The sequence below is a fragment of the Leeia sp. genome, from assembly GCF_041909055.1.
In the GTDB taxonomy this organism is placed as follows: domain Bacteria; phylum Pseudomonadota; class Gammaproteobacteria; order Burkholderiales; family Leeiaceae; genus Leeia; species Leeia aquatica.
Map to the genome: position 1 here is coordinate 114,156 of NZ_JAYREC010000006.1, position 55,434 is coordinate 169,589.

Annotated in this window: 58 protein-coding genes and 1 tRNA gene (2 of these 59 running past the window's edge); 18 read left to right on the top strand and 41 right to left on the bottom strand. The window is 60.6% G+C overall.

Features of this window, described 5'->3' with window-relative positions:
- The 10 genes from atpD to ACE3O2_RS15160 all read right to left on the bottom strand — a co-directional run.
- A protein-coding gene (gene atpD, locus ACE3O2_RS15115) for a F0F1 ATP synthase subunit beta (RefSeq protein WP_168878322.1) crosses the window boundary here: on the bottom strand, positions 1-724 show its 5' portion. The gene continues 677 nt to the left of window position 1, outside the view; only the first 724 of its 1,401 coding nucleotides appear in the window; it begins with the start codon at positions 722-724; its stop codon lies beyond the left edge, outside the window.
- A gap of 51 nt (positions 725-775) precedes the next feature.
- Positions 776-1,642, bottom strand: a complete 867-nt coding sequence (atpG, locus tag ACE3O2_RS15120; protein ID WP_168878321.1) for a F0F1 ATP synthase subunit gamma — start codon at positions 1,640-1,642, stop codon at positions 776-778.
- A 24-nt stretch (positions 1,643-1,666) separates the two neighbouring features.
- The gene (gene atpA, locus ACE3O2_RS15125; protein ID WP_168878320.1) at positions 1,667-3,208 is read right to left on the bottom strand and encodes a F0F1 ATP synthase subunit alpha; all 1,542 of its coding nucleotides are present in this window, start codon (positions 3,206-3,208) and stop codon (positions 1,667-1,669) included.
- 8 nt (positions 3,209-3,216) lie between these two features.
- Positions 3,217-3,753, bottom strand: a complete 537-nt coding sequence (locus ACE3O2_RS15130; protein ID WP_168878319.1) for a F0F1 ATP synthase subunit delta — start codon at positions 3,751-3,753, stop codon at positions 3,217-3,219.
- A gap of 5 nt (positions 3,754-3,758) precedes the next feature.
- Positions 3,759-4,229, bottom strand: a complete 471-nt coding sequence (locus ACE3O2_RS15135) for a F0F1 ATP synthase subunit B (protein ID WP_168878318.1) — start codon at positions 4,227-4,229, stop codon at positions 3,759-3,761.
- A 37-nt stretch (positions 4,230-4,266) separates the two neighbouring features.
- The gene (gene atpE / locus ACE3O2_RS15140; RefSeq protein ID WP_168878317.1) at positions 4,267-4,545 is read right to left on the bottom strand and encodes a F0F1 ATP synthase subunit C; all 279 of its coding nucleotides are present in this window, start codon (positions 4,543-4,545) and stop codon (positions 4,267-4,269) included.
- A 61-nt stretch (positions 4,546-4,606) separates the two neighbouring features.
- Positions 4,607-5,410: a F0F1 ATP synthase subunit A gene (atpB, locus tag ACE3O2_RS15145; RefSeq protein ID WP_374338886.1), complete on the bottom strand. Its 804-nt coding sequence runs from the start codon at positions 5,408-5,410 to the stop codon at positions 4,607-4,609.
- A gap of 15 nt (positions 5,411-5,425) precedes the next feature.
- Positions 5,426-5,785, bottom strand: coding sequence for an ATP synthase subunit I (locus tag ACE3O2_RS15150; RefSeq protein WP_374338888.1), 360 nt, complete (start codon positions 5,783-5,785; stop codon positions 5,426-5,428).
- Between the two features lie 109 nt (positions 5,786-5,894).
- Positions 5,895-6,902 carry an NAD-dependent epimerase gene (locus tag ACE3O2_RS15155; protein ID WP_374338890.1) on the bottom strand — a complete coding sequence of 336 codons (1,008 nt, stop codon included), beginning with the start codon at positions 6,900-6,902 and terminating at the stop codon, positions 5,895-5,897.
- A complete protein-coding gene (locus ACE3O2_RS15160; protein WP_374338892.1) occupies positions 6,899-7,663 on the bottom strand; it encodes a glycosyltransferase family 2 protein in 765 nt (254 codons plus the stop codon). The genes ACE3O2_RS15155 and ACE3O2_RS15160 overlap by 4 nt, the downstream gene beginning before the upstream one ends.
- 17 nt (positions 7,664-7,680) lie before the next feature.
- On the opposite strand from ACE3O2_RS15160, the gene waaC reads away from it, so the two are divergent.
- From waaC to ACE3O2_RS15180, 4 genes are read left to right on the top strand one after another with little or no spacing between them, the layout of a single operon-like run.
- Entirely contained in the window at positions 7,681-8,727 is a 1,047-nt protein-coding gene (gene waaC / locus ACE3O2_RS15165) for a lipopolysaccharide heptosyltransferase I (protein ID WP_374338894.1), read from the top strand.
- Positions 8,724-9,992 carry a lipid IV(A) 3-deoxy-D-manno-octulosonic acid transferase gene (waaA, locus tag ACE3O2_RS15170; protein ID WP_374338896.1) on the top strand — a complete coding sequence of 423 codons (1,269 nt, stop codon included), beginning with the start codon at positions 8,724-8,726 and terminating at the stop codon, positions 9,990-9,992. The genes waaC and waaA overlap by 4 nt, the downstream gene beginning before the upstream one ends.
- Positions 9,989-12,124 (top strand): DNA helicase RecQ, encoded by a 2,136-nt coding sequence (recQ, locus tag ACE3O2_RS15175; RefSeq protein WP_374338898.1) that lies wholly within the window; start codon positions 9,989-9,991, stop codon positions 12,122-12,124. Before waaA ends, recQ begins: the two co-directional genes overlap by 4 nt.
- Entirely contained in the window at positions 12,124-13,023 is a 900-nt protein-coding gene (locus ACE3O2_RS15180) for a LysR substrate-binding domain-containing protein (RefSeq protein WP_374338900.1), read from the top strand. The genes recQ and ACE3O2_RS15180 overlap by 1 nt, the downstream gene beginning before the upstream one ends.
- Before the next feature lie 7 nt (positions 13,024-13,030).
- On the opposite strand, the gene ACE3O2_RS15185 is transcribed toward ACE3O2_RS15180, so the two are convergent.
- From ACE3O2_RS15185 to ACE3O2_RS15195, 3 genes are read right to left on the bottom strand one after another with little or no spacing between them, the layout of a single operon-like run.
- Positions 13,031-13,768: a hypothetical protein gene (locus ACE3O2_RS15185; RefSeq protein ID WP_374338902.1), complete on the bottom strand. Its 738-nt coding sequence runs from the start codon at positions 13,766-13,768 to the stop codon at positions 13,031-13,033.
- Between the two features lie 54 nt (positions 13,769-13,822).
- The gene (locus tag ACE3O2_RS15190) at positions 13,823-14,119 is read right to left on the bottom strand and encodes a YkgJ family cysteine cluster protein (RefSeq protein ID WP_374338904.1); all 297 of its coding nucleotides are present in this window, start codon (positions 14,117-14,119) and stop codon (positions 13,823-13,825) included.
- Positions 14,088-15,143, bottom strand: a complete 1,056-nt coding sequence (locus tag ACE3O2_RS15195) for a GGDEF domain-containing protein (protein ID WP_374338906.1) — start codon at positions 15,141-15,143, stop codon at positions 14,088-14,090. The genes ACE3O2_RS15190 and ACE3O2_RS15195 overlap by 32 nt, the downstream gene beginning before the upstream one ends.
- Positions 15,144-15,268: 125 nt before the next feature.
- Between ACE3O2_RS15195 and ACE3O2_RS15200 the strand changes: the two genes are divergently transcribed.
- From ACE3O2_RS15200 to ACE3O2_RS15210, 3 genes are all read left to right on the top strand, one after another.
- Positions 15,269-15,922, top strand: a complete 654-nt coding sequence (locus tag ACE3O2_RS15200; RefSeq protein WP_374338908.1) for a protein-L-isoaspartate O-methyltransferase — start codon at positions 15,269-15,271, stop codon at positions 15,920-15,922.
- 63 nt (positions 15,923-15,985) lie between these two features.
- A complete protein-coding gene (locus ACE3O2_RS15205) occupies positions 15,986-16,306 on the top strand; it encodes a rhodanese-like domain-containing protein (protein ID WP_168878304.1) in 321 nt (106 codons plus the stop codon).
- Positions 16,307-16,309: 3 nt separating this feature from the next.
- Positions 16,310-17,053 carry an NRDE family protein gene (locus tag ACE3O2_RS15210; RefSeq protein WP_374338910.1) on the top strand — a complete coding sequence of 248 codons (744 nt, stop codon included), beginning with the start codon at positions 16,310-16,312 and terminating at the stop codon, positions 17,051-17,053.
- On the opposite strand, the gene ACE3O2_RS15215 is transcribed toward ACE3O2_RS15210, so the two are convergent.
- Positions 17,028-18,554, bottom strand: coding sequence for a PLP-dependent aminotransferase family protein (locus ACE3O2_RS15215; RefSeq protein ID WP_374338912.1), 1,527 nt, complete (start codon positions 18,552-18,554; stop codon positions 17,028-17,030). The genes ACE3O2_RS15210 and ACE3O2_RS15215 overlap by 26 nt on opposite strands.
- A gap of 174 nt (positions 18,555-18,728) precedes the next feature.
- On the opposite strand from ACE3O2_RS15215, the gene ACE3O2_RS15220 reads away from it, so the two are divergent.
- Both ACE3O2_RS15220 and ACE3O2_RS15225 read left to right on the top strand, forming a co-directional pair.
- Positions 18,729-18,902 carry a hypothetical protein gene (locus ACE3O2_RS15220; protein ID WP_374338915.1) on the top strand — a complete coding sequence of 58 codons (174 nt, stop codon included), beginning with the start codon at positions 18,729-18,731 and terminating at the stop codon, positions 18,900-18,902.
- Positions 18,903-18,989: 87 nt separating this feature from the next.
- The gene (locus ACE3O2_RS15225) at positions 18,990-19,448 is read left to right on the top strand and encodes a copper chaperone PCu(A)C (protein WP_374338917.1); all 459 of its coding nucleotides are present in this window, start codon (positions 18,990-18,992) and stop codon (positions 19,446-19,448) included.
- A gap of 143 nt (positions 19,449-19,591) precedes the next feature.
- Here the strand turns inward: ACE3O2_RS15225 and ACE3O2_RS15230 are convergent.
- From ACE3O2_RS15230 to ACE3O2_RS15260, 7 genes are all read right to left on the bottom strand, one after another.
- Positions 19,592-19,668: transfer RNA gene (locus ACE3O2_RS15230), tRNA-Met, on the bottom strand.
- Between the two features lie 45 nt (positions 19,669-19,713).
- Entirely contained in the window at positions 19,714-20,190 is a 477-nt protein-coding gene (locus ACE3O2_RS15235; protein ID WP_374338919.1) for a GNAT family N-acetyltransferase, read from the bottom strand.
- On the bottom strand, positions 20,190-21,374 hold the full coding sequence (metC, locus tag ACE3O2_RS15240; protein ID WP_374338920.1) for a cystathionine beta-lyase: 1,185 nt from the start codon (positions 21,372-21,374) through the stop codon (positions 20,190-20,192). Before metC ends, ACE3O2_RS15235 begins: the two co-directional genes overlap by 1 nt.
- A gap of 107 nt (positions 21,375-21,481) precedes the next feature.
- Positions 21,482-22,306, bottom strand: coding sequence for an undecaprenyl-diphosphate phosphatase (locus ACE3O2_RS15245; RefSeq protein WP_374338922.1), 825 nt, complete (start codon positions 22,304-22,306; stop codon positions 21,482-21,484).
- Between the two features lie 96 nt (positions 22,307-22,402).
- Positions 22,403-23,413, bottom strand: coding sequence for an aspartate carbamoyltransferase (pyrB, locus tag ACE3O2_RS15250; protein ID WP_168878297.1), 1,011 nt, complete (start codon positions 23,411-23,413; stop codon positions 22,403-22,405).
- Positions 23,397-23,903 carry a Holliday junction resolvase RuvX gene (ruvX, locus tag ACE3O2_RS15255; RefSeq protein WP_374338924.1) on the bottom strand — a complete coding sequence of 169 codons (507 nt, stop codon included), beginning with the start codon at positions 23,901-23,903 and terminating at the stop codon, positions 23,397-23,399. The genes pyrB and ruvX overlap by 17 nt, the downstream gene beginning before the upstream one ends.
- A 10-nt stretch (positions 23,904-23,913) precedes the next feature.
- The gene (locus tag ACE3O2_RS15260) at positions 23,914-24,474 is read right to left on the bottom strand and encodes a YqgE/AlgH family protein (protein ID WP_168878295.1); all 561 of its coding nucleotides are present in this window, start codon (positions 24,472-24,474) and stop codon (positions 23,914-23,916) included.
- Between the two features lie 63 nt (positions 24,475-24,537).
- On the opposite strand from ACE3O2_RS15260, the gene ACE3O2_RS15265 reads away from it, so the two are divergent.
- Positions 24,538-25,944 (top strand): deoxyribodipyrimidine photo-lyase, encoded by a 1,407-nt coding sequence (locus ACE3O2_RS15265; protein WP_374338927.1) that lies wholly within the window; start codon positions 24,538-24,540, stop codon positions 25,942-25,944.
- 3 nt (positions 25,945-25,947) lie between these two features.
- On the opposite strand, the gene ACE3O2_RS15270 is transcribed toward ACE3O2_RS15265, so the two are convergent.
- The 7 genes from ACE3O2_RS15270 to ACE3O2_RS15300 all read right to left on the bottom strand — a co-directional run bounded on the left by ACE3O2_RS15270 (position 25,948) and on the right by ACE3O2_RS15300 (position 33,155).
- Positions 25,948-26,901, bottom strand: coding sequence for an energy transducer TonB (locus tag ACE3O2_RS15270; RefSeq protein WP_374338929.1), 954 nt, complete (start codon positions 26,899-26,901; stop codon positions 25,948-25,950).
- A 47-nt stretch (positions 26,902-26,948) separates the two neighbouring features.
- Entirely contained in the window at positions 26,949-28,823 is a 1,875-nt protein-coding gene (locus tag ACE3O2_RS15275) for a ribonuclease catalytic domain-containing protein (protein WP_374338931.1), read from the bottom strand.
- 75 nt (positions 28,824-28,898) lie between these two features.
- On the bottom strand, positions 28,899-29,804 hold the full coding sequence (locus ACE3O2_RS15280) for an AraC family transcriptional regulator N-terminal domain-containing protein (RefSeq protein ID WP_374338933.1): 906 nt from the start codon (positions 29,802-29,804) through the stop codon (positions 28,899-28,901).
- A gap of 168 nt (positions 29,805-29,972) precedes the next feature.
- Positions 29,973-30,857 carry an AraC family transcriptional regulator gene (locus tag ACE3O2_RS15285; protein WP_168878290.1) on the bottom strand — a complete coding sequence of 295 codons (885 nt, stop codon included), beginning with the start codon at positions 30,855-30,857 and terminating at the stop codon, positions 29,973-29,975.
- Positions 30,858-31,422: 565 nt separating this feature from the next.
- Positions 31,423-31,617, bottom strand: coding sequence for a hypothetical protein (locus ACE3O2_RS15290; RefSeq protein ID WP_168878288.1), 195 nt, complete (start codon positions 31,615-31,617; stop codon positions 31,423-31,425).
- Between the two features lie 212 nt (positions 31,618-31,829).
- Positions 31,830-32,054: a hypothetical protein gene (locus ACE3O2_RS15295; RefSeq protein WP_374338936.1), complete on the bottom strand. Its 225-nt coding sequence runs from the start codon at positions 32,052-32,054 to the stop codon at positions 31,830-31,832.
- Between the two features lie 519 nt (positions 32,055-32,573).
- On the bottom strand, positions 32,574-33,155 hold the full coding sequence (locus tag ACE3O2_RS15300) for a YqiA/YcfP family alpha/beta fold hydrolase (protein WP_374338937.1): 582 nt from the start codon (positions 33,153-33,155) through the stop codon (positions 32,574-32,576).
- A 112-nt stretch (positions 33,156-33,267) separates the two neighbouring features.
- Between ACE3O2_RS15300 and ACE3O2_RS15305 the strand changes: the two genes are divergently transcribed.
- The 3 genes from ACE3O2_RS15305 to ACE3O2_RS15315 all read left to right on the top strand — a co-directional run bounded on the left by ACE3O2_RS15305 (position 33,268) and on the right by ACE3O2_RS15315 (position 36,997).
- The gene (locus tag ACE3O2_RS15305) at positions 33,268-34,362 is read left to right on the top strand and encodes an HD domain-containing phosphohydrolase (RefSeq protein WP_374338939.1); all 1,095 of its coding nucleotides are present in this window, start codon (positions 33,268-33,270) and stop codon (positions 34,360-34,362) included.
- A gap of 171 nt (positions 34,363-34,533) precedes the next feature.
- Positions 34,534-35,748 carry an HD-GYP domain-containing protein gene (locus tag ACE3O2_RS15310; RefSeq protein WP_374338941.1) on the top strand — a complete coding sequence of 405 codons (1,215 nt, stop codon included), beginning with the start codon at positions 34,534-34,536 and terminating at the stop codon, positions 35,746-35,748.
- Positions 35,749-35,965: 217 nt separating this feature from the next.
- On the top strand, positions 35,966-36,997 hold the full coding sequence (locus tag ACE3O2_RS15315) for a Glu/Leu/Phe/Val dehydrogenase dimerization domain-containing protein (protein WP_374338943.1): 1,032 nt from the start codon (positions 35,966-35,968) through the stop codon (positions 36,995-36,997).
- A gap of 8 nt (positions 36,998-37,005) precedes the next feature.
- Here the strand turns inward: ACE3O2_RS15315 and ACE3O2_RS15320 are convergent, their stop codons facing one another.
- Both ACE3O2_RS15320 and ACE3O2_RS15325 read right to left on the bottom strand, forming a co-directional pair.
- Complete coding sequence (locus ACE3O2_RS15320) at positions 37,006-37,668, bottom strand: sensor histidine kinase (RefSeq protein WP_374338945.1); 663 nt, start codon at positions 37,666-37,668, stop codon at positions 37,006-37,008.
- Positions 37,656-39,311, bottom strand: coding sequence for a response regulator (locus ACE3O2_RS15325; protein WP_374338947.1), 1,656 nt, complete (start codon positions 39,309-39,311; stop codon positions 37,656-37,658). Before ACE3O2_RS15325 ends, ACE3O2_RS15320 begins: the two co-directional genes overlap by 13 nt.
- 120 nt (positions 39,312-39,431) lie before the next feature.
- On the opposite strand from ACE3O2_RS15325, the gene ACE3O2_RS15330 reads away from it, so the two are divergent.
- Complete coding sequence (locus ACE3O2_RS15330) at positions 39,432-40,205, top strand: sulfite exporter TauE/SafE family protein (protein WP_374338949.1); 774 nt, start codon at positions 39,432-39,434, stop codon at positions 40,203-40,205.
- 89 nt (positions 40,206-40,294) lie between these two features.
- Positions 40,295-40,747 carry a DUF962 domain-containing protein gene (locus tag ACE3O2_RS15335; RefSeq protein ID WP_374338951.1) on the top strand — a complete coding sequence of 151 codons (453 nt, stop codon included), beginning with the start codon at positions 40,295-40,297 and terminating at the stop codon, positions 40,745-40,747.
- A gap of 12 nt (positions 40,748-40,759) precedes the next feature.
- Here the strand turns inward: ACE3O2_RS15335 and ACE3O2_RS15340 are convergent, their stop codons facing one another.
- Entirely contained in the window at positions 40,760-41,119 is a 360-nt protein-coding gene (locus ACE3O2_RS15340) for a darcynin family protein (RefSeq protein ID WP_374338953.1), read from the bottom strand.
- Positions 41,120-41,144: 25 nt separating this feature from the next.
- Complete coding sequence (locus ACE3O2_RS15345) at positions 41,145-41,429, bottom strand: hypothetical protein (RefSeq protein ID WP_374338955.1); 285 nt, start codon at positions 41,427-41,429, stop codon at positions 41,145-41,147.
- A 220-nt stretch (positions 41,430-41,649) separates the two neighbouring features.
- Here ACE3O2_RS15345 and ACE3O2_RS15350 point away from each other — a divergent pair, with 220 nt between their 5' ends.
- The 3 genes from ACE3O2_RS15350 to ACE3O2_RS15360 are packed head-to-tail and all read left to right on the top strand — an operon-like array spanning position 41,650 to position 45,634.
- Positions 41,650-42,363, top strand: coding sequence for a response regulator transcription factor (locus tag ACE3O2_RS15350; RefSeq protein ID WP_374338957.1), 714 nt, complete (start codon positions 41,650-41,652; stop codon positions 42,361-42,363).
- A complete protein-coding gene (locus ACE3O2_RS15355; RefSeq protein ID WP_374338959.1) occupies positions 42,360-44,435 on the top strand; it encodes a sensor histidine kinase in 2,076 nt (691 codons plus the stop codon). Before ACE3O2_RS15350 ends, ACE3O2_RS15355 begins: the two co-directional genes overlap by 4 nt.
- A gap of 59 nt (positions 44,436-44,494) precedes the next feature.
- The gene (locus ACE3O2_RS15360) at positions 44,495-45,634 is read left to right on the top strand and encodes a methionine aminotransferase (protein ID WP_374338960.1); all 1,140 of its coding nucleotides are present in this window, start codon (positions 44,495-44,497) and stop codon (positions 45,632-45,634) included.
- 55 nt (positions 45,635-45,689) lie between these two features.
- On the opposite strand, the gene ACE3O2_RS15365 is transcribed toward ACE3O2_RS15360, so the two are convergent.
- The 9 genes from ACE3O2_RS15365 to ACE3O2_RS15405 all read right to left on the bottom strand — a co-directional run.
- On the bottom strand, positions 45,690-46,196 hold the full coding sequence (locus ACE3O2_RS15365) for a peroxiredoxin family protein (protein WP_374338962.1): 507 nt from the start codon (positions 46,194-46,196) through the stop codon (positions 45,690-45,692).
- A 97-nt stretch (positions 46,197-46,293) separates the two neighbouring features.
- Positions 46,294-46,704, bottom strand: coding sequence for a phosphodiester glycosidase family protein (locus ACE3O2_RS15370; RefSeq protein ID WP_374338963.1), 411 nt, complete (start codon positions 46,702-46,704; stop codon positions 46,294-46,296).
- Positions 46,705-46,716: 12 nt separating this feature from the next.
- Positions 46,717-47,019, bottom strand: a complete 303-nt coding sequence (locus tag ACE3O2_RS15375; RefSeq protein WP_374338964.1) for a hypothetical protein — start codon at positions 47,017-47,019, stop codon at positions 46,717-46,719.
- A gap of 226 nt (positions 47,020-47,245) precedes the next feature.
- A complete protein-coding gene (locus ACE3O2_RS15380; RefSeq protein WP_374338966.1) occupies positions 47,246-47,848 on the bottom strand; it encodes a hypothetical protein in 603 nt (200 codons plus the stop codon).
- Between the two features lie 257 nt (positions 47,849-48,105).
- Positions 48,106-48,828, bottom strand: coding sequence for a hypothetical protein (locus ACE3O2_RS15385; RefSeq protein ID WP_374338968.1), 723 nt, complete (start codon positions 48,826-48,828; stop codon positions 48,106-48,108).
- Positions 48,825-51,383, bottom strand: a complete 2,559-nt coding sequence (locus ACE3O2_RS15390) for a DUF3987 domain-containing protein (protein ID WP_374338970.1) — start codon at positions 51,381-51,383, stop codon at positions 48,825-48,827. Before ACE3O2_RS15390 ends, ACE3O2_RS15385 begins: the two co-directional genes overlap by 4 nt.
- A gap of 173 nt (positions 51,384-51,556) precedes the next feature.
- Positions 51,557-51,805, bottom strand: a complete 249-nt coding sequence (locus tag ACE3O2_RS15395; protein WP_374338971.1) for a helix-turn-helix transcriptional regulator — start codon at positions 51,803-51,805, stop codon at positions 51,557-51,559.
- 210 nt (positions 51,806-52,015) lie between these two features.
- Complete coding sequence (locus ACE3O2_RS15400) at positions 52,016-52,624, bottom strand: hypothetical protein (RefSeq protein WP_374338973.1); 609 nt, start codon at positions 52,622-52,624, stop codon at positions 52,016-52,018.
- A 115-nt stretch (positions 52,625-52,739) separates the two neighbouring features.
- A protein-coding gene (locus ACE3O2_RS15405) for a DEAD/DEAH box helicase (RefSeq protein WP_374338974.1) crosses the window boundary here: on the bottom strand, positions 52,740-55,434 show its 3' portion. It continues 2,279 nt past the right edge of the window; the window shows 2,695 of its 4,974 coding nt (coding positions 2,280-4,974); its start codon lies off the right edge, out of view; the stop codon is at positions 52,740-52,742.

A 55,434-nucleotide genomic window follows, 5' to 3' on the forward strand; every position in this document is an offset into this window, starting at 1 on the left:
CACGGCCCTTGCCACCGTCTTCACGCACTTCGTCACGGAAGTACTCAGCCATGGTCAGACCGGTCAGCGCCACGCGCAGACGGTTTCCCGGCGGCTCGTTCATCTGGCCGTACACCATGGCCACTTTGTCGAGCACGTTGGAGTCCTTCATTTCATGATAGAAGTCGTTCCCTTCACGGGTACGCTCACCCACACCGGCAAACACGGACAGACCGCTGTGCGCCTTGGCGATGTTGTTGATGAGTTCCATCATGTTCACGGTCTTGCCCACACCGGCGCCACCGAACAGACCCACTTTACCGCCCTTGGCGAACGGACACAGCAAGTCAATCACCTTGATGCCGGTTTCCAGCAGTTCGGTGGAGGAGGACAGCTCGTCAAACTTCGGGGCCTTGCGGTGAATCGCCCACTTGTCGGTGGAGACGATGTCACCGGCTTCATCCACCGGGTTGCCCAGCACGTCCATGATGCGGCCCAGCGTGGCCTTGCCGACCGGCACGGAAATGCCGGCTGCGGTGTTGGTCACTTCCATCCCACGACGCAGACCATCGGTAGAACCCATGGCAATCGAACGCACCACGCCGTCACCCAGCTGTTGCTGAACTTCCAGCGTCAGCTCCGGGTCGGTCATCTTCAGTGCGTCGTATACCTTGGGCATGCCGTCGCGCGGGAATTCCACGTCGACCACGGCACCAATGATCTGAACAATTTTGCCTTTGCTCATTTTGGTTCCCAAATCCAGTTAAAACCTTTGCGAAGCGGTCCGCCTTCAGGCTCAGACCGCTGCTGCCCCCGCGACAATTTCCGACAGTTCCTTGGTAATCGCAGCCTGGCGGGTCTTGTTGTAGACCAGCTTCAGCTCGTCGATCACATTGCCTGCGTTGTCGGATGCGGCTTTCATCGCCACCATCCGCGCACTTTGCTCGGAGGCCATGTTCTCGGCCACCGCCTGGTACACCAATGCTTCGATGTAACGGGTCAGCAATTCACTGATCACGGTCTGTGCATCCGGCTCATACAGGTATTCCCAAGCGTGGGAAGACCCTTCCTGCAACTGCTCGGCCTTGACCGGCAGCAGCTGCTCCACCACCGGCTCTTGCCGCATGGTGTTGATGAAGCGGGTGTAGACAATGTGCAGTTCGTCGATCTTGCCGTCAGTGAATGCATCCAGCATCACCTTCACCGGACCGATCATTTGGTCCAGGTGTGGCGTGTCACCCAGGTGTGTCACATGCGAGACGACCGAAGCACCCATACGCTGCATGAAACCGAAGCCCTTGCCGCCAATGGCGCACACATCGACCTCGACGCCGGCAGCCTGCCAGCCTTTCATGCGCTGCAACAGCTGACGCAGCACGTTGGTGTTCAAACCGCCACACAGGCCCTTGTCGGAGGTCACCACGATCACACCGACGCGCTTGACGGCAGCGCGTGCGATGAGGAAGGGGTGGGTCCAGTCCTTGGTGGCCTGTGACAGGTTACCGGCGACAACACGGATCTTTTCACCGTACGGGCGGGCAGCCCGCATCCGGTCTTGCGCACGGCGCATTTTGGATGCGGCAACCATTTCCATCGCACGCGTGATCTTTTGCGTGTTTTGCACGCTCTTGATCTTGTTGCGAATCTCTTTTCCGCCAGCCATGACAGCTCCTGTTCGTGCGACCGCTTAGTAGGTCGAGTTCTTCTTGAACTCAGCCAGCGCCGAGGCCAATACCTTCTCGTTGTCGCCCGACAGTTCGCTGCTGCTGTCAATGTCGGCCAGCAACTGCGCGTGGTTGGCCTTCACGTAGGACAGGAACGCAGCTTCAAATGCCAGACACTTCTCCACCGGCACGTCGTCGTAGTAGCCCTTGTTGACGCCGAACAGGGTCAGGGTCATTTCCGACACCTTCATCGGGGCGTACTGACCTTGCTTCATCAGCTCGGTCACACGGCGACCACGCTCCAGCTGCTTGCGGGTAGCATCGTCCAGATCGGAAGCGAACTGCGCGAACGCAGCCAGTTCACGATACTGCGCCAGGTCGGTACGGATACCGCCGGACAGTTTCTTGATGGCCTTGGTCTGAGCAGCACCACCCACGCGGGACACCGAGATACCGGCGTTGATGGCCGGACGGATACCCGAGTTGAACAGGTCGGTTTCCAGGAAGATCTGACCGTCCGTAATCGAGATCACGTTGGTCGGCACGAAGGCAGACACGTCACCCGCCTGGGTTTCAATGATCGGCAGCGCGGTCAGCGAACCGGTCTTGCCCTTCACTTCACCATTGGTCAGCTTTTCCACGTAGTCCGCGTTCACGCGGGATGCGCGTTCCAGCAGACGGGAGTGGATGTAGAACACGTCACCCGGATAGGCTTCACGGCCCGGCGGACGGCGCAGCAGCAGGGAGATCTGGCGGTAAGCCACAGCCTGCTTGGACAGATCGTCATACACGATCAGCGCGTCTTCGCCACGGTCACGGAAGTATTCGCCCATCGAGCAACCGGCATACGGTGCGATGAACTGCATGGCCGGGGATTCGGACGAGGTCGCCGCCACGACGATGGTGTGGCCCAGCGCACCGTGCTCTTCGAGCTTGCGCACCACGTTGGCGATCGACGAAGCCTTCTGACCGATGGCCACGTAGATGCAGATAACGCCGGTGCCCTTCTGGTTGATGATGGCGTCGACAGCCACAGCGGTCTTGCCGGTCTGACGGTCACCAATGATCAGCTCACGCTGGCCACGACCCACCGGCACCATGGCGTCAATCGCCTTGATACCGCTTTGCATCGGCTGCGACACCGATTGACGGGCAATCACGCCCGGGGCGATCTTTTCGATCGGGCTGGAAGCGCGGGCATTGATCGGGCCTTTGCCGTCGATCGGCTGACCCAGCGCGTTCACCACGCGACCGACCAGCTCCGGACCGACCGGTACTTCCAGAATGCGACCGGTGCACTTCACTTCGTCGCCTTCGGTGATGTGCTCGTATTCGCCCATCACCACGGCACCCACGGAGTCACGCTCCAGGTTCAGTGCCAGGCCGAAGGTGTTGTTCGGGAATTCCAGCATTTCGCCCTGCATCACGTCCGACAGGCCGTGAATGCGAACGATACCGTCGGTCACCGACACTACCGTGCCTTGCGTACGCGACTCCGAGCCCGAAGACAGGTTCTGGATCTTGTTCTTGATCAGCTCGCTGATTTCAGATGGATTCAACTGCATGTTCACTCCTAACTTTTGAGCCCATAGGCCATCGCCTGCAGCTTGCCGCGTACGGAAGCGTCGATCACCTGATCGCCGACGGTGATTTTCACACCACCCAGCAATTCGGGATCCACCGTCACCTGTGCGCGAATCTGGCGACCAAATCGTTTCACCAGTTGGGCGCTGAGCTCATTCAGCTGGGCATCGGACAAGGGAAAGGCCGAAACCACGGCTGCATCGACGCCATTTTCGGCGTCCAGCTTCAGTTGCGCATATTGGCGCGCCACTTCCGGCAGCAGGTTCAGGCGCTTGTTGCTGACCAGGATGCTGATGAAGTTTTTCACTTCCACCGACACCTGCTCGCCAACGATGCCCTGCAGCAGAGATTCGATTTGCGGTGCTGACACGTTGGGGTTGTCAATGACGCGGGCAACCTCTTCGTGCTCAACCACCGTTACCAACAAACGCAGTGCGTCTGACCATGCATCCAGCTGGTTCAGCTCTTTGGCGAGCTTGAACGCTGCTTCTGCATAGGGCCGCGCAACGGTAACGATTTCTGCCATGAGTTTTACAATTCCGCTTTGATGGTATCGAGCAGGTCAGCATGAGCCTTGGCGTCGATTTCGCGACGCAGGATCTTTTCTGCACCTGCCACCGCCAGATCGGACACCTGCTGACGCAGTTCTTCCTTGGCGCGGGCCATCAGTTGCTCGACTTCCGCCTGTGCCGCAGCGAGTTGACGCTCGCCCTCAGCCTTGGCGGCATTCTTGGCTTCATCAACGATCTGCGCGGCGCGCTTTTCCGCCAGCGCAATGATCTCGGCGGCCTGCCCCTTCGATTCGCGCAGCTTTTCTGCTGCACGCTTCTCGGCATTTTCGTAGTCGTGCTTGCCCTTTTCAGCGGCAGCCAGACCTTCGGAAATGCGGCGGGCGCGCTCGTCCATCATCTGGGTCAGCGGAGGCCAAACAAACTTCATGGTAAAGAGCACCAGAATTGCAAAGGTGATCATTTGCCCGATTAACGAGGCATTGATGTCCATGTTGTTTTCCTCTCAGGTTGACTGGATGGACCCGAGATTATTGGGCAGCGGCCTTGATGGCGGCGATGAACGGGTTGTTGAAGGTGTACAGCATGGCAACACCCACACCAATCATCGAAATCGCATCCAGCAGACCAGCAATAATGAACAGCTTGGTTTGCAGAACCGGGATCATTTCCGGCTGACGAGCCGAAGCTTCCAGGAACTTACCACCCAGCAGGGCGAAGCCGATAGCGGTACCGATAGCGGCCAGACCGATGATGAAAGCGGCTGCCAGGACGGTGTAACCCTGCAGTTGAGCGACCAGTGCTTGCATTGACGTACTCCTGAGTTAAAAAACGAGTTTGACTACCAAGTTGAAAACGGTTCGGTGCTGATCAGTGGTCTTCCACAGCAAGGCTGAGGTAAACGATGGTCAACATCATGAACACAAATGCCTGCAGGGTCACCACCAGAATGTGGAAGATCGCCCACGGACCACCCAACAGCCACTGCGCGCCCCAAGGCAGCAGGGCAATCAGAATGAAGATCAGCTCGCCGGCATACATGTTGCCGAACAAACGCAGGGCCAGCGAAATCGGCTTGGCCAGCAGCTCCAGCAGCTGGAAGGCGAAGTTCACCGGCGCCAGAATAAGGGTACCGATCGGGCCACTGGCATGGAACGGTGCGGTAAACAGCTCCTTGGTGTAGCCGCCCAGGCCCTTGGCACCGATGGAGAAGCCCATGATCAGGAACATCACCGACAGCGACATGGCGAAGGTCTGGTTCACGTCTGCCGTCGGCACCACGCGCAGGTAGTGAATGCCAAACACGTGGGAAGCAATCCACGGCAGCAGATCCACCGGCAAGAAGTCCATGGCGTTCATCAGGAACACCCAGCAGAAGATGGTGAGCGACAAGGGCGCAATCACCTTGCTCTTGCCGTGGAAGGCGTCCTTGATCTGGGTGTCGACCATCTCGATGATGATTTCAACCAGACATTGCAGACGACCCGGCTTGTCCACGCTGGCGCGACGTGCCACCAAGGCAAAGATGCCGACAAACAGCAGGCCCAGCACCAGGGCAATCCAGAAGGTATCCAGGTGGAAGCCTTGCAGCGGCGCATCTTCCTTGGCCAAAAAGGTCAAGTGGTGCTTGATGTACTCGGTTGCGTTGGCGGGAGCGCTATGTGCTTCAGACATGTTTGAACTTACCCGTTATTTTTTGATCAATACCAGCGCCACCCAGTAGGCAGCGGAAGCAGCAACGAAGGCGGCCAGTAGCCACACGGCGTTGATACCCTTCAATCCCATGAACACCCCGGCAAACAGCACCACCGTGGTGAGAAACTTGACCGCCTGTGCACGAAAATGCGCGCGCATCAGTACGGGGGGTGCAGCAAACTCGACCGCATAGGCAATACGCGCATACAACACACTGCCTGTCACCGCGATGCCGGTGCCGATCAGGGCGGAAACCGCCTGTACCAGCCCACCCGCGATCGCGGCAATCACGCAAACCAGCATACCCAGACCGAGTTGCAACAAGATGACCTTACCGGCCCTGGCAGCCAACATGCGAAAACCCTGCACCCTAAAAGCCGCTGGATTATACCGGCAGGTTTGTTACAGCGTCAAACCCGCCGGGCAAGTCTGTTGTTGTTTTTCAAGGATTTACTGCGAGGCCTTACAGCTGGTGGTAATCGCGGTACCAGTCAGCGAAGCATTGCAAGCCTGTCGCCAGTGGTGTCGCGGGTGCAAATCCGGTCAAGGCGCGCAGGCGATCGGTGTCGGCATAGGTGGCTTCCACATCGCCCGCCTGCATTGGCAGCATTTCCTTGTTGGCGGTCACACCCAGTACCTGTTCCAGTGTTTCAATAAAGGTCAGCAGCGGCACCGGCTGGTGGTTACCGATATTGAACACCCGGTACGGCGCAAAGCTGGTGTCCGGATTGGGGGCCATGCGGTCAAAGGCCGGGTCTGGCGCAGCCGGGTGGTCCAGCAGGCGCACCACCCCCTCGACAATATCGTCGATATAGGTGAAGTCTCGTCGTAGCTGGCCATGGTTGAACACCTGGATGGTTTCACCGCGCAGCATGCGGTCGGTAAACAGCCAAGCCGCCATGTCCGGGCGTCCCCACGGGCCGTAGACGGTGAAAAAGCGCAGGCCGGTGGTCGGGATGCCAAACAGGTGGCTGTAGCTGTGCGCCATCAGTTCATTGGATTTCTTGCTGGCCGCGTACAGGCTCACCGGATGATCAATGGCGTCTGACTCACTGAACGGTAGCTTGCTGTTGGCACCATAGACACTGCTGGAGCTGGCATAGACCAGATGTTTCACCGGGTAATGACGGCAACCTTCCAGGATATTGACGAAGCCTGCCAGGTTGCTGGACACATAGGCGCCGGGGTTGGTCAACGAATAGCGCACCCCGGCTTGCGCCGCCAGGTTCACCACCGCATCAAAACGTTCCTGCGCAAACAGCAGCAGCAGGCGCGCGCCATCGGCCAGGTCCATTTGCTGGAAACGGAAACCGGGCAAAGCCTGCAAGCGGGCCAGACGGGCGTGCTTGAGGCGGACATCGTAGTAATCATTGAGGTTGTCGATACCGACTACCTCGTCACCGCGTGCCAGCAGCTGCTGGCTGAGGTGCATGCCGATAAACCCGGCAGCGCCGGTCACCAATACCTTCATGGTCGTTTTTCCTGTTGTCGCCGCAGCAGCTCGCGCGCCTTGGCGTACTTGATGAAGCTGTTGAAGCAGCCAATGCTGATGTGGACCAGACCCGGCACCCCATCCAGCATGCCCAGCCGCAGCACATACATCTTGAAGAATCGCAGCAGCGGGCTCAGCCACAGCTTGAGGCCACTCACCCGCTTGCCTCGCGCCGCCAGCCGCTCGGCCTGCAGGCTGGTATAGCGATTCTGCTTGGCCAGATAACTGTGGAGGTCATCGGCCGACTCGTGCAGCAGATCGCCCTTGAGCAAGCCCATGCTGCCCTCGGTCACCACATGTTCGTGTACCGGATCCTGGCTCCAGCGCGCTTGCTGGCGGTGGAACAGCCGCGGAATGCGGTCCGGATAGCCTTCACCATGCCGCAGCCAGCGCCCCATGAAGCGGTTGCAGCGTGGCATCTGGTAGGCGGCATGCTGCGGCTGCTGCAGTACCAGCTCAATGCTGGCGCGCAAGGTATCGCTCACCCGCTCGTCGGCATCAATGCTGAGCACCCAGTCATGGCTGGCCTGCTCAGTCGCAAACTGCTTCTGCGCGGCAAAGCCCAGCCAGGGCTGGTGGATCACCCGTGCGCCTGCGGCTTCGGCCAGCGCCACGGTATCGTCGCTACTGCCGGAGTCCACCACCACAATTTCGTCGCAAAACTGCAGCGCCGCCAGCGTGGCCGGGAGCTGAGAGGCTTCATTGAGGGTGATGAGGACGGCAGACAGGGGTTGGCGCATGGCCGGAAACCGGAACAATGATCGCCGCAGTATATCAGGTCTGCCAAGGGACGATCGGCACGCCGCCCGGCGGCCTTTCCGGTACAATGCCGCGCATGCCGAACATCCTGCTGGTCCGCATGTCGTCGATGGGCGACCTGATCCATACCCTGCCCGTGGTCAGCGACCTGCGCGCCCATTTTCCCGACGCCCGTATCGACTGGGTGGCCGAGGAGCAATACGTCGAACTGCCCGCGCTGCACCCCGGCGTCAGCCATATCCTGCCCATCGCCATTCGGCGCTGGCGCAAGCGGCTGTGGTCACGCGTCGTCTGGCAGGAGATCCGCACCTTCCTCGACCAGCTGCAGCAAGTCCGCTACGACGCCATCATTGATCCGCAAGGCCTGCTGAAAAGCGCCTGGGTGTGTGGCCGGGCCCGCGGCCCCTCCTGCGCGTTTGACCGCAGCAATATTCGTGACCGCTTTGCACTACCGTTTTACGACCGTACCTTTGCCATTCCGACTGGCGATCATGTGATCACCAAGAACCGCAAGCTGGCCGGCCTGGCGCTGGGTTACACCCCGGAGGCCGCCATCCATTACGGCATTCGCAATGTAGACCATGCCTTGCCCTGGTTGCCACAAGGCCGCTTTGCCGCCTTGCTGACCAATACCGCCCGCGCCGCCAAGGAGTGGCCGGAGGCGCACTGGATCACACTCGGCCAGCAGCTACACACAGCAGGGATTCGCAGCCTGTTTACCTGGGGCAGCGAACCGGAACGGGTACGCTCAGAACGGCTGGCCGCCGCCATACCGGACGCGCAGGTGGCCCCCCGTCTGACGCTGCTGGACGCCACCGCCATGTTGTCGCATGCCACGCTGGCGGTCGGCGTGGATACCGGCTTCACCCATATTGCCAACGCGGTGGAAACGCCGACCATCGCCCTGTTCTGTGACAGCGACCCCAATCACGCCGGCGTGATGGGCGACCAGTACGTCGCCAACCTGGGCGGGGTGCAGGTGCAACCGACTGTGGCACAGGTGTGGCAACACGCCAGCGCCGCACTGGCCCGCATCACGTCATGATGGCCCGCGCGCTGTACAGCCTGTGCTGGTGGCTGCTGTTGCCCCTGCTGCCGCTGCGCCTGTGGTGGCGGGGACGCAAAGAACCAGGCTATCGCCTGCACTGGGCACAGCGCCTGGGCTACTACCGTCTTCCGGTAGATCGCCAGCGCCCGCTGATCTGGCTACACGCCGTGTCGCTGGGGGAAACCCGCGCGGCACAGTCGCTGGTGGCCGGATTGCGCCTGCGCTACCCACAGCACCAGCTGCTGATCACCCATCTGACTGCTACCGGACGCGAAGCAGCACAAGCGCTCTATGGCGAATACGCCTTGATTGCCACCCTGCCCTACGATGGCCCGCTGGGCATACGCCGCTTCCTGCGCCACTTCCGGCCCGCATTTGGCCTGATTCTGGAAACCGAGGTGTGGCCGAACCTGTGCGCTGCCAGTCAGGCTGCGGGGGTACCGCTTTACCTGCTCAATGCCCGGCTGTCCGCCCGCTCCGCACGCGGCTATCAGCGTTTTGCAGCACTCAGCAGGCCCGCCTTTGCCCGCTTCCGCGCCATCGCCGCACAAAGCGAAGCGGATGCCGAACGGCTGCGACAACTGGGCGGGCAAGCGGTTACGGTCTGCGGCAACCTCAAGTACGACCTGCAACCGCCCCCTGAGGCCGCCACGCTGGCCCAAGGCTTCCGTCACGCCATCGGAGAGCGACCGGTGTTGCTGCTGGCCAGCAGTCGTGACGGTGAAGAAGCGCTGTTGCTTGGCGCCTTGCAGCAACAGCCCTTGCCTGCCCACGCCCTGCTGGTGGTGGTGCCACGCCACCCGCAACGCTTTGACGAAGTCGCCCGCTTGCTGGCACCTGCCGGTCACCTGCAGCGGCGCAGCCAGTGGGATGGCGCAGCCCCCCTGCCCGCCGAGGTACAGATTCTGCTGGGGGACAGCCTGGGTGAACTCTATGCCTGGTATGGCTGTGCTGACCTCGCCATCATGGGAGGCAGCCTGCTGCCCTATGGCGGGCATAACCTGATCGAAGCCGCTGCAGTCGGTTGCCCATTGCTGCTGGGGCCGCACATGTTCAACTTTGCCGAAGCCAGCCAGTTGGCGGTCGATGCCGGTGCCGCGCACCGTGTGACCGATGTGGCGGACGCCCTGCAGCAAGCCATGGCGCTGCTGGCAGCCCCCGTGCAGCGACACGCCATGCGTGAGGCGGCGCTGGCCTTTGTCGCCCGCCATCAGGGCGCAACACAGCGCATGCTGGCCATGCTGCCGGATGGGGTGGCATGAACGACGCCTTGCATGTGCTGCAGCATACCTTTGGCTACCCGGCTTTCCGTGGGCCGCAGGCCGACATCATTGCCAGCCTGCTGGCGGGTGACGATGCCCTGGTGCTGATGCCGACCGGTGGCGGCAAATCGCTGTGCTACCAGATCCCGGCCCTGCTGCGCCCCGGTTGTGGCATTGTGGTGTCACCGCTGATTGCACTGATGCAGGATCAAGTGGATACCCTGCGCCAGCTGGGCGTGCGCGCCGCCTGCCTCAACTCCACGCTGGACCCACGCGATGCCTGGGCAGTGGAGCAGCAGTTGCTGGAAGGCCAGCTCGACCTGCTCTATGTTGCCCCTGAGCGCCTGTTGACCGACCGCTTCCTCAACCTGCTGCAACAGGCCCCGCTCGCGCTGTTCGCCATTGATGAAGCCCACTGCGTATCGCAATGGGGGCACGACTTCCGCCCGGAATACATGGGGCTGTCGATTCTGCATGAACGCTGGCCGCAGGTGCCGCGCATCGCGCTGACCGCCACCGCCGACCACGCCACCCGACAGGAAATGATAGACCGGCTGGGCTTGCAACAGGCGCGGCAGTTCATTACCAGCTTTGACCGGCCCAACATCCGCTACCGCATTGCCGAGAAAAACCGCCCTCGCGAGCAGGCGCTGGCATTGATCCGCACCTATCCGGACGCCGCAGGCATCATCTATTGCCTGTCGCGCAAGCGGGTGGAGGACACCGCCGCCTGGCTGCGGCAACAAGGCATCCCGGCCCTGCATTACCACGCGGGTCTCGACAGCCAGACCCGTCAGCAGCACCAGCAGCAGTTCCTGCGGCAGGAAGGCCGGGTGATGGTGGCGACCATCGCGTTCGGCATGGGCATCGACAAGCCGGACGTACGCTATGTGATTCACCTTGACCTGCCGAAGAGCATCGAGAGCTACTACCAGGAAACCGGCCGCGCCGGGCGCGACGGCGAACCGGCCGAAGCCTTGCTGCTGTATGGCATGCAGGACGTGGTGATGCAGCACGAGATGATTGCGCAGGGCGAAGCACCGCCCACACAAAAGCGGCTGGAGCGGCAGAAGCTGGACGCCCTGTTGGGCCTGTGTGAGAGCAGCCGCTGCCGCCGTCAGCACCTGCTGGCCTACTTTGGGGAAGACGCCGCCCCCTGCGGCAATTGCGACAACTGCCTGCAGCCACCGGAAACCTGGGACGCCACCGACGCGGCCCGACGTGCGCTCTCTTGTGTGTTCCGCTGTGAGCAGCGCTTCGGCGCCGGGCATGTGATCGACGTGCTGCTGGGCAAACGCACGCCCAAGGTCGAGCAGTTTGGTCACCACAGCTTGAGCACCTTCGGCATTGGCAGCGAGCTGGGCGAATCCAGCTGGCGGGTGCTGTTCCGGCAACTGCTGGCGGGTGGCTATCTGGAAAGTGATGCCGAACGCTTCGGTGCCTTGCAGCTGACGGAACGCAGCCGCCCGCTATTGCGTGGTGAAACCACGCTGACCGTGCGGCGCGAACCGGCAGGCAACAAGGCGCAGCGCGGCGTTCGTAGCGGCGAGTGGCGTTTCCGCGATAGCGCGGAAGAATTACTGTGGCAGCAGCTGCGGCAGTTGCGCCGCAAGCTGGCCGATGAGCAGGGCATACCGCCCTATATGATTTTTGGCGACACCACGCTGCGCCATCTGCTTGACCGTCGCCCGCAGACACTGGACGCGCTGCGCGATACCTTTGGCATTGGCGACAGCAAGCTCAGCCGCTATGGCGACGCGCTGCTGAGCGTACTGCAGGCCCACCATGCCCAGCACGGCCCGCCCACAGTGAGCGAAGTACCCTATCACGACAGTGCCCGCACCAGCGTGGCCGCCGTGCGGCAGGGACGCCACGCGCTGGCAGTGGCCAGCGAGCGGCAATTGAGTGCCGACACCATCTACCAGCACCTCTCTGCCGGCATCCTGGCCGGGGATATTGATGTCGGCACCGCCACCGGGCTCGATGCCGACAGCCTCAACCGGATTGAGCTGGCCTTGCAGCAGGATGATGTGGCGCTGCGGCTGAAGCCCGCCTTTGATGCGCTGGACGGTGAATTCAGCTATGGCCTGCTGCGCTGTGTGCGCAGCGGTCTGCAGCGCCAGGAGGGCTAATGGAAAGTCGTCAGCTGTTGCAGTGGTACTGCAAGGTGGTCGATCTGGGCAGCTTCTCGGCGGCCGCCCGTGCGCTGGACCTGATGCCCTCCAGCCTGTCGCGCGCGGTACAGCAGCTGGAGGCCGAGCTGGGCACGGTACTGATGACCCGCAGCACCCGCCGACTGACGCTGACCGAAGCCGGTCAAGTGTATTACCGTCACGCCCGCAGCATCCTGGAGGCACTGGACGGCGCACGCGATGCGGTCCAGCAATTGCAGGAAGTGCCGTGGGGGCGCTTGCGGCTGACCGCCCCCAGCCAGATCGGCCCCAGTGTACTGACCCCCTTGCTGCCAATGTTCTGTGCCCGCTACCCGCGCATCGAGCTGGAGATGCTGTATACCGACCGCAATGTGGACCTGCTGGAGGAAGGGTATGATCTGGCCTTGCGCATCCAGCAGCACCGACGCTCAACCAATCCTCGCTATGCCGCCGAGTGGCTCGCCCCTTATCTGCGCCATGTGGTCGCCAGCCCGGACTATCTGGCACGGCATGGCACACCACAACATCCGTCAGAACTGGTGAATCACACCTGTATCAGCCGTACTGGCTCGGAGCAACAACACGTGTGGACCTTTACCGTGGAGGGTAAGGCAGAGGACTTTCTGCTGGGACGGCACCACGCCACCGACTCAGGCATCACCATGATGCACCTGGCCGAGCAGGGGGTGGGTATTGCCCGGCTGGGGACCTACCTTTGCCAGGAACAGGTCGACAATGGACGCTTGCAGGTCATCCTGTCAGAGTATGACCTGCCCGAGCCCTGGCATCTGGTGGCCCGCTACCCGAAACGGCCCCTGGCGGCCAAAACCCGCGCCATGATTGATTTTCTGCATCAGCAATTGCCGCTACGGATGTAGACCTGGCTTACAGGCTATCCATCACCTCAACAATACGCTCGCTGGTGGTCGCCACATCGCGCCACAGCTCGGGGCTGCTGCCCTGCTTCATCGCCCGCTCCAGCGCCTGTTCAAAGAAGGCCCACTGGGTTTCTGCCAGCTGAATACGCGACAGGCGATCCGGCTGCTGTGTCGATTGTTGCCGGAGCTGGCGCAGGTTGGCCGTCACTAGCCGGTGTGCGGTAACGAGATCACTGGCCACAAACGGTTGATTGGCCCCGAGCTGTTGCAAAGCATAGAGCTTGGCCAAGCGTTGTGACTGGATACTGATTTGCTGTTGCAGTTGCCGCTCGGTTTTACGCCCCTGGCTGACATCCCACTTTTCCCACAGCTGGTTGGCCTGCTGCGCCACGTAAATCCACTCTTCATTGAGTGCGGCCAGCTTGCGTACATCTGCCTGTGCATTGAGCTGCGGTTTGTAATCTGTCCAAAGTTGCGCCAGCAGTTGATATTGTTCACGAATCGCCGCGGTGGGTGCCTGTTGCTGCAGGGTCTGCAGGTTGCGGGCAAACTGCTCGCTACTGGCGCGCAGTTGCTCAGCCGGTCGGCTGGCCGTCACATTCAAGCGCTGCAGGGCATAGGCTTTGACCAGGCGCTCGGCCAGAAACACCTGCTGTCCCGCCTGCTGGGTGGTGCTGTCGCTGGCCATGGCCCAGCGGGCCGTCAGCGCCAACAGGCACAATAACCAATACTTCCATTGTTTCATGATGCAAGATCCCGTCGTCTGCGGTGGTAATGCCGCTTGGTCGGACAGGTCTGCTCAATCTGTCGGCGGTGTGGTCACCACTTCCAGATAACCCAGCCAGCGCAGGGCTTGCTCACGGCTATCGCCGCACATCTCCGGGCTGGGCTGCAGGCCGCTGCACACCGCAGGCCGCTCCGGCTGGCCAAACAGGCGACAGCGCAATTGTTCATCCAGCTGCACGCAATGTACACCGGCCGGTTTGCCGTTCGGCATGCCGGGTATGGGGGAGGAAATGGAGGGGGCAATGCAGCAGGCGGCACAGCCGCTGCGGCAGGCAAACTCAGAACAGCTCAATGTCGCCTCGCGGGGCATCCGGTTGATTCAGCTTGCCATCTTGCAGCAACTGCAGGTAATTGCAGCACTGGTTGCGGCCATGCTGCTTGGCGTAGTACAGCGCCCGGTCTGCCTGACCGATCACATCACTGGCACTGCTCGGCACCGGAATACGGGTATAGCCAATACTGACGGTGACCTTGCCCACCTGCGGGAAAGGGTGGTGCTCTACCGTCCAGCGCAAGCGCTCAAAGGTCTGCTGGGCGTGTTCCGCCGAGATGTTACCGAGCAGGATGACAAACTCTTCGCCGCCAAAGCGGAAAATCTGGTCGTGATAACGGAAGTTTTGCCGCATCAATCCCGCCAGCAGGATCAACACCTCGTCCCCATACAGGTGACCAAAGCGGTCATTGATCACCTTGAAGTGGTCGATATCCACCACCCCCAGCCAGTAGGCATCCGACGCAGCGCGTTCCTGCATGGTGGTGGGCCCCATGGTCATAGGGGTGTGGTGGCCCATCAGCATCATGCGGTGAAAGCGGACATCAAAGGTCTTGCGGTTCATCAGCCCGGTCAGGCTGTCATGCTCGGCATAGCGCAGCAAGGAGAGGTGGTTGCGCACCAGTCCCAGCATGCGGTCCACCACCTGCAACAGATCATGCCCCGGTGAGCGCAATAACTGTAGCTCAAACACCCCGATGGCCTGTTGATCCTGATGCAGGGCCAGCAACAGTTGGAAGCCGCCATCGCCTCGCCGGGTCAGTCGGGTATTGTGCTCCAGGCTGGCCATCAGCCAGTGGTTCTTGTCGCCCAGCAGCGGCGCCTGCACCCGTGAATGCTCTTCCAGCGGGAAATGGCGCAGATCACCTTTGTCGATCCGCACCATGGTGTGCACGCGCAGGCCGGTCGGGCTCTCCAGCAAGCGGGAATAGGTCAGCTGCTCGGGCTGCAGCTGCTCCTGCAGGACCGCAGACAGGCTGAGCTCCAGCATGTCGAGATCCCGAATACGGGTCAGATGGCTCAGCACCTGCAACAAGGTGATGGTGTACTGGTGTTGCGGCAAAATGGCTTCCTGCTCCGGTACTTGGCTCTTATTGTAGGTGATTCCTTGCGTGTCTGCAGGCTGTGCGAGCGGCTGAAATATGGGATAATCTGAAGATTGTCGGATCAACGATGGGGTAGCGCAGCATGGATTGGGCACAAGCACGATTCAACATGGTGGAACAGCAGATTCGCCCGTGGGAGGTGCTGGATGAAACAGTACTGAACCTGCTGTTTGAGGTGAAACGCGAAAACTTCATCCCGGCCAACTGGCGTGATCTGGCGTTTGTGGACATGGAAACGCCCATCAAACAAGGCGTCACCACCCTGCCACCGAAAGTAGAAGCCCGCCTGCTGCAGGAACTGCACATCGGCGCCACTGACAAGGTCCTGGAAATCGGCACTGGCTGTGGTTACCTCACCGCACTGCTGGCCCGGCTGGCCCGCCATGTCTACAGCGTGGACATTGACCCGGAGCTGACCGAGCTGGCCCGTGGCAACCTGAGCCGTGCCGACATCCGCAATGTGACGCTGGAAACCGGCGATGCCGCTCAAGGCTGGAACAGCCGTGCACCGTATGATGTCATCGTCGTCACGGCTTCGTTGCCGGTGCTGCCGGACAGCCTGCTGAGCCAGCTGAACCCGGGTGGCCGCCTGTTTGCCATTGTTGGCGATGCGCCGGTGATGGTGGCCTCGGTGATGTCCAAGGATGGCGCTGGCACAGTCAGCCGCCGCGTGCTGTTTGATACCCAGACCGCACCGTTGCAGAACGCAGCCCAGCCGCAGCGTTTCAGCTTTTGATTCGACAATAACCTGTCACCCTCAACACCCCGCAAGGGGTGTTGTGCTTTGTGGAGCCCTGACATGCACACCTTGACCGCACAACAACTGCAGCACTGGCTGGCAGACCCCAGCCGCCCGCAACCGCAGCTGATCGACGTACGCGAGCCCTGGGAGGTTGCCCTGTGCCAGATTCCCGGCAGCGTGAACCTGCCCATGCATGAAATCAGCAACCGCCTGAACGAAGTCAACGACGGCGAGCTGGTGACCATTTGCCACCACGGCATGCGCAGCTATCAAGTGGCGCTGTTTCTGGAAAATGCCGGGCTGGGCCCGGTGCACAACCTGACCGGCGGGGTGGAAGCCTGGGCCACGCAAGTCGATCCCGACATGGCCCGCTACTGAGCCATGTGCCTGATCGGCCTTGCCTGGCAGCAGCACCCGCAGTGGCCGCTGATCCTGCTGGCCAACCGCGATGAGTTTCGTCAGCGGCCTACCGCCGAGGCACAGTGGTGGCCGGAGGGCTGGCTGGGCGGTCGTGACCTGCAAGCCGGGGGCAGCTGGCTGGCGTTGGGGCGCGATGGCCGCCTGGCCGCACTGACCAATGTGCGGAATGTGGCCGATTATCGCCCCGACGCCCCCTCTCGCGGTGAACTGGTCACAGCCTGGCTGCAGGGCCAGCTGTCCTCGGCCGATTATCTGGCACAGCTGCGGCTCCGCGCCCGACAGTACAACGGCTTCAACCTGCTGCTGTTTGATGGCCAGCAGCTGCTGGCTTACCACAGCCCGAGTGATCAACTGCAGGCCTGGGGGGCAGGCACTTATGCCGTTTCCAATGCCGGGCTGGATACGCCGTGGTACAAAAGCCTCGGCCTGCAGCAGGGTCTGAGCGCTGTGGCACAGCCCGAGGATGAGGGTGCCCTGCTGTCGCTGCTGACCGACCGCCAGCTTGCACCCGATGCGCTGTTACCGGATACCGGGCTTGGGCTGGCGCGGGAGCGGACATTGTCTGCTCGCTTTATTGAAGGGGAAGCCTACGGCACCCGCAGCTCTTGCCTGCTCTGGTGGTCGCCATCGCAGGTTCGTTTTCATGAGTATCAATGGCCCAGTGCTGAAGTCGCCTGCTTCAGCTTTGTTCCGAGTCGGCCGTAAAGACCCGCAGTTGCTGGCCCAGGATGCGTCCGGCACGGCGGATGTCGTTTTCGTGCACCCCGGCATAGCCCAGAACCAGGCCGGATTGCTGGGGTGTCGCCAGATGGAAACTGCCCAGCGGCGGTGTTTGCACCTGCCGTTGCTGTAACTGCTGCATCAGCGGCCGCTCCTTGCTGCCCACGGGCAAGGGGCACACCACGTGCAAGCCACCTTGCCCGCCCAGCAGCGCCGCCTCAGCCTCCAGTCCATCCGCGATACTGTCACGCAGCAGCTGTTGCCGTGCCGCATATAACTGGCGCATCCGGCGGATGTGGGAGGCCAGATGGCCCTCTGCAATAAACTCCGCCAGCGTGGCCTGCTTGACGTAATCCGGCTCGCGCAACAGCCGGGCCTGCAAGCGGGTCAACGGCTCGACCAGCACCGGCGGCAGTACCAGATACGCCAGCCGCAGCCCCGGATAACAGGCCTTGCTCAGCGTACCCATATAGATCACCCGCTGCGCCCGGTCCAGTCCCTGCAGGGCCGCCAGCGGCGCGCCATCGTAACGGAACTCGCTGTCGTAATCGTCTTCCAGAATCCAGCTCTGCTGCTGGGCGGCGTATTGCAGCAGGCTGCGGCGACGGCTCAGGCTCATCACGCAGCCCAGCGGGTACTGGTGGGAGGGTGTCACATAGATCAGCCGGGGAACCGGATAGTCACCCCGCTCCCAGCACAAGCCCTCGTTATCCACCGGCACCGGGCACAGGGCAAGCTCCGCTGCGGTCAGCGCGGCACTGGCGCCGCCATAGCCGGGCTCCTCCATCCACGCCACATCGCCGGGGTCGGCCAAGGCACGTGCCAGCAAATCCAGCGATTGCTGGGTGCCGGAGGTGATCAGGATCTGCTCCGGGCTGCAATTCAGCGCACGGGTCAGGCGCAGATAATCGCTCAGCACCTGCTTCAACCCCTGATGCCCGCCGGCACGGGTGTACCCCAGCCAGTCGCGCGGCATCTGCCGTTGCTGCCGCTGCCAGATCCGCTGCCACAGCAAATGCGGAAATTGCGCCAGCTCGGGCACACCCGGCAAAAAGGCCGGGGTGCGCTCACGCATGAATCCCCGCATCTGCATGCCGCCCAATACCAGCTGCACCCGACGCGATAAGTAAGGGCCACCTGCAGCGTTTTCCACCGGCGTTGTAACCTCACCTTGCGGGCTGGGGTCCGGCAGGGTTTCCGCCACATAGCTGCCTGCGCCGTGCCGGGTCAGCACATAGCCTTCTGCCTGCAATTGCTCAAACGCATACAGCACCGTGTTCCGCGCAATCTGCAAGGCCGTTGCCAGTTGGCGCGAGGAGGGTAGCCGTTGTCCACCCTGCAGCCGCCCCTGCAGGATCAGCTCGCGCAGCGCGCGATACAGCTGGCGATTTTGCGGCAGCGAAGCCTGCACCAGCAGCGGCTGCAACCACTCTGCCAGCGCCTCGAGCGGCACGGTCTGCTGCTTTAAATTGGTTCCAGTAGGCATGGCTCTCTGGGAGGTGGAATGGGACTGCTTTCAGTCTACCTTGCCTTGTCATGCTCGTCAGCAGACATCCATTATTTGTGCTTTACACGCAAAGATAATTTGCATGAAAGATTATTTATTGCGATATCTAATACAAATAAGATGCTGCCATCCCTTTCACATCAGGAGCGCCACATGCATACGTGCCAACATCCCACGACAGCCACCGGGCTGTGGCAAACCCTGTGGCAGGCGCTGCGGGCCACAAGACAGCAACTGGAAGACGTACAAGCGTTACGCGAAGAATGGCATCAGCCCCAAGCTGACAGACCGGAGCGCAGCCATCACTGGCGGCAACCGCCGCTGTGACGGCACTGCGACAGTCTGCCACGCGTACCGTCTGCCGATCTGTGGGACAATCCGGCTTTAATTTGGACATATCATGAGGACACCCGGATGAAGCTGCGCATACGTACCCTGCTGGCTGGCGGCCTGTTGCTGGCCAGCACCTTGCTCCACGCCCATCAGTTTGCAGCGGGCAAGCTGTTGATTGTTCACCCCTGGGCCAAGCCCACCGTGCCGGGCAGCATGGCGGGTGCCATTTACTTTGACATCCGCAACAGTGGTGAAGCCGATACCCTGGTGGCGGTCAGCAGCCCCGCGCTGGCTGAGCAGGTCGAGATGCATAACCATATTAACGACAACGGCGTGATGCGCATGCGCCAGGTGCCCAACGTACCGATCACCGCCAATGCACAAGCGCACTTCAAGCCGCATGGCTTGCACGTGATGCTGATGGGGCTGAAACAACCGCTGAAACTGGGCGACAAGCTGCCGCTGACACTGCGTTTCCAGAAAGCGGGCGAGGTCAAGGTGGAAGTGGTGGTGCAGGCGGAAGATGAACCCGCGCATTGAGGCGGGCATGTGGTGACCGGGTCTCACCGCACCAGAGCAAGACCCCCGACAGATTGGGGGTCTTTTCATTTGAGCCCGGCCAGACGCGTCAGGCAAACTGCAAAAACAAAAAACCCCGGCAGAACCGGGGCTTTTTGTCGAATTGGTTGCGGGGACAGGATTCGAACCTGTGACCTTCGGGTTATGAGCCCGACGAGCTGCCAGACTGCTCCACCCCGCGTCAGAGAAAAGAGATTATATCTGAGTTACAGGATATTGCAAGCCTTTACGCCAATTCTTTTTCAGCAGGTGGTACAAAGCGCATCTGCTGGTGCGGTATGCCATCCTCCAGATAGGGCTCGCCTTCGACCTGAAACCCCAGCGACTGGTACAAGCCCAGCAGGTAGGACTGCGCACTGATCACCACCGGCCAGCCAGGCCAGTACTGCGCAATCGCTTGCAGCGCCTGCTGCAGCAAGGGGCGGGACCAGCCCTGTCCGCGCGCTTCCGGCGCCACCACCACCCGCCCCAGGCTGGGTTCCGGGTAGCTGGCCCCGGGAGGCAGCAGCCGCAGGCAGGCCAGCAGGGCCCCATCCTGCCATAGTGACAGGTGCCGGGTCTCCGGCAGCCCATCTAGCGCGTCCGGGTCCAGATAGATGCATTGCTGCTCAACCACAAACACCCGGCTGCGCAAGATCAGCATCTGCAGCAGGTCATGGCTGCTCAGCTCTGCCAGCGTCTGGCAGCGCCAGTCCACCGCCATTACAGGGCCGCCCGCAGCGCTGCGAAGCCTTGCTGCAGATCGGCCAGCAAATCCTCCACCGCCTCCAGACCAATGTGCAGGCGCGCCATGCTGCAGTTCCAGCGATGGCCGGTCAGATCACGACTACGGGCCTGGGTGGACGGCAGGATCAGGCTCTCATAGCCGCCCCAGCTGTAGCCAATGGCAAACAGTCGGGTCTGATCTACCAGCCGGTTGACCGCATCCATCGGCACCGTGTCCTTGAACACCAGCCCCATCAGGCCGCAGGCATAGTCGGGGTGGAAGTCGCGCTTCCACAGCGCATGGCCGGGGCTGGCTTCATGCGGCGGGTACAACACGGTGGCCACTTCCGGTTGCTGCAGCAGCCAGTCCGCCACCTTCCGGGCATTCTCACGGTGCACCGCCAGCCGTGCACTGAGGGTACGCACACCGCGCAAGGCGAGGTAAGCATCATCCGGGCTGACCGCCTGCCCCATCTCGCGGTAGGCTTGGTATACCTTGCCGTAGAGGGCCTCGGTACACAGAATGGCGCCCATCATCACATCGGAGTGGCCCACAATGTATTTGGTGGCAGCATGGATCGACACATCCACACCCAGCTCAAACGGCCGCCAGCCAATCGGCGTCGCCCAGGTGCTGTCGGACACCACCACCGCACCCGCAGCATGCGCCGCAGCGGCAATGGCCGGCACATCCTGCATCTCGAAGGTATGGGTGCCCGGCGTCTCCACATAGACCACGCGGGTGGTCGGGCGCAGCAGGCGCGCGATGTCCGCACCGCTCAGCGGATCATAGTATTCCGTCTCGATCCCCATGCGGGTCAGCAGGGTGTCGCAGAAATGGCGGGCGGGCTGATAGACCGAATCCGGCATCAGCACATGGTCGCCGGGCGACAGCAAAGCCAGCAAGGTGGTGGTGACGGCACTCAGACCGGAGGAGGTCAGCAGGCAACCCTGCGCGCCTTCCAGCGCGCACAGGGCCGCTTCCAGCGAATGGGCCGACTCGGTGCCATGCCGCCCGTAGGCGTGACGCCCCCCGCTGGCCGCGTACAGTGCTTCAGTGGTGGGAAACTGGATGGTGGAGGCCCGCACCACATGCGGGTTTACTGCCCCGGTGACGCTTTTGTCCGGTCGGCCACTATGGGTGATCAGGGTATGCAGGTGGTCGGTATCGTGGGTGGACATAGGGCCTCATTCAGTGCAAGGAAAGACAGCCTGAAACTCTAGGGGGCCACCACGCGCAGCGTCAAGGACAGTTCACCTGACAGCGACCATGACAGCCCCGGCGTCACTCAAGCCGCCCAGCGCACCCAACCAAAGTGGTATGTCAGCAGCACCAGCGCACCAAACAGGATGCGGTACCAGGCAAAGACGGTGAAATCATGGCGCACAATGAAGCGCAGCAGGGCTTTCACCGCAATCAGTGCGCTGATGAAGGCCACCACAAAGCCAATGGCAAACAGCAGCATGTCGTCTGCCGTCAGACCGGCGCGGTGCTTGTACAGGCTGTACAGCGAGGCTACGGTGAGGGTGGGAATGGCCAGGAAGAAGGAAAATTCGGCAGCCGCCTTGCGTGACAGCCCCAGAAACAGGCCGCCGACGATGGTGGCACCGGAGCGGCTGGTGCCCGGAATCAGCGCAAAACACTGGATCAGGCCCAGCTTGAAGGCGTCGCCCAAGCTCATGTCGTCCACTTCCTGCACCCGCACGCTATGCTGGCGACGCTCCGCCCACAGAATGATGATGCCACCAACAATAAAGGCCAGCGCCACCGGCACCGGGGTGAACAGCTTGGCTTTCACCGCCTCGCCAAACAGCTTGCCCATCAGTGCAAACGGCAGAAAGGCGACCACCAGCCGCAGGGCAAACTGTTGTGCACTACGCTGACTGCCCAGGCCACCGACCACCTGGGTGATTTTCTGCCGGTAGGCCCAGCATACGGCGAGGATTGCCCCCAGCTGGATGAAGATTTCAAACACATCCCGCTTTTCCTTGCTGAGAAACCCCAGCAGCTCGCCGGTAATGATCAGGTGGCCGGTTGAGGAAATCGGCAGAAATTCGGTTATACCTTCGACCAGCCCCATGATCAGGGCTTTGAGCATCAGCAGCAGGTCCATACAGATTCCAGAGTAGCGGCAGCCGGGCTGCCGGGTGAGTTGTGCAGGAGGCGATCATCGCCCCATGGGATCAAGCCATGCGGTGAAGGTTCCGCGTCAGCGCCGGCGCAATGCCCAGCGCGGGTCTTGCAGTGAAGCGGTGATTTGGTCCTGCACCCCCATCACCAGCGCAAACAGGGCCATCCGTACCGGGATGCCGTTGTCGGTCTGGCGGAAGATGGCCAGCTGCGGGTGGCTGTTGAGGTCATTGTTCAGCTCACAATGCTCAGAACGGTTGTCGCGCGGCAAGGGATGCATCAGCACGGTGCCCGGCTGGCAATGCTGCTCGAACACCGCACGGTTGATGCTGTAGCTGCCACGGAAGCGATCCGCGTCTTCCGGACTGGGGAAACGCTCTTCCTGAATGCGGGTACTGTATACCGCCTGGACACCATGCAGGCCGGTAGCCAGATCACTGGTTTGCAGCACTTGATGGCCGCAGGCTTGCAGGTGCTGAACCAGCGCGGACGGCATTTGCAGCTCGTCAGGCGCCACCAGATGGAAGGTGATGCCCTTGAACAGCGACAGCAGCCGTGCCAGCGATTTGACCGCACGCCCATACTTGAGGTCGCCCACCAGCGCGATGCGGATGCCGTCGAACTGATGCAGCTCGCGCCCCAGCTCCTTGTGCAGGGTGTAGAGGTCGAGCAGTGCCTGGGTCGGGTGTTCCCCCGGGCCATCGCCGCCATTGATCACCGGCACCCCGCTGGCCTCGGCAAATTCCTTGACCGCGCCCAACCGGGGGTGGCGCACCACCATCACATCCACATAACCGGAAATCACCCGGCTGGTGTCGTAAATGGATTCCCCTTTGGCAAAGCTGGAGAACTCGAAGCCGGTGGTATCCAGCACCCGGCCCCCCAGACGGGAAAACGCCGAACCAAAACTGATGCGGGTACGGGTCGAGGGCTCAAAGAACAGATTGGCCAATACCGCCCCCTCCAGCAGCCGGGTCACTTTTTCGCCACGCGCCACCGGCTCCAGCAGGCGCGCGGTCTGGAAGACGGTATCAATATCGCCCAGCGTCAGTTGTTCAGTGGAGAGCAGGTGGCTACCCAGAAACTGCATGGTTTGGCTCCTTGTCCGCCCCGGAGGACGGCACGATTGAGGGGTAATGATCAAAGAAGGCTTGCAGGATCTGCTGTGCGGCCAGTTGGTCCAGCCGGCCTTTTTGCCGCCGGGGCCGCGCATGCTGTTCGTGCAGCAGCTGGCTGGCAATGCTGGAGGTATAGGATTCGTCCACCCACGCCACCGGCAGGTTGAAACGGCCAGACAGGCGCTGGCCGAACTTGCGCGCCAGCGCGGCCACCGGATGGGCCTGCCCGTCCGGGTAGGCCGGTTGCCCGACCACCAGCCACACCGGCTGCCATTCGGCGATCAGCTCGGCAATCCGGGCAAACCGGGTGTCGTTGACGGCAGAATCAATCACGGTGAGCGGGGTGGCCAGCGCCAGGCCCAGATCGCCACCGGCGACCCCCAGCCGCTGCTCGCCAAAGTCAAAACCGAGCGCATAACCCTGTTGCGGCAGCGGCCAGTCTGGCCGGGGCAGCAGCACCATGGGTGCCGCCTCAGGCATGACCCGCCTGATCCGACAAGCTGACGCGGTCTACCCCCAGACAGTGCATGGCGGCCTCGACCCGGGCCTCCGGGTCCAGCTCAAAGATGATGTCCGGCGAGGCGGGCACGGTCAGCCAGGCATTCTGCGCCAGCTCCTGCTCCAGCTGGCCGCCCTCCCAGCCTGCATAGCCCAGACTGATGATAAACTGCTCGGGTCCCTTGCCTTCGGCGATGGCGTGCAGGATGTCCTTGGAGGTGGTCAGCGCCATATTGCCATTCATGGCAATGGTGGAGGTCCACTCCCCCACCGGGCGATGTAGCACAAACCCCCGGTCCATCTGCACCGGGCCGCCGAAATAGCAGGTTTGTGGGCCAATATCCGGGCGATCGAACGCGATGTCGACCTGCTCATACAGGGACTGCACATCCAGCTCAACCGGACGGTTGACGATCAGGCCCAACGCGCCTTGATCGGTGTGCTCGCAGATATAAACCAGGGTGCCAGCGAAATGCGGGTCCTGCATATTCGGCATGGCAATCAGAAAATGGTGGGTCAGATTGACGCTTTGCATCTCAAGATTATCGCACAGGACAACACAACGCGGCAGTGTTGAGCCGATCAACGGGGGACGTCCATGAGCCAGCTGGTATGGTTTCGCCGGGATTTGCGGCTGCATGATCATGCCGCGCTCTACCATGCGCTGGCGCATCCGGGGCCGGTCCATGCTGTGTTTGTGTTTGACACCGGTCTGCTGCAGGGCCTGCCGGAGGATGACGCACGCGTCTCCTTCATCTGGCACAGCCTGCAACAGCTGGATACCGCGCTACGCCAGCAGGGGGGTGCCCTGCTGTGCTGCACTGGCGACCCGGTACAAGAGATTCCACGACTGGCCACCCAGCTGGGGGTAAGCAGCGTACACGCAGCCGAAGATTACGAGCCCGCTGCACGGCAGCGCGATGAGGCGGTAGCCCGAGCCCTGCAAGCGGACGGCCGCAGTTTGCATCTGCACAAGGACCAGGTGGTGTTTGCCGGGCGTGAGATTCTGACACAGGCCGGTCGCCCCTACACGGTGTTTACCCCGTACTACCGCGCCTGGCGCGCACGCCTGCACGCCGAACCGGTCTCCCCCTGGCCCGCGCTACCGCTGGCAGGGCGGCTGGTACCGCACCCGGCTCCGACCCTGCCGTCACTGGCCCAACTGGGCTTTGTACCGCCACCTGCCGAGCGGCAGGTACCCGCCGGCGAGGCTGCGGCACAGGCCGTCTGGCAGCGTTTTCAGCCGCACCTGCCTCAATACCAGCAGCAACGCGACTTCCCGGCACTGGAAGGCGTGTCGCGCCTGTCCGTCCACCTGCGTTTTGGCACCGTGTCGATCCGTCAGCTGGTCCACGTTGCCGCCCACCGGGACGATGAAGGTGCTGCTTGCTGGCTGAAAGAGCTGGCCTGGCGTGAGTTCTACCAGCAATTGCTCTATCACTTCCCGCGCGTAGTGGGTGAGGCGTTCAAGCCGGAATATCGCACCTTGGCCTTCCCCGGCACCGCGGAACACTTCGCCGCTTGGTGCGAAGGCCGCACCGGTTACCCGCTGGTGGATGCCGCCATGCGGCAGCTGAACCAGACCGGCTATATGCACAACCGGCTACGCATGCTGGTGGCGTCGTTTCTGGTGAAAGACCTGCTGATCGACTGGCGGGAGGGCGAGCGGTACTTCGCCAAACAGCTTTTGGACTTTGATCTTGCGGCCAATAATGGCGGCTGGCAATGGGCAGCCAGCACCGGCTGCGATGCCCAGCCCTGGTTCCGCATCTTCAACCCGGTGACCCAGAGTGAGCGGTTTGACCCACAAGGCCACTTCATCCGGCGCTACCTGCCGGAGCTGGCCGGGCTGGACGCCGCCAGTATCCATGCCCCCTGGCAGGCCAGCCCGCTCTTGCTGCAAGCCGCCGGGGTCCGGTTGGGCCAGGATTACCCGCTGCCGATTGTGGACCATGCCCGGCAACGCGAAGCCGCGCTGGCGTTGTTTGGCCGCGAGCCCGGCTAACTCTTATGGTGGCGTCGGGTTAACCGGTACGGCCAGCTCGGAACGGACCCCGACGCCGGGAGTGAAGGTCATGGTGGTCACAATCACCACCCGGTTGTCCCGCCCCAGCAGGTTCGCACCCGGCCGTTCGAACGGGGCTGCGCGGCGCAGGATACGCACCGCCGCCGCATCCAGCCGCTTGTTGCCGGAAGGGCGATCAATATGGATGCCCTCTTCTTCGCCATTATCAGCGGCCAGCTCGCCATTGGGCAGAATGGTCACCGTCAACACCAGCTGGCCTTGCAAGCCTTCAGGATAGTTGAGGTTGGCCACCCGCTCCACCTTGCCCGCCCAGCCCATGTAGTACAAGGCTGAAATGGATTCGCGGGTGCTGGCGGTAATAAATTTGCGCTTGGGCCGGGTCTGGGCCCGACTGGTAGCTTGATTGATCTCACCCACCAGCTGATCCATCGCCCGCTTGCGGGTTTCCTCGTCAGAACCGCTGACGGGCGCCACGGGCTCCGGTAACGGCTTGTCACGGGTAGTGGGCAGAGTCGGGATCGGTGACTGTTTCAGCTGTTGCAGCATCTGCTGAGTCAGTTGCTCCTGCGCCTCTTGCCGCTGCTGCATCTGTTGCAGGCTATCGCCCTCAAGGTCTTGCTGCTGGGCGGGTAGCGGGGTCTGGATGCGCGCTTGCTGCTCGGTATTGCCGCCGCCATCCAGATTGGCTTGCGCCAGCGCCTTGGCATCCAGCGGTTTCTTGTCGTGCTTGCCGTTGACCAACAGCACTTCCAGCATGCTGCTGCGGCGAGGCTTGTTCTCATCAGGCCCGACAAACTTAACCTTGATTACCCCGGCGTGCAGCACCAGCGACACGCCCAGCGCCAGCCAGAGTGGCGCAAGGTTGGGCCGCCGGCGGGGTGCCAGCTCGACCATCAGCGCGGGGGGCAAACGTCGGCGCGGTTTGGAATCAGACATGGAGGCTCCTGCAGATGCGCCGATTTTAGGCGAGCGGGCCATCCCTGTCACGCATCCGTCATAACGGGCTCAGTCGCTTCGGCATCTGCGCTACGCAGGAAGTGGGTGTGGCAGTGAATCGCCCAGTAATCCACCCCCATCACCTTCAGCCGTACCCGGCTACCCGGCGGCAGCTCCGGCATGGCGTCCGGCTTCACCACCAGCGGGATGCCAACCAGACGCACGGAACTCCCATCGCGCAACACCGTGGCGTCCAGCTCGCGTATCTGCTCCTGCTCCAGATAGCGCAGGCACCAGTAGTTTTCCATACGGTCCTGCAGCTGCAGATAGGCACTGTACGTGGCGTCAAAATCCCGCATCGGCACAAACAGATCCTGCCCTTTGGGGTACGGGGCTTTCTCACCGCGCACGGCGGCCACCAGTTGCCGCTGATTGAGCAGGTCCACCGCACGCCGCAGCGGCGAGCTGGACCAGGCATACTGCGCGACACCGAGGCCCACATGCGGCTCCGGCTTGGTGGTCATCCGCACCTTGCCTGCACTTTGTGCCCGGTAGATGGCCGGAATCTGCTGCTCGGCCAGCCACTTGCCCCAGTGGCTGTTGACCAGGATCATCAGCTCGGACACCACCTTGTCGATCGGCGCACCGCGCTGACGGGTGGTGATGCGCACCTGTTCACCGTCGATCAGGAAGTTGTAGTCCACCTGCGGGGGCCGGTTCGGGTCCGCTTTGCCGCGCGCCACTTCCAGCTGGTTGGCCAGCCGCCACAGGAACAGCAATTCGTCACGGTAGGGATAGGGGGTGTCATCCCCGGCTTGCAAGGCGGCCTGATTGAAGTGCACTTCCAGCGTATCGTGCCGCAGGTTATCGACGATGGGCACCCATTCCAGCACCGTTTCTGCCGGTGTGACCGTCAGGTCCGCCGCCACCTCGACATACAGCGACAGCGCCGGGCAGTCCTTGCCTGCCTGCAAGGTGTAGTGCGCCACCAATGCGTCCGGCAGCATGGTGATCTTGTTGCCGGGCATGTAGACGGTGGACAGCCGCGACAGCGCAATCTGGTCCAGCGGCGAGCCTGGCGCAATGCCAAGTGCCGGTGCCGCAATATGGATACCCACCCGCGCCGAGCCATCCGGTCGGAACTGCACCGAGAAGGCATCGTCGATTTCGGTGGTGCTGGCGTCGTCAATGGAAAAGGCCGCCACGCTGGCACGCGGCAGATCGTGATCCAGCGCTGGCAGTTCTATCGGCGGGAAGCCGGTACCCTTGGGGAAGTATTCGAACAGGAAGGCGTTGAAGTGGTAGTCGTGGTGGCTGGGCACCGCACCGGCGTCGATCAGCAACTGCAAGGGGGAGCGGGCGGTTTCGCTCACCGCCTGGTCAAGGGCCTTGAACTCCAGCGTGTTCTTGTCCGGGCGGTACAGCAAGGCCGCCAGCTGCGGGCGGAAGCTCTCCGGCAACTGACCGGCTTTCAGCTCCGTCACCATGCGCGCAATCTGCTCACCCTGCAGGCGCTTCTTCTCCTGCCCGGCCAGCGCCGCTTTCAGTGACTCTTCCGGTGCAGCCTTGTAGCGACCTTTGCCCTTGCGGTAGAAGTACATCGGCGCGCCATGCAGCCGCAAGGCCATCGCGGCAGACTCAACGGCGCTGGGCACATGCCCATAGTAATCTGCCGCAAATTCGGTAAAGGCAAACTCTTCCGTTGGGGCCATTTCCCACAGGAAATCCAGCTCCAGCCCTTCGCCCAGCGCTTCTGCCTCGGGCAGCAGGCTGGCCAGCGGACTGGTGAAGCGCAGGAGCACGTTGGCGGCCTTGATCTTGCTGCGCTTGCCGCTGCTGCTTTCCACCTGCAGCGACGCCTCCGCCTCACTCAGCACATGGCCAACCTTGAAACTGCCCTCTTCTTCATACAACACATTCATGCGCGCACTGCCAGACCGTCATTCGAAGCAGCGATTATAGCCGAGGCGGCGAGTGGCGTCCCCCACCTGCCGGCATTACGCCTGGCCGAGGGTGTTGACCCACGCCTGTCGTCCTTCAGCATGGTTACGCAGAGGGGGAACACCGAAGAAGCGGGCGTAATCGCGATGGAACGCCATATCGCATTCGTAGCCCACATGCTTGCTGGCGCACGCCGTGTCGAGCGCTTGGCAATAGATCAAGCGGCGTGCTTCGCGTAAACGAAGCTGCTTCTGGTATTGCGCCGGGGTCAGGCCCGTTACCGCTTTAAAATACTTCGGCATACAGGAGAGTGGCAACGCGGCCTTGAGGGCCAGGCGCTCCATATTCAGCGGGTAACGAAACCCTTTCTGGATTTGCTGTATCACTCGGTTCACGTGGGACAGCTTGCTGTCTGGACAGCACACCTGCTGCAGCATGTGCCCAGGGCTGCTCATCGCCACCCAATAGAGAATTTCCTTTTCAATGAGCGGGGCCAGCACAGTCAGATCACGGGAATGATCCAATAGCTGCAGCAGGCGCACCACGGCCGCTTGTAATGAACAGGTCGTGACATTCCGCGTCATCGCCAGACCCAGGGGAGACTTGGGCGTGGTGTGCAGGCAAGCCCCAGCCAATACCTCGGCCAGACTACAGGGATCAATATCCAGTTGCAGCCCCAGGAAAGGGCGTTCGGGTGAGGCTTCCAGCACATGACCGGCCACCGGCAATTCTGCCGTAAAGAGCAGATGATGCTGGCTATCGCAGGTGTAATGCTCATCCCCCAGGCACGTCATCCGTGCGCCTTGGGCGACCAGGCTCACCATCGGTCTGCTCATGGCGTAGATGGGCCCCAGCGGCCTGGAGCAGCGTATCAGGGAAAGGCGAGGCAGCGCCGTATCAAACACCCCGTCGATACCGGTATGCCGCTCAATCAGTGCAGCCAGTTGTGAGGAACGATCCAAAGCGGCCTCCAAAGCCAAATCATGCCTGAGCATGGGCGATTCGCTTAGCCCTTGCCGGAAAGGGTGCCCTCTGTTAATTCATGTCGTTCACTCAGCGCACCCACCCGACGATGCCTTGTCCCAACCTCGGATAACAGCCCACCCTCAGCCCAAGGCCGCTGACGCCACTTAGTTCATTCGTCGGGCATGCTCCACGTCCTTCTTTGGCGACATGCCAAACATCCGTGAATACTCGCGCGAAAACTGCGATGGACTTTGATAGCCCACCATGAAACCCGCCGCCGCCGCGTCCAGTGCCTGCACCAGCATCAATCGGCGCGCCTCTTGCAAGCGCAGTTGCTTCTGATACTGCAGCGGGCTCATCGACGTTACCGTCCGGAAATGGTGATGGAAGGACGACACGCTCATATTGACCTGAGATGCGACCTCCTCAACCCGGATCGGCTTGTCGTAATGCCCCTTGATCCAGCCTATTGCCTTATTGATTTGCGATAGCTTGCTTTCGGCGTGTGCAATCTGGTACAGGCGCCCACCCAGCTCACTCGTCAACAGCCGGTACAGAATTTCCCGTTCCGCCAGCGGTGCCAGCACCTGTTGATCCGAAGCCCGTTCGGTGCCAAGCAGATTGACCAGACGCACCAAGGCATCCAGCAGCTCCGGGTTCGCCGTGGCCACTTCGATGCCGCGTGTCAAGGGCTCACGCAACTCTGCCGCAACATGGGCCGTATCAATCAGCTCGCTCAGGATCACCGGGTCCAGGCTCAGGCTGATCCCCAGATAAGGCGCATCCGGAGAAGCTTCCGTTACGCTGGCCGATACCGGCAAGTCCGCGCTTACGATCAAAAACTGACCGGGGCCGTAGGTATACGTCTGCTCCCCCAGCACCACCTGCTTGGTGCCTTGCGCCACCACACACACCACAGGGTCTTGTGGCGCATGACATGGCGGTGTGGGCTGGCTTGCTCGCAGCAAGCGGACCCGAGGGATCGATACCGACGTGATCCCGTCCTGCTCCACACTCCGCGCCAGCGCACTCGCCAATTCCCTTGCCATGATCCGTTCTCTCGCAGTAGACATGAGGCTGCAAGGTCAAACGACAGGCAACCTCATCAGCATGAGGTAAAATTATACACAGCCCCTCACACCGCCCCTCCGCCCAAAACTCTGGCATGCTTGCCTAATTGTCCAAACCTGACTCAGGCTCCGCCCGGCAACCTGCCGGGATGATCCCGTAACAGGCCGGCCACACACTGAATTTGCATCAATCCATACGGATACGCATTCAGCGTGGGCCTGACTGACGACAAACACTATATGCACCCTGCACCACGGTCATCCTCTGTGCCTGTACCGTTTATTGAAGGCCCCCCCCCGCGGCGGGACACCATCGGTACGGTGGCCATCCCCTGTCAGACCATCTTCAGCCAGTAGCTTATCGGCCGACTTCGCCATAAACATGCTTTGCCACCGGGTCTGATTCAAGGGACGGTCGGCACCGTGGTCGCTATCACTGCCGGCAAACACGGTTCCGGCTGACAGTGCGACAAACGCAGCGGCCAGTATCGTTTTCTTCATGATGTCATTCCTTTCAGATCGCAGACCGGAAGACACACCACACTTAGTCGTTACGATCGCGCTCCGGGCTCGGGGTGGCTGTGTTCACAACGGGCTGAGCCGAGGCTTTCGTTACCACCTGGCTTTGTACCTGTTGCTGATTCAGCAGGCGATCGGCACCGTGGTCGTTATCACTGCCGGCAAAAGCAGCACCTGCAAACAGCGTCACCATCGAAGCGGCGAAAATGGTCTTTTTCATGATGTCATTCCTTGATCAAAAATATTTCAGTTCATTTCGCCTTATGCAAAAAGCACAAAACGATTTCGTCTTTTCAAACCCTGCAAGCCTTATGGCTATCGGGTATAGGCCCCTACTCTACAATGCATTCCATATTAGAGTGAAGGCACAATCCTGCTTGTAAATTGCCTATTTATATTTATCTTGGTGACGATAAAAATAAATCACTAGGCTTATTTACGACTTTCCTTTTGTGCGCTAGCCTCGTCAAAGTGGCTTTGCTTTGCAACGGGTGCCGCAGCTTGCCCTGCCGGCTGGCCTGCCAACGTGGTGGCCTCTTGCATTTGAGCCAGTTGCTGGTTCAGAAAGCGATCTGCACCGTGGTCGTTATCACTGCCTGCAAAAGCAGAACCCGCAAACAAAGTTACTAAAGCAGTGGCCAGAATCGTCTTTTTCATGATGTCATTCCTTTTAAATTACTATTAAAAATTTACACAAACGCCATTCGCTACATCAGCTTGGCTTCAACCTGACTCGAAAATCAGCGGTTGGGTTTTGCTGAGTCGATGGATGCATTCTACGGATAAATACCCTTTAGCCTAAGCCACAATCCTACTCAGCCATTGCCTGTTTCTCTTTGATTTGAAAATGAGCAGGATCGTGCAATATCCTCGCTAAAGAGGGGCGCTGCATGCGAAGTCCGTGCGGTCAACGACGGCGACAACCTGCTAACAGGTATGAAAGACGGGGGAGGCCTGCCGCTGCGGGCAGGTGATGCATGAGGTCAGAATGACCCGCCGCATGCCGAGGGGGCAACGTGATGCGCGACAAGACCAGCCATGCTGCTTGTGCAGGCAGTCACAGCCGCTGGGCCTCACATCAGAACACCCCAGCATGGCTTGGAGAAAGTGTCCGGCAACTTGACGGCACGCAGCCGCATCGTGAAGGGCATTTGATCTGCTGGATCGGTGCTCAGGTTATCCCCGGCGGGGTAGACAGGCGTACTGCTCGGCAAAGGCGAGGATGTCCGGGAAAAAGCGCTCGAAGCCGACAAAGCTGTGGTCACCGCCCGCCTCGACCGTTTGACGGGCGCCTGCTAGCTTGCTGACCCCTTCCCGATAATTCAGCACTTCATCGCCTTCCTGTGTCATCAGCCAGTAGCGCTCTGGACGCGTTACCGGCACTTCCATCGCTTGCCATACCGCCAGGTCCAGCTCGTTGAGGGTGTAATGTTCCCCGGTATACGGGTTGACGTTGTGGCCCTGAAACCGGCCCAGGTCCCGTGCGGCGTGAATACCGGGATTGATCAGGATCGCGGGCAGGCCGTAGCGCTCGGCCAGCCACAGGCTATAGAAACCACCCAGCGAGCTGCCAATCAGGCATAGCGGTGTCTGTTGCGCTTCAATCAGCTGGGTGAGGGCATCCGCCGCTGCCATCGGGCGGCTGGGCAGAGCGGGTACACGGTAATCGCTGCGTGCTTGTCCGGCCAGATACTGCCCCAACTGCACCGCTTTCCACGAACGCGGACTGGATTGAAAGCCGTGCAGATAAATCAGCATGTCACCTCCCTCGGCGCAGCTGATCCTTTGGGCATGGGCAAGGACAGCAGCATGGTCTATAACGCAAATGCTGTGCATGGTAATGCCGTTTACTGTGACCGGGAAGCTTCTCATGGACTACTCGCGCACCAATTTTGCCCTGTTGCCGGAGGTGATCGACCTGATGGCGGAGGCGGTCGAGCATATTGAGCGAGACTTGAACCTGCTGGTACATGATCCGGGGCATCTGGAGCTGCTGCGGGACGTGTTCCGCGAGGTTCACTCGATCAAGGGTAACTTTGCCATGTGCCAAAGCCAGACCTTGACCCAGTTTGGCCATGCCATCGAGAACGTGCTGGCGGCCATGAAGGAGCAGCACTTCTCCTGCACTGCCCTGGTGGCCGAAGCCTTGCTGCTGTCACTGGACCGGTTGCGCGAAATGGCCATCCAGCTGGCCAATGTACATACTCTGGCCGGTCATCAGCCCGAGCTGATCGAGGCAGGCCTCAATCGGCTGGCCGAGGCCCGGCAGCCTCATGTCGATGAGGCCGCGCAAGCGGTGCTGTCGCTGATTTCCGGTCACTACGAGAAGCCCGCCCCCAGCCGTCCCGCACCGGTAGAGATGCGTCACCTGTTTCCACAGGACCTGGAAGGGGATCTGGAATTCTTCCGCAGCCTGGCGCTGGCGCTGGATGCAAAGAACCCCTACTGGACCGACCGCACCAACCTGCAAATCAATCTGGCGATGGAGCTGAACCGGCTGGCGGGGCGCCCGGTTGACCCCACCCAGCTGGCCATTGCCATTTATGTACATGACCTCGGCATGGCCTTGCTACCCGAAGCCATGGTGCAAAAGATCGGCAAGCTGGACGAGAGTGAGATCGACGGCATCCGCAACCATGTACAGCAGGCCAGTGAATTGTTATACCGCATGCCTTACTGGCTGGATGCTGCCGAGATGGTGGCGCAACACCATGAGTGGGTCAATGGCAAGGGCTACCCCTTTGGCCTGAAGGAAGAGCGTCTGTGCGAAGGGGGCAAGCTGCTTGCCTTGGTCGATGCCTACTACGCCATGACCAATCCGCGTGCTGACCGCGAGCATGGCCGCTCTTTGTTGCGTGCCGTGTCCGAAATCAATGCCTGCAGTGGCAGCCAGTTTTCCCGTCGCTGGGTTGAAATTTTTAACCAGTGGGCGATGCAGAAAATGCGGCAAACCGATGCCGGGTAGTCTATGCTGAATTCAGGTTCTCCTCGGTAGTGCGTTTAAATGGCGGTAGAGTCAGCTGCCCTCCCTCTTTAGACTCTACCGTTCTTTTTTGCCTGTCGTTCGGGATTCACCGACGGTCACAGGCCTGCCCAGGCGGAATGGTTCCCCAGCGATGTTTCGGACTAACTGACCATGCTGAAGAAAATCACCGTAGAACAAATCAAGCCCGGCATGTATGTACATGATCTGATTTGTGACTGGATGTCTCACCCCTTTGTCCGCAACCAGTTCCCGCTGAAAACCGAAGCCGAGATCCAGAAGATCCGCGATGCCGGTATCCACGAGCTCTACATTGACACCGACAAAGGGCTGGATGTGTCGGACGCCCCCACCATGGATGAGGTCAACGCTCAGCTGCAGGCGGAAATGCTGGAGGCGGCACAGGAACCGGTTCCAGTCATCCAGGTCAGCGTGGCGGCAGAAATGGAGCGCGCCAAGAAGATCCGCCATCAGGCCACTCGCATTGTCCGCTCGGTGATGCAGGATGTACGGCTGGGCAAGGCCATCAATATGGAGAATGTCGAGCCCCTGGTCGAAGACATCACCTCCTCCCTGATGCGCAATGGCGGCGCACTGACCAGTCTGCTGCGCCTCAAGACCAAGGATGATTACACCTTCCTGCACTCGGTCAGCGTCTGCACCTTGATGGTCACCTTCTGCAAGGCAGTTGGCATTGATACCGAAACCACCCGCCAGGCCGGCATTGGCGGCCTGCTGCACGATACCGGCAAGATGAAAGTACCGGATGAGGTGCTGAACAAACCAGGCCGGTTGACCGATGAAGAGTTCGAGATCATCAAGCGCCATCCATCCGACGGGCACGCCATCTTGCTGGAAACCCAGGGTGTGGGCGATATCCCGCTCGACATTACCCTGCACCATCATGAGCGGATGGATGGTAGCGGCTACCCGGACAAACTGCCGGGCGACCAGATCCATACCTTGGCGCAGATGGCCGCCATTGTGGATGTCTATGACGCCATCACCGCAGACCGCTGCTACCACAAAGGCATTCCCCCTGCCGAAGCCCTCAAGAAAATGTGGGAGTGGAGCAAATTCCACTTCAACCCCAAGCTGATGCAGGCCTTCATGCGCACCATCGGTATCTATCCAGTAGGCACCCTGGTGCGGCTGGAAAGCGGGCGGGTGGGGGTGGTGACCGAACTGCATGAGAGCAATATGCTGGCTCCCCGGGTGAAAGTCTTCTTCAGTATCAAGTCCAACACCTTCATCCCGGTTCAGGAAATCGACCTGTCCAAGCCGATGGGTAAAGGCGGAGCAGACCGCATCCTCAGCCATGAAGACCCGGCAAAATGGAAGATCGACCCGATGCGCTACCTGCAGTAGCGGTTTGTGCGGATTCCCCAAGCCCGGATATCGCAGTTATCATGCGCCTGTGGTGACCACAAGTTGCCACACCTTGCCCCGGACGCATGATTGCACTGTGCCTGTGCGCGCCCGGTTGACCTGATAACGGATCGTTTCGGAGTCTGTCCATGTTTTGCATCCCCCCAGCCGCTTGCTGCGGCGGTCGGCGCTTCGCCCTGAATGTGCGGAGGTCGGCATGAGCCTCTTTGAATTACCCGATTTTGATCAACACGAGCAGGTGGTATTCGTCAGCGACCGCAACAGTGGCTTGCGCGCCATCATCGCGATTCACCATACCGGGCGCGGCCCGGCCATGGGTGGCTGCCGCATGTGGCCGTATGCCGACAGTGTCACTGCCGCAACCGACGCTTTGCGCCTGTCGCGCGGCATGACGTACAAGAACGCCATGGCGGGCCTGCCCATTGGTGGTGGCAAGGCGGTCATCATCGGTGACAGCAAAACCGCCAAAACACCGGCCCTGTTTGCCGCGCTCGGCAAGGCCATCGACCAGCTGGGTGGGCGCTACATCACGGCCGAAGACGTGGGCACCAGCCCGGCGGACATGCAATCCGTCCATCAGCGCACCCGCTTTGTGGCCGGACTCGAAGGTGAGCCTGGACGGGGTGATCCTTCCCCGGCTACCGCACTCGGCGTGAGGGTGGGCATTGAAGCCGCCGTTCAGCACCAGCTGGGTGTCGACCGGCTGCAAGGTCTGACCGTGGCCATCCAGGGCCTGGGCCATGTGGGCTTTGATCTGGCCCGTCAGCTGCATGAGGCCGGTGCCCGTTTGATTGTGGCAGACATTGACCCGAGCCGTACCCAACGGGCCGCAGAGGCATTTGGTGCCCGCATCAGCAGTGTGGATGACATTGTGGCGGCTGAAGCTGAGGTGTTTGCGCCGTGCGCACTGGGGGCGGTCATCAACCCGTCCAGCCTGCCGCGCCTGCGCTGCAAAGTGGTGGCGGGGGCGGCCAATAACCAGCTGGCCACCGACGACCTGGGTGAGCAGCTGCGTGAGGCGGGCATCCTGTACGCGCCGGACTATGTGATCAACGCAGGCGGCATCATCAAGGTGTGCGCCGAGTACTACCGTGAACCGGCCGACAGCGTGGAAGGCCGCGTGCTGGCCATCAAGCAGACGCTGGCGGAGGTCTTTGCCACGGCAGACCGCGAGGGCATTTCAACCCGCCTGGCTGCGGACCGCATGGCCGAGGCCCGCTTCAGCTGAGCAGCGGGTCAGGGCAACAGGCAACGGAACGCGCCGCCACCCAGCTCGGGGGCGCGTTCCAGCCGGATTTCACCGTGGCGGCCACTCTCCTTGTCGTGATGCGCACGCAGCAGGGTGTCGGCCAATAGCAGCCCGATTCCGGACGCCGCCGGGCGCGACGGGCCCCGGTCGGTATTGCCATAGTGCACGCCATCGTCTTCGATGCTGATGCACAGTCGGCCTTCAAGCAAGGTCAGGGTGAGACGGATACGGCTGCGGGCAAAATCGGCCGCGTTATGCAGGCCATTGCGCAAGGCCAGCCGTAGCAGGCTGGCGTCGAATATCCAGTACAGCGGCACCTCACTGTCCATGAGGGCCTCGAGCTGTAGCGGGCGCTCGCCAATGATCTCCTGTGCTTCCGCCTGCAGCTCCAGCAGCCATTCCTCCAGCGGGACGGTGTTGTAATCCAGCCGGAAATCATCCGCATCCAGTCCTGCGTGATAGATCGCCAGCACTTCCAGTGAACTGTCTACCAGTCGGGTGGCCTGTCGTCGCAACACCTGCAGCTCATCTTGCAGATCGCTGGCACGAGGGTCCTGGGTCAGTTGCTCAATATGCGCCAGTACCGTTTGCATCAGGTTCTTGTTTTCGTGCACGGCTGATGCCAGCAGTGCATGGATCAATTGCGCCATAACGCCCCCTGCTTCTGCAGGATACCCAGCAATTTCTGCTTGATGGCCTGCGCCTGTTCCCGGGTGCTTTGTTCCTGCATGGACATCAGCCGGGCCACAATGTCCTCCGCTTGATGCGCATACTGGGTGGAAAATCCTTCCATCTCCAATGCAGCCAACAGGATCTTGCACAGGTTAATGCCAATCCGGCTGTTACCCGGCATGCGCATATAGGCATCACTCATCAGCTTGACTGCAGTGGCGAAGTCACGGCGGCTGGCTGCCTGTACCCCTTCGTTGTTGATACGGGTCACCGCTTTCAGCGCCTCTTCCGAGGCATTGGCAAACGCGGTCGGGTGACCATGCCGGGTAAACAGCCGCTGCAGCTGTTCGCGCAAGGCTTCGTCCGAATGCTGCTCGAGGATGCGCTGCGCCAAGGCAAAGGTATCCGGGTGATTGGTCAGCAAACAGGCCGAGATCAGCTCAGGGGCCAGCTCCTGGCTGATGGTCAGCTCATCGCGATTCAGAATGCCCAGCGCCTTGTCCAGCATGCTGCGCGCATGTTCCAGATTACCTTTTTCAGCATAGATACGGGACTCTACCACCGCGGCCGTCAGACTCATGCCGCCCCCCGGCATGGAGCGCTTGGCCCCAGCCAGCACCTGCAGGGCTTCATCCGGCTTGCCCAGTTCAGTCTTGACCGCCGCCAGCGCCAGTACATGGTCGGCATTGACGATGTCCGACACACCGGCTCGGCTGACGGTCTTGGCCAGCATGATTTCGGCTGTCAGCAGATCACCATTCTGTCTGGCCAGGTCGCCGATTTCCGAGATACGGGCAATGCTGACCGATTTGTCCGCCGCCTTTTGCAAGGTGGCCTGGGCCGCCGTGCCGTCGCCCCGGCTGCGCTGTACTTTGGCCAGGGAGTCGTAGGCACGCAAGAACAGCGGGTTGTCTGCCACCAGGGCGGCCAGCTCGGCTTCCGCCTCTTCCAGCTGACCGGTCGCCCGCAGGATCTGCGCCATGCCGTAGCGCGCCCACGGTACCGCCTTGTGCTTGAGGATGTCCTGATAAATGGTCTGCGCTTCTTCGTGGCGCTCTTGCTGCAGCAGCAATTCCGCTTTGAGCCGCAGAAAATCCACCGCAAAGCGGGGAGCTTGCTTGAGCCCCGCTTCACACGCCTGCAGGGCCGCCATGACATCGCGCTGGTCGATGCAGCGATTGACCTCCGCCAGCGCCTGCTTGCGCTCAATGGCACGAGACAAGCGCAGCTTCAGGACATCCGGCGAAAAGGGCTTGATGATGTAATCATCCGGGCCGTATTCGGCGGTCGCCACCACCTTTTCATACATGCGCTCGGCGGTGATCATCACAAAGATGGTGTCCAGCGACAGCAGCTTGGTGAGCCGCAACTCCTCCAGCAGCTCCTGCCCGTTCATGCCATCCATGTCCAGCATGTAGTCGCACAGGATCAGGTCGAACTGTCGGGCAGCGATTTTCTTGCGTGCCTCCGCCGCACGTTGGGCAAACTCCAGCTTGTTAAGCTCAAAGCCGTTCAGCATGGACTTGAGCGTACCGCGCATGGCGAGGTTATCCTCCACGATCAGCGCGCTTAACTCCTCAAACTGGATCAGCTGCGGCCCTGCTACAGGCTGTAAGGCCATATCACCCCCTGTCATACGCAGGTCATTTTTTCATTGTAGCGCTTATTTCTAATGTCATCTGTTGCATACGGGCAAGTTTGACAGCCGTTACAATGTCTCTTTGCCTCTGGAGCACCGACCATGGAATGGTGGTCACTGGTTTTGATTCTGCTGGCGGCGTTTACGGCCGGGCTGATCGACGCGGCGGTGGGGGGTGGCGGTCTGGTGCAAGTCCCTGCCCTGTTCGGCATTTTCCCGAGAGAAATCCCGGCCACCCTGCTCGGTACCAACAAGCTGTCCTCCAGCTTTGGCACCCTGCTGGCGGCCAGCCGCTATGCCCGCAAGGTCAATATTGACTGGCGGGTTACCCTGCCCGCTGTCATCGGCTCATTCGTACTGGCTTTTGTCGGTGCCTGGCTGGCCCGGCGACTGCCCAAGGAGGTGATGCGCCCGCTGGTGGTGACGCTGCTCTTGCTGGTGGCTGCTTATACCTTACGCAACAAACAGTTCGGCCGTGATCACCAGCCTCATGACCATGGCCGCTGGACCGTCTGGCTGGCACTGCTGACCGGCGGCAGCATTGGCCTGTATGACGGCTTCTTTGGGCCTGGTACCGGCACCTTCTTGCTGTTTGCCTTCATCCGGGTATTTGGTTTCGACTTTCTGCACGCCTCGGCCAGTACCAAACTGGTGAATCTGGCATCCAATGTTGCCTCTGTCATCCTGTTTGGCCTCACCGGCAACATCCTGTGGCAACTGGGGTTGGCGATGGCGACCGCCAATATTGCCGGTGCCTGGCTGGGTAGCCATATTGCCATCCGCTACGGTAATCAGCTGATCCGCAAGTTATTCATTGCACTGGTCAGTGTGCTGATTACCAAACTGCTGTGGGATACCCTGCACACGCTAACTTGAACGACTGTTCGCATCCGGAAAAGCATGCTAGTCTGATTCAAAACAGAATCAGGGTTCATCATGAAACCCGCCCGTGAAGAGACAGCCACATGCAACCCGTACAGCTTTGGTTGGACCAGTATGGCAGCAGCCATCAAAACCCGGTCAACAAGCGCATTCACTGGCTTTGTGTCCCACTGATCATGTGGAGCCTGCTCGGCCTCTTGTGGCTGCTGCATGTGCCCGGCCTGCCCTTGCTCAATGGCGCTGTCGTGCTGATGGCGGTGGCGTTGCTGTTCTACTGGCGGCTCTCACCCACCCTGTTTCTGGCCATGGCGGTCATGACCGCGCTCATGCTGGCAGCGTGGTGGGGGCTGGCAGCGCTGGGCGCGCCCGTCGCAGCCATTGCGGCCGCCGTGTTTGTGCTGAGCTGGATTGCGCAATTTTACGGGCATAAGCTCGAAGGCAAGAAACCCTCTTTCTTTCAAGACGTCCAGTTCTTGCTGATCGGGCCGCTGTGGGTAGTCGCATTCTGGTTCCGCCGCCAAGGCTGGCGGTACTGATCATCCGGCGCTTCATACACTCTCTTCCAGCGAGAAGGGCTGTTCAGAACCGACCGGCATGGCCTCATAACTCTCCATGCTGCTCTCCACCGTCGGAATGATGTGGCTAATGCCACACATCTCCGACAGCGAGGACGCCGCCAGCGCATCCAGCAGCGCGTGATAGGCCGGCAGGTCATTGGTCTCCAGCATCACCACGTCACACACCTGGGGCGAGTAATACTCGCCATCAAAGAAGCGCATCATCACGGTGGGAAAGCGGGCAAACACCGGAAACAGCTCGGTCGCGATGTAGTGGCTGCGTTCCAGTGGACTCATGCCGATCCAGCGCGCAGTGGGCTTCAGATGCAGGAAGTAGGTGTGGCGAAACATGATCATGTGTCCTGAATGGTCGACCTTACAAACGCACACTCTTGAGGCAGGCGGAGACAAATACCAGATGGACGCTGCAACGGAACTGCACCGGGCGGGCCACCACCGCACGCCCGACTTGCGGCGCACGTTGCGACTCGGCAGCGCGGGTGGGCGCACTGAACTGAACGGGTCGTTCAGCAGTTTGTGTGGCCGCACTGGACGACATCGCCAGCAACAGGCAGAACGCCCCCAGCAGCACCCCGACCAGACCGGCACGCCAGATGGACGCCAGAACGGTATTGAGCAGTTCGCGCGCAGGCATGATCATGATGGACTCCCTGATGTTTTTATCTGTTCGGCATGATGCCGCAGCATGCCCGGAGCATGCAAAACCGCTGCCATAACAACATATGCAGCCTGCAGGAGCGTTCTTTTCGTGAGCCACCCTGTTTGCCGACACGACGGAAGAAATCTTCACAATATCCCTGCAAAACCCGCGGGATGCGGGATAATGCGCTGTCATGATGTTGAAAAATGCAGGAGCAGCCATGTTCAAGGTGGCACTGATCGAAGATGATGTCCCGACCAGCAACCAGCTGCGGGGGTGGATCGAATCGGCCAAGCCGGGCATCACTGTCCATCAATGGTTTACCCGTGACGATGCCGAAGCGGCCATTACCCGGGAGAACTACGATCTGGTGGTACTCGACATCGAGCTGGGCCGTGAGCGCCACGCTGGCGTGGCCATCATCAATGTGATCAACAAGGACCATGGCACCCCGGTGCTGGTGGTGTCCGCCATGCCGGCCACCATCTACCGCAGCATCATGAAGGCGCTGGATGCCTGGGATTACCTGCAGAAAAGCACGTTCGAGGAAGCCGATTTTCTCGATACCTTCATGGAAATGCTACGCGCCGCCCGCACCCGCAAGGAAGGCCAGCAGGCGCCCGCCGCGCAAACGCCGGATGAACTGCACCTCGACCCCTTGCGCCAGACCTCGCCCACCTGGCGCGGTCAGCGGGTGAACCTGCCGCTGACGGCACAGCGCATCCTGTCTGCGCTGTATCAGCAGCGTGGGCAGGTGGTGTCTTACGACGACCTGTTCATGGTGGTGAAGAGCGGGCGCAATCGTGACAACATCCGCAAGCATGTCAGCACCATCCGTGACGCTTTCCGAGAGATTGACCCCAGCTTTGATGGCATTGAGAACGTGCCGATGCGGGGCTTCCGCTGGGTTGAGCCTGGCTCACGCCATTCGTGAAATTCCTCGCCCGACTGCACCCCAAGCGCTACCGGCTGCGGCTGCTGTTCCGCGGCTCATTCTTGCTGCTGGCGCTGGCCATCCTCGGCATGACCTACTTTGTGCTGCGTGAAGAAAAAGCACTTAGTTACCAGAATTACCAGAATGGCTTCCGCAAGACCTTGGGCCAGATCGTAGCACGGCTGCGCCACCCCTCCGGGCAACTCGCCCTGCTCAACCCGGCCGCGGCCAGTAGCAAACCCACCCCGCTACGCCCGCTGTTGCTGCCGTTCTCCGCGCTGGATTTCGACGATCAGAGCAAGGTGCAGCAAGGCATCGAAATGTCCGGCTGCCTAGTGCAGTACCCGGATAACGGCGCGGCCTGCGTGGCCATCGGCAACAAGCCGTGGGCAGGAGGCTTTTTCTATGTGGCAGGCCGCTTCGCCAGCCCCGACCTGCAAAACCACCCGCGTGGGGACAAGTGGGTGGAGATGGCGCACCGGGTGCGTATCACCGCTCAGGTTCGGGGGCAAACCTATCAATGGATCGCCCCGGTTGAACTGTCCGAGCAGCAGAAACCCGGCCAAGGTCTGCGCGGTCGCCTGACCGGCTTCATCGGCAACAGTGGCCCGCTGCTTCATGCCAAGCCGGACAAGGAATTCCGCGGCTGGATCTGGCAAGAACCTTATTGCGTAGAGGACGACCCCGCACCCGTCTCGGTGTGCAGCAAGCGCAGTTTCTTCTCGGTTCGCCTGCCGATTGCGGCGTTGCAGGGGGATGTGCTGCATCAACCTCGAGCGCTGTGGCCTCCGGCTGATCTGGCCCAGATGCAAGTGCGCGTCGAGGTTTTGGCGCCCGGGGAAGGTTTGCCACTGTTTGACAGCAATCGCCCGCAGGCCACCCCGCTGTTCAGCCTGAATGACCTGGCTCCGCTGCTGTTGCCCGGCGAGACCCTGCAAATCACACGGCCCGGTAGCCATGACAAACCGTACTGCCTGATTGGCAGCAGCGACAGCAACAATGACGCCTCCCCCCTGATCCAGCGGCTGATTGGTGAGCTGCGGGTGGAGGGTGGCGATGCGCCCTTGGTGCTGCAAGATGAGATTGCCACCCCGCTCGGCAATTATGAGCTGAAGCTGACCGGTGATGTGCGTACCGTCAACCAGTCGCTGTCGCGCGTCGCCACCCGCATTTCCTGGATGGTGGCCGCGATGCTGACCGCCATTGCCGTGGTCTGGCTGCTGATGGAGGCCAGCCTGATCCGCCGCATCATCGTGCTGCAGCAACGGGCCAACCGGGTATCCCGTTCCATGCACCTGGGCGATGGCCTGGCCCAGCTCGACCTGAATGACTTGCGCGGCAGCGATGAGCTGGGGGTACTGGCCGCCTGCCTGAGTGACCTGCTGCAACGGGTGCGGGAGGACCTGAACCGCGAGCGCATTCGCGCCGAGCAGGAAAAGGACATGTGGCATGCGGTCGGCCATGAAATCATGTCGCCGCTGCAATCGCTCAAGGCCCTGCACGGTAGCGATGACAACGAAAGCAACCGCTACATCAACCGCATGCAGCAGGCGGTGCGGGTGTTGTACGGCAGTGCCTCGCCCAGCGAGGCGATCCAGTCCACCACGCTGGATGTGGACGTGATTGACCTCAATGCCTTCCTGCATAATGTGGCGAGCAATGCCCACTTCATCGAGGTGGACAACGTCTGGTACGTGGGTGACATTCACCCGCTGCTGGTTCGCGCTGAGGAATACGCGCTGGAGGACGTGGTATCGCACATCCTGCGCAATGCCGCCCGCTACCGGGTGGAGGGCAGCCGCATCACCATCACCCTGCAGACCACCCCCACCACGGTATCGGTCAGCATCCACAATCAGGGCCCACCGATTGATGACGAGATGCTGGACAAGGTGTTCGAGTACGGGGTGTCTGACCAGCTGGACTCCGCCGCCAACGGCAACCGGGGTCAGGGCCTGTTTGTCGCCAAGACCTATATGGCCAAGATGGGCGGTACCATTGCTGTCAGCAATATTGATGACGGCGTGTGCTTTGTGCTGACCCTGCAGCGCGCTGCCGACAGCAAGCGCTGAACCTCGTCGTTTCACGTGAAACCGCAGGATGCTGAGGCATCCCCATACATGGAGCACGCATGGAGTCCAAACTGCCCGGAGTGGGTACCACCATCTTCACCGTCATGTCGCAGCTGGCGCAGCAGCATGGGGCCATCAATCTGTCGCAGGGTTTCCCGGATTTCCCCTGTGACCCTGTGTTGCTGCAGGCCGTCACTCAGGCCATGCAGGACGGCCACAATCAGTATGCCCCGATGCCGGGCCTGCCGCGCCTGCGCGAGGTTCTGGCACGCAAGCTGGAAACGGCCTATGGGCACGCCTACGATCCAGAGCATCAAATCACCATCACCGCCGGGGCCACCCAAGCGCTCTATACCGCCATCACGGCGCTGATCCAGCCGGGTGACGAAGTGCTGCTGTTTGAACCGGCGTATGACAGCTATGGTCCGGCCATCCGCCTCAATGGGGGTATCGAGCAGCGTATCAGCCTGCGCCCGCCGCAGTATGCGATCGACTGGACCGAGGTCCAGCGCCGCATCACCCCGCGCACCCGTCTGCTCATCCTCAACAACCCGAACAACCCCAGCACCGCCATGCTCAGTGCGGATGACCTGCAGCAGCTTCGTACACTGCTGCAGCAATGGCCACAGCTCTATGTGCTGTCGGACGAAGTCTATGAACACATCGTGTTTGATGGCGCTGCGCACCAGAGTCTGGCCCGTGACCCTCTGCTGGCATCCCGCAGCATGCTGGTGTATTCGTTCGGCAAGACCTTCCACGCTACCGGCTGGAAAATTGGCTACTGCGCAGGCCCGGCAGACTGGATGCAGGAATTCCGCCGGGTCCACCAGTTTCTGGTGTTCTCGGTCAATACCCCGATGCAACATGCACTGGCAAACTATCTGCAAACGCCCGCGCATTATCAGGCCCTGCCCGCGTTCTATCAGGCCAAGCGCGATCGCTTTGTGGCGGCCATGGCGACATCCCGCTTTGAACTGCTGCCCTCACGAGGCACCTACTTCCAGCTGGCCCGCTATGACCGGATCAGCGATATGCCGGATACCGAGTTTGCACAGTGGCTCACGCGTGAGCATGGGGTGGCGGTGATTCCGCTTTCTGCCTTCCATGCCGATGGCACCGACCATGGCATCATCCGCTTCTGCTTCGCCAAGCAGGATGCCACGCTGGATGCTGCGACTTCGCGGCTGTGCCTGGTCTGACCGGCAATAAAAAACGCGCCCCCAGGGCGCGTTTTTCCATGTCGGAATAGTCTGCTCAGCTGCGTTGCAGCTCTTGCTCGATCAGCTGATGCATGGCGGCAAAGTCCGGCTCACCCACATACTTCTGCAGCAGGCGGCCATCCTTGCCGATCAGGAAGGTGGTCGGGGTGGCCATCACCTGGCCAAACTGGGCACTGAAGGCCTCCACCAGCTTGCCATCAGTATCGAGCGTGACCTTGAAGGGCAGTTGCCGGGTCTGGGCAAAGTTCATCACATAGTCCGGGCGGTCATAGCTCATCGCCATCGCCACCATCTCATAGCCCTTGCCGTGATACTTCTGGTAGGTCTCCACCATTTTCGGCATCTCAGCCACACAGCCGGAACAACTGGTCGCCCAGAAATTCACCAGCACCACCTTGCCACGTAACTGTGACAAGCGCCCCTGCTCACCTTTGATGGTGGTGAACTGGACATCGGGCGCCGTCGGCGTCTGACTGCATGCCAACAGCAGGCTGGTGCTCAAGGCAAGTGCGGCAAGACGCAAAGGGCGGAAGCGCTTCATGATCGACAACCTGTCATTCAAATACCTGGATTCAGAAAGCTATTCTAGCGCGAAGTTCCCGCGCTGTCGCACACCGTACGGCGGTAGCTGCGCCAGATCAAGGCGGGCTGACTGGTGCAACCACCCCCAGCATCGGTCCCAGCTGAACCTGCGGTGTCAGAAACGGCGCGGGGTAGAAGGTCGAAATGGCCCCATCCAGATACAGCGCAGACTGGCAGCCCAGACGCTGCTGCAGCAGGCTGGCAAACTGGTAAAAGCTGACTGGCGTGCCAGTCGTCACCAGCGATACGGTCTGCGCATCCTGCACGCATACCGCATTGCGCACCGTCTTGTTACGCGACGCGGGGTCAAACTGTGGGTTGATTTTGCCATCCACCAGCAACAGCGGTCCGGACTGGGTGGCATACTGCACCGCCGCACGCTGCATGTCCGTGCGCTTGAGCCATGCACGGGTGCTGACAATCTCTGCCCGCCCCGCATGCACGAGGAACACCCCGTTGGGCTGCATGTAGAAATTGCCCTAACCCGATGACCTCGGGTTGGCTTCCCGCCAGGTCTTGCCCTGCTCAATATACAAGCCCAGCGGCCGCAACGATTGCTCATAAATGCCGGCATTCACCGCACAAACCAGCTGTAAACCCTGTGGCTTGAGTTGTGCGGCCAGCGCAGGCAGAGAGGCATAGGGATGTCCTTGGGGGTTACGCCAGAAGGTCCGTAACTGATCCTGCCGCAGGTCGATACGGCAGACGGCGAGCTGGATGCCATCGAATGTGGGGGAAGAAACCACTGCGGCTTGGGCAGTGGTCGCCTTCCAGCTGAGCATACCTGTCAGTAGTATCTGAAACGCCGTCCGACTGGCTGCAGACATAGCCGTCGATACAGAATCTAGCAAACTGGCGCAAAGCTTCGCCACTGCTTGGATGTGATGGTTTCAATATGGAACATGGGCACATTTTTTGAATGTCATGCCCTTATTCTGCCAGATTACCCCCCTTGCGCCGACTTTCTGATTTTGCGAAACCGATTCAGCATCCTGGGTTATCAGCGAATCAATGCCCAATCATCAACCCAAGCAGTTCGGCTATGCCCGCCCATGACGCCTTGGCAAAAGCATCATGTTCGGCTTTCAGCCGTTCAAAGGTGCACCAATGCATTCCCTTTGGCTTCCAGCCCTCACCGTTCAGTATGCCAGGCTCCCACCCAAGCCGCCGCCGGATAGTCTCAGCCCGTCGCATCGCTCGATCACCATTCGTTTCCCGCTGGCACTGATAGGCCAGCTTGTGACAGCGTCGACAGGCAAAGATTGGCCCGCCGAAGAGAATCGCCACACGACGCCCGCATCCTCTCGCCGGGCAAAGGAACCAGACCCGCCGCCCGCCAAAATTGCAGGGTGTCCATTCCAGATAGACGGGATATTCCATCGGTTGCCATTCTCCACCATTGCTCCGGCTTCGGTAGTTGAGAATCAGGCGATCAACTCCCGTTCGTATCTGAATTGACGCCACCTCTTCGCCGTTGCGCGACCAATGCCAGCCGAGGACCCGACCCGGTGTCAGCTGACCGTCACGTTGCAGCCGCCGAATATCTAGCGCCCGCATGTCGCTGGTCGTGTCCTTTGCGTGTTGCCAGCGCCCGCTTCCAAAGCCACCCATGACTTTTTTCTCCAAGATTTACCGAAATCATTAGGCAAGTATGCGGTATCGTTTTCGCTGTTTCTTGCCGAACCTCTTGCCGTTGCTGCATTGCGCCTGTTTCTATGCTGTCCGGTTTCATGCACTCACGGTTTGCACCTTAATGGCCGGTGTGTATTCGGCTTCTTTCACCATGAAATAACAGATCGGTTCCCTCGAGTCGCAGAACTCTTGAATCAGTACCGCCTCGTTTGTCGTTTCTGTATCAATGGTCGCCATCATTCGCCACCTTGCTGGATCAGTCCGGGCCAGCGTTCGATACCTGGCTGTTGATTATTGTCAGTTGAAGTTGGCTGGTAGCCAGCACATCGTTGCGGGGTATCAAGTACAGGCCGATAGCCCACATTTGACGACACCAGCCCGCCTGGCTTGGCGATAGTGCAAACCCGCCCCCGCAGGTTCAAGCATTGCGAACAGCGCCGCCGATCATCGGTGAATGGGTCAAGCTTCGGCGACTCCGACGCCGCCCACCTGGTGAAGTATTCCCTCGCATCGGCATCCCGCTGGCACTGGCCGATTACTTCAGCAATGGTCGCCTGGTCTGTTTCCCCGATCAGCACCAGCCATGCCCGAATTGCTGATTCTTCTCGGGTGTCTAGGGGTGCCGGTGGTTGCCGGATGGTTGGGGTAAATGGTTCCACAACTACCGCATCCAAGTGCTGCTCCAGAATCTCGGCATGGGTCGCCTCGGGACAGCAGGCCAATTGCAGCGAGTCACGGTCGGAGTAGTGAATCAGCCACCAGCGGGAACAGGTCGCCGTATCTCCAGCAGAGACTTTTGCCCAGGGTGCGGTTTTCTCTTCCATGGGGTTTGCTACTGCTACAGTTGCTACTTTTGCTACTGTTCTCGCTTCCCCCTTGGGATGAGTAGCAGAAATAGCAGGAATAGCGGTAGCAAGGTTCCCGGTGCTGCGTTTCTTAATCAGGGCGGATAGGCTCATGGCTCCACCCCCACCAGAGCCGGGTTAAGGTGAATCGTCAGCCGCTTCCTGTCCTTTCTCAATCGCAGACGATCAAGTTCGGTAAGCTCGCGGATCGCCGCATCAAGCCGCCCCCCATCGCGCAATGGCCCATATTGGCGAACGTGATTTTTCCCTACCATGTGCGTCTGCTCCCGCTGGCAATACTCAATCAGCCAGCTCTCCAGCCGTGCCGCGTCCGCCAGTTCCGTCGGGAGCGCCAACTCACCAAAGAAGCGCCGGGCTTCGTGCAGGTGCCATGCCGTGATTCGGCTTGCTCCCTCGAAAGCATCCGCCCCGATTGCGCCGCCCGCCCCCTCGAATATCTGGAACAAAGCCGCCAGACGTGCTGCGTTGTCGGCGGATTTGCTTGCCACGTCCCGCACGTCGTAAAGTTCGCCGCCACACGATAGCTCGACTTCGATTGCATTGTGATATTCCACCCATGCCGCTTTAGCTTCCGGGGCAAGGGTCAGCATGAGCGGGGTCAGTGCGCCATCCTCATCAATAGGGGCGGGTTGTTCCAGTATCGCGGCAATACGCCGATGGAATGCGACAAGGTGCGGCCAGTTCACCGGGGGATCGGTAAATGGCCGTTGACCTTGAGTTGATTCGGGCCACGCGACAAGGAAGCGGGCAAGGAAACCTGTGCCACGCGCCAGCGCCCCGGATCGGGTAAAGAATTCGCGCAAGGTCGGCTCCTGAACCTGCAAGGCCACTGTCAGCCGCGCACCGCGCACCGTGAAGGACTCGGTTGATCGCCGATCAATAGTCAGGCTTGTGCCATCCCATAGTTGATTCAACAGTCCAAGATTCCGCATAACTGAATCCTTGCCCATGCCATGCGAGCCGAAAACAATCCCGGCTTCGGCAGATACCACGCCGCCGGAGGGCCATTGTTTCGCCAGTCCATAGGCCAGTGCTTCGGGGGTTGCATCGGCATAGAGCAGGCGGGGGATTCTGGGCGGCTCCGGCTTGTCGTATTCCAGATCGCGCAAGGCTGATTCCATGCCCACCGTCTGCTTATTGTCCTTGGCAAGCTGGCGGATTTTTTCCTTGACGCCGCAGCGCTTGGCTTCCCATGCCTCGATTGCCGCCTTGTAGTCTTTCAAAGCGGGCTTTGCCGCTTCCGCCTGGGCTTCCTCATAGTCGCGGATCGCTCGGGTAAAGAAGCCATCACAGGTTGATTTCCGCTCGCCAGAATCGGCAATGGTCAGCAGGAACAAACCGACCGGCCCATGCAATTTTTCCGCCCGCTTTGCATCCGCGTGAGCCTGAATTGCCAGCGACAGTGCCGCCAGTGCTGACGATGCCACCATTGGGACAGGTGCCTTGACGAAGCCTGCCACCTCTTCCACCGCCGCCCGAATGGGCGGGGGCAGGGCATCCAGCGGATAGGGTTCCGGTTCCACCTTCGCGGCCAGCGGGAGCGGATCAGGCCAGCCGTTGCCCTCTGAATTATCCGCTGGCGCATCATCCTCGCCGGGTTGAGGCTTACCCTTTACAGGTGGTTGTGCATCCACGATGCAAGCCACTACGGCTTCCTGCCCGTAGGTCACGGCCATATCGTTGAAGTCCGTCAGGCTGGTATCGCGGTCGGTGCCAAAGTCAGGGATTGCTACCCTACCAGTGCCGACTTTTGCGGCCTCGATGGCATGGGGATCAGGTTCGCCGGTTGTCTTCACCAGATCAGCCAAAATTACCAGCGCCGCCGCCGGGTAACGTTCGCGCATCGCCTTCGCCACGGTCGGCAAGTTGCCCGACGATAGCGCCGCAATTCCGGGCTTCCCGGTTGCCGCCGTTGCCGACAGAACGGTCGCTACCCCTTCACCTATCAACAGGATCAGGCCTGTGCCATCGCCATCGGGCAGACGTTCGGTGGCCCAATACCCGCCCGACTTGCTACCGCGTCCGGCCAATGCCGCCTTGCGCCTGTCGCCGTCAATCAGTTCCAGCGTTGAAATGCCATCGCCTTGCTTGACTGGAACAACCAGCAAGCGCCCGACCAACAGGTCGCCACTCGACTTCGGCGGATAGCCCAAGATCGCCGCTGCTGCTCCCGCATCAATCTCTCGCAGCGTTGCCACAGGGGAAACCCGCTTACGGGAAAGATAGGGATGATCGGCTTTCGCTTCGGTCGCCGCTTTCAGAATCGCTGCCGCTTTCTTTGCCGTGTTGGCACGTTCTCGGTTTATTTCGGCTTCCTCATGTGCGCCCCGTTCCGCTGCAAAGCGCCGCCGTTCGGCAAGCTCTTCGGGTGTCGGTTTCTGCTGCATTCCATCACCGCGCCAGGCGTTCGCCTTCGCCTCATAAAACAGCGTTCCGATAGTCACCTTGCCGCCCGCCCGGATACTTTTCCACACGTCGCGCGCATCCTTGGCATTGAACGATTCGGCTTGCATGCTCCAGGCTTTCCACACGTCAAAGCCCGCGTCGGCAAGTTCGGACTTAATCGCCATGCCCATGCGTAGCCAAATCTCGCGGTCGCTTGGATCAATGAATTGCAGGGCTTCGCGGATGCGTTCAATGTCACTCATCATCGCCCCCCTTTGCCAGCCGTGCTTTGCTGGCGGTTGCGCGACTGCATGACAAGATTGAACTCGTCTATCAGCGGGTCTATTTTGGTATAAATTTGACTATCGACAGTCTTTGGGGTCGCATTCCGCTTGGGCGCGCGGCCCTTGCTGCATGTGATCATGGCCCGCCCCCCTTACTTGCCAGAAGCGGCCTTGCGGCTTTTCTCAATTTGGGCCGTCAACCAGGCGTCAATTTCCGCCTCAATCCAGCCAACAGCTTTTGCACCTACAGAAACAGGCTTGGGGAAAGTCGGGTCATAGTCGCCCGGCCTCTTGGGGTTTTGCCGCAAGCGGGCATAGATGCTGGAACGGGAAAGCCCGGTGCGGGCTTCAACTTGCTTGCGCCGAATGATTGTCAGCGAGGATTGATTTTGTGCGGCCATGCTCGTCACTCCGTAGCATTCGCCGGAACATACCGGCATGGCTTCGCATTCAATACTTGGGGCCGCCCTCAGAATAGCCGGGCAGGTTCAGAAAACCCGCCCCGAAAATTGGGGGTGGGGTGGGTAGGTTCCCCCGGACGGGGGTAGGTGGATTCCAAGCCACGGCAGCCGTCAAAGCCAGTATTGACAAGGCTCTTCCGGGTGGGTGGATTATTCGCCAGGGGTTTTGGGTGCGCCACCGCCGGGCTGCCAGTTCGCCACTTTTGAGGCTTCCTCGATCCCGGTTTCGTTCGGCTTCCCTTCGTCGTCGGTCATGCCGAATTCCGCCGCATGTTCCCGCAGCCATTTTGCCAATGCCTGTTTCGGATGCTTGCCGCCCGCATCGGTCACAGCCTGCCACGCCCTCACCGCCGCCGCCAGCTTGGGGGCATAGCGGGGGTTCTTCGGATCAAGATAATCGGGAGCATCGGTTGCTGCAGGGAAGAAAAAGCCAGTGCGGATGCCTCGGGTTTCCAGCCACCCCTGCAGGGATGCAACGTCTACCCGCGATTCGACAAGGTTTATCGAATCCTCGATTTCGCCGCACTGGTTTCCGTTGATGTCGTATTCGTAGTTTGGAATCAGCCGTCCCTTGATCGCACCACGCCGGAAAGCGTTGGTTATTGCCGTCTTGACGGCTTCATACCCTTTCGGCCTTTTATCCATATCCCAATTCTCAGCATATGCATCCTCGCTGCTTGGGTCACACTCGGCAAGCAATAGCGCGGCCTGAATAATGCTCAACTCATCGCATAGCCTCCAGTAGTCCAGACTTTCCATGTTGCTCCACCTTCACCCATTGCCCCTGCATCAGATAGCCACCTGCCGAGCAAGGGTTCCCGGTCTTCCTCCCGTCGAAGCAGCCCCGGAAAACACTTGATGCCATCCGCTTCGATCAAATATCCAGCGCAGGCAAAGCGTCTACGATCTTCATCGTCTCCAGGCTCACTGTCACCACGCGGCAGAACAGTTCCAGCGGGTAGCGTGGATTTTGCATGGTTTCCACCGCCCAGGTGTTGGCATCGCTTTCAATGCCGCTATCTTTGTCGGTCTTCACCCGCTGGCGCTCTACCACCCAATCCAGCGCAGGTTTACCGTTCACCACATAGTCGTAGGCTGCCAGCGGGATGCCGATGAGGGTGATTTTGCCGTTGTAGTGCAGCGTGGTCAGGTCTTTATCCTTGCCGCGCTTGCCGTATTTCATTTGCTCCACGCGGTAATCGGAATCGGTCAGCGTGCCCTTGGCCTCAATAGTCAGCGGGTATGGCTCTACGCTTTCATAGCCGATATGCAACTCGGCCAGCTTGCGCCCTGCCTGACTGAAACCCCAGAAACCAGCGGCGGTTTTCACGCAAGGAATGCGCGGTAACTCCTTGGCCAGGTTGTCAGCATATTTCTCCCGGTATTGCGGCGAATGCAGCAGGCCATAGACGTAATAGAACACGTCTTCCTTGCTGATGGTCTCGCCGGGATAAGCGGCTCGGAAATGCGCCAAACCTTCATCGGTCAGCGCTTCACGGCGCGCGCGCTGGGGTGGCGAGTCTTCGGCAAACATCTCGGCTTGTGTCCCCGTACTGACCTCGGCTTCCTCGTCGTAGAGATAGAGGGGAAAGCATTGGGTGCCATCAATATCCACCATGTGCAGGCTGGGAAGCGCGTTGGTCATCAAGGCACCAAAGGCCACTTTATCACCTCGTCCCGATACGCAAATCACCCGATTTTCTGCCGCCGCATCCGGGAAAATCCGTGGCATCTGGTACACCATCTCGTTGAATGTGCGATTGAAATAAAGCCATTGCTTGGTATAGGGGCGGTAGAGGCTGGGAATCAGGCTATCGGCCTGATAAGCATGTACTCGGTCTTTCACCAGCTCTTGCTTGAGCGCACGCGTCCAACTGATGCGAGACGGATCGGTGTTGATAAAACCATCCACAGCGGCCTCGCGGGCTTTTTTATCCAACCCGGCATGAGCGGCATTGAAGCGCTCCATCTCGCTGTTGTAGAAGCCGATCATGCGCTGCATGGAACTTTCGACGGCGATACTGCTGGGGTTGTAGCACCAGGCATCGCGGTTGGTGACCACGCCCAGCGAGAAGTTTTCAAACAGCTTGGCAGCATTGCCTTTCTTGTCGCCCAGCACGATGAAATCGTTAAAGCTGTCGTCGCGCTGTTGCAGCCAGTCACCATGCGCATCGGGGATGATGGCTTGCCAGCCGTCGGCAGCGGTGATGCCCGCGATGCTGGCAAAGGTGCTGATTTTTTCCAGCTTGTCTTCACGGCTGAGGTAGTCGCCAATGTCGTGAAAATGAATCTGCCCGTGCACTTTGGCCTGCGGGTTTTTGACCAGCAGCGAGATGGCAATTGGGGCGCGGCTGCCCATGCCAAAAACGTTGTCCTTTTCTTTACGGCGCAATTCGCCTGAGGTACGGGCATTGCCCCGCAAATGAAACACATACAGGCTGGAAAACTCCTCGGCCAGACACTTGCGCATCCCGTCCGATGAGTTGGAATCGAGCCAGCCCGCGTTGGTGACAAAACCAATTACTCCCGCGTTACCAATGCGGTCGCTGGCCCAACGGATGGCGCGGATGTAGTTGTCGTACAGCCCCTTGGCCAGCGTGGCTTTGGAACGAGCGGCGTAGGTATTGCGGACGCGGCTATCCAGATGTGGATATTCCACATTGTCGTTGTTGTCGTTCTCGCTTTTTTGCCCAATGGAATATGGCGGATTGCCCAGGATGACGCGAATATCCAGCTTTTTCTGGCGCTTGCGGCGGGCGCTATTGTCCACCAGCAGCGCATTCACCAGGTCTTCCTTTTCGTACATCTGGAAGGTGTCGGTCAAACAGATGCCTTCAAAGGGCCGGTACTGGCCACCCACCAGGCTGTGGTACACCGCCTCGATATTGATGGCGGCGATGTAGTAGGCCAGCAGCACGATTTCGTTGGCGTGAATTTCGTGCTGGTATTTGTGCGGCAGTTGCTCAGGGGTTATCAGACCGCTTTGCAGCAGGCGGGTGATGAAAGTGCCGGTGCCGGTGAAGGGGTCGATGATGTGCACGCCTTCGCTGCCCAGTGTCTGGCCGAATTCGCTTTGCAGTACGTCGTTGACGCTGTGGATGATGAAGTCCACCACCTCCACCGGGGTGTAGACAATGCCCAGTCGTTCGGTCATCTTGGGGAAGGCGTTGCGGAAAAACTTGTCGTACAACTCCACTACGATCTTTTGCTTGCCCGCTGCGCTGTCAATGCCCGCAGCCCGTTCCTTCACACTGGCATAGAAGCCTTCCAGCGTGTCGGCTTCCTTGTCCAGCCGGTGTTCATGCAGGGCATCCAGAACGCCTTGCATGGCTTTGGACATGGGGTTGTGCTGGGCAAAGCTGTAGCCTTCAAACAGCGCATCAAACACCGGCTTGGTAATGAGGTGCTGGGCCAGCATTTCGATGATTTCTTGGTTGCTGATGCTGTCGTTAAGGTCGTCGCGCAGCTCTTCGGCAAAGGCGTTAAAGGCAGCCTGCTCTCGGGTGTTGGCAGGGTTTTCCAGAATGCCGCTGATGCGGTCGATGTGGGTGCGGGCAATCTTGGCAATG

Coding starts and splice junctions, on each gene's coding strand:
- waaC (WP_374338894.1), top strand. CDS start 7,681: ATGATCGCCGCAGTATATCAGGTCTGCCAAGGGACGATCGGCACGCCG.
- ACE3O2_RS15220 (WP_374338915.1), top strand. CDS start 18,729: ATGCATACGTGCCAACATCCCACGACAGCCACCGGGCTGTGGCAAACC.
- ACE3O2_RS15375 (WP_374338964.1), bottom strand. CDS start 47,019: ATGCTCAGCTGGAAGGCGACCACTGCCCAAGCCGCAGTGGTTTCTTCC.
- ACE3O2_RS15325 (WP_374338947.1), bottom strand. CDS start 39,311: ATGGCCTTACAGCCTGTAGCAGGGCCGCAGCTGATCCAGTTTGAGGAG.
- ACE3O2_RS15310 (WP_374338941.1), top strand. CDS start 34,534: ATGCTGAAGAAAATCACCGTAGAACAAATCAAGCCCGGCATGTATGTA.
- ACE3O2_RS15305 (WP_374338939.1), top strand. CDS start 33,268: ATGGACTACTCGCGCACCAATTTTGCCCTGTTGCCGGAGGTGATCGAC.
- ACE3O2_RS15360 (WP_374338960.1), top strand. CDS start 44,495: ATGGAGTCCAAACTGCCCGGAGTGGGTACCACCATCTTCACCGTCATG.
- ACE3O2_RS15335 (WP_374338951.1), top strand. CDS start 40,295: ATGCAACCCGTACAGCTTTGGTTGGACCAGTATGGCAGCAGCCATCAA.
- ACE3O2_RS15390 (WP_374338970.1), bottom strand. CDS start 51,383: ATGAGTGACATTGAACGCATCCGCGAAGCCCTGCAATTCATTGATCCA.
- ACE3O2_RS15190 (WP_374338904.1), bottom strand. CDS start 14,119: ATGCCCCGCGAGGCGACATTGAGCTGTTCTGAGTTTGCCTGCCGCAGC.
- ACE3O2_RS15385 (WP_374338968.1), bottom strand. CDS start 48,828: ATGAGCCTATCCGCCCTGATTAAGAAACGCAGCACCGGGAACCTTGCT.
- ACE3O2_RS15270 (WP_374338929.1), bottom strand. CDS start 26,901: ATGTCTGATTCCAAACCGCGCCGACGTTTGCCCCCCGCGCTGATGGTC.
- ACE3O2_RS15130 (WP_168878319.1), bottom strand. CDS start 3,753: ATGGCAGAAATCGTTACCGTTGCGCGGCCCTATGCAGAAGCAGCGTTC.
- ACE3O2_RS15350 (WP_374338957.1), top strand. CDS start 41,650: ATGTTCAAGGTGGCACTGATCGAAGATGATGTCCCGACCAGCAACCAG.
- ACE3O2_RS15225 (WP_374338917.1), top strand. CDS start 18,990: ATGAAGCTGCGCATACGTACCCTGCTGGCTGGCGGCCTGTTGCTGGCC.
- ACE3O2_RS15285 (WP_168878290.1), bottom strand. CDS start 30,857: ATGGCAAGGGAATTGGCGAGTGCGCTGGCGCGGAGTGTGGAGCAGGAC.
- ACE3O2_RS15345 (WP_374338955.1), bottom strand. CDS start 41,429: ATGATCATGCCTGCGCGCGAACTGCTCAATACCGTTCTGGCGTCCATC.
- ACE3O2_RS15365 (WP_374338962.1), bottom strand. CDS start 46,196: ATGAAGCGCTTCCGCCCTTTGCGTCTTGCCGCACTTGCCTTGAGCACC.
- ACE3O2_RS15180 (WP_374338900.1), top strand. CDS start 12,124: ATGGAAAGTCGTCAGCTGTTGCAGTGGTACTGCAAGGTGGTCGATCTG.
- ACE3O2_RS15135 (WP_168878318.1), bottom strand. CDS start 4,229: ATGGACATCAATGCCTCGTTAATCGGGCAAATGATCACCTTTGCAATT.
- ACE3O2_RS15265 (WP_374338927.1), top strand. CDS start 24,538: ATGAGCCAGCTGGTATGGTTTCGCCGGGATTTGCGGCTGCATGATCAT.
- ACE3O2_RS15235 (WP_374338919.1), bottom strand. CDS start 20,190: ATGGCGGTGGACTGGCGCTGCCAGACGCTGGCAGAGCTGAGCAGCCAT.
- ACE3O2_RS15275 (WP_374338931.1), bottom strand. CDS start 28,823: ATGAATGTGTTGTATGAAGAAGAGGGCAGTTTCAAGGTTGGCCATGTG.
- ACE3O2_RS15260 (WP_168878295.1), bottom strand. CDS start 24,474: ATGCAAAGCGTCAATCTGACCCACCATTTTCTGATTGCCATGCCGAAT.
- atpE (WP_168878317.1), bottom strand. CDS start 4,545: ATGCAAGCACTGGTCGCTCAACTGCAGGGTTACACCGTCCTGGCAGCC.
- pyrB (WP_168878297.1), bottom strand. CDS start 23,413: ATGCAGTTTCTGGGTAGCCACCTGCTCTCCACTGAACAACTGACGCTG.
- ACE3O2_RS15200 (WP_374338908.1), top strand. CDS start 15,269: ATGGATTGGGCACAAGCACGATTCAACATGGTGGAACAGCAGATTCGC.
- ACE3O2_RS15380 (WP_374338966.1), bottom strand. CDS start 47,848: ATGGGTGGCTTTGGAAGCGGGCGCTGGCAACACGCAAAGGACACGACC.
- ACE3O2_RS15155 (WP_374338890.1), bottom strand. CDS start 6,902: ATGAAGGTATTGGTGACCGGCGCTGCCGGGTTTATCGGCATGCACCTC.
- metC (WP_374338920.1), bottom strand. CDS start 21,374: ATGTCCACCCACGATACCGACCACCTGCATACCCTGATCACCCATAGT.
- ruvX (WP_374338924.1), bottom strand. CDS start 23,903: ATGGTGCTGCTGCCCCGGCCAGACTGGCCGCTGCCGCAACAGGGTTAT.
- ACE3O2_RS15150 (WP_374338888.1), bottom strand. CDS start 5,785: ATGTTGGCTGCCAGGGCCGGTAAGGTCATCTTGTTGCAACTCGGTCTG.
- ACE3O2_RS15400 (WP_374338973.1), bottom strand. CDS start 52,624: ATGGAAAGTCTGGACTACTGGAGGCTATGCGATGAGTTGAGCATTATT.
- ACE3O2_RS15395 (WP_374338971.1), bottom strand. CDS start 51,805: ATGGCCGCACAAAATCAATCCTCGCTGACAATCATTCGGCGCAAGCAA.
- ACE3O2_RS15340 (WP_374338953.1), bottom strand. CDS start 41,119: ATGTTTCGCCACACCTACTTCCTGCATCTGAAGCCCACTGCGCGCTGG.
- ACE3O2_RS15330 (WP_374338949.1), top strand. CDS start 39,432: ATGGAATGGTGGTCACTGGTTTTGATTCTGCTGGCGGCGTTTACGGCC.
- ACE3O2_RS15160 (WP_374338892.1), bottom strand. CDS start 7,663: ATGCGCCAACCCCTGTCTGCCGTCCTCATCACCCTCAATGAAGCCTCT.
- atpG (WP_168878321.1), bottom strand. CDS start 1,642: ATGGCTGGCGGAAAAGAGATTCGCAACAAGATCAAGAGCGTGCAAAAC.
- ACE3O2_RS15210 (WP_374338910.1), top strand. CDS start 16,310: ATGTGCCTGATCGGCCTTGCCTGGCAGCAGCACCCGCAGTGGCCGCTG.
- ACE3O2_RS15290 (WP_168878288.1), bottom strand. CDS start 31,617: ATGAAAAAGACCATTTTCGCCGCTTCGATGGTGACGCTGTTTGCAGGT.
- ACE3O2_RS15300 (WP_374338937.1), bottom strand. CDS start 33,155: ATGCTGATTTATCTGCACGGCTTTCAATCCAGTCCGCGTTCGTGGAAA.
- ACE3O2_RS15185 (WP_374338902.1), bottom strand. CDS start 13,768: ATGAAACAATGGAAGTATTGGTTATTGTGCCTGTTGGCGCTGACGGCC.
- waaA (WP_374338896.1), top strand. CDS start 8,724: ATGATGGCCCGCGCGCTGTACAGCCTGTGCTGGTGGCTGCTGTTGCCC.
- ACE3O2_RS15370 (WP_374338963.1), bottom strand. CDS start 46,704: ATGCAGCCCAACGGGGTGTTCCTCGTGCATGCGGGGCGGGCAGAGATT.
- atpB (WP_374338886.1), bottom strand. CDS start 5,410: ATGTCTGAAGCACATAGCGCTCCCGCCAACGCAACCGAGTACATCAAG.
- ACE3O2_RS15315 (WP_374338943.1), top strand. CDS start 35,966: ATGAGCCTCTTTGAATTACCCGATTTTGATCAACACGAGCAGGTGGTA.
- atpA (WP_168878320.1), bottom strand. CDS start 3,208: ATGCAGTTGAATCCATCTGAAATCAGCGAGCTGATCAAGAACAAGATC.
- ACE3O2_RS15245 (WP_374338922.1), bottom strand. CDS start 22,306: ATGGACCTGCTGCTGATGCTCAAAGCCCTGATCATGGGGCTGGTCGAA.
- recQ (WP_374338898.1), top strand. CDS start 9,989: ATGAACGACGCCTTGCATGTGCTGCAGCATACCTTTGGCTACCCGGCT.
- ACE3O2_RS15205 (WP_168878304.1), top strand. CDS start 15,986: ATGCACACCTTGACCGCACAACAACTGCAGCACTGGCTGGCAGACCCC.
- ACE3O2_RS15215 (WP_374338912.1), bottom strand. CDS start 18,554: ATGCCTACTGGAACCAATTTAAAGCAGCAGACCGTGCCGCTCGAGGCG.
- ACE3O2_RS15320 (WP_374338945.1), bottom strand. CDS start 37,668: ATGGCGCAATTGATCCATGCACTGCTGGCATCAGCCGTGCACGAAAAC.
- ACE3O2_RS15295 (WP_374338936.1), bottom strand. CDS start 32,054: ATGAAAAAGACGATTCTGGCCACTGCTTTAGTAACTTTGTTTGCGGGT.